The following is a 57,671-nucleotide window of genomic DNA, read 5'->3' as shown; positions in this document are numbered from 1 at the left end:
GCATTTTTCTCAGGCATTTTTATTTTTCCTTGAGCTTCTAATGCAATCTCATCAGCAACATAGCGATATGACCTTACATTTTCATCAGGCTCACCGACAATCTTTTGAGCGGAAGAGTTTTCAAATATAAAATGAAAGATCATTCTCATAACAGCTCTAAAATGTCCCTGACCAACAACTGTTTTTTCTCCCAATAAAATATGCCATCCGACATCCTCATGCTGTGCTAGATAATAAAGAGAAAGCCGATCTCGCTGAGCTTCATAAATTTCACAATAGCCTACATCTTGATCATCAATTTGAATCATATACAAGCGTTGATGATCATCAACGATCATTTTTTCAAAATAAATAGCGAGTTCTGTTTCCGATTTATTCAGTTGCCATTGTGGAATAACATGTGGCTCATGCATCCACTTATGCAGTAATGGTAAATCTTCAGGAATTTTTACAGCACGTAAAGCATAGTGTATCTGGCGTTCTTGATAGGTAAAATGGTTTGCAAACTGTGATGATAATGTCGACATCGAAATTTCCTTCATTCACTATTTTTTAAACAATGTGATAATAGTCACGTCGTTGATGCTGAAGAAAAAAATGGTCTCGCTTTTGTTGCTCCATGAGCTCCATTGATTTAAATTTTTCTAAATGTTGGCAAGCAATACTCGGGTTTAAGATAAATACACCATCTGCATCACCAATCATTAGATCGCCTGAAGAAATACATGTACCTTCAAATTCAATAACTTGATCAAAATGTACAATACTGTCTCCCTGATTACGGGTCGTTAAACAGCTCACGGACTGTGCAAAGATGGGAACTTTCATGTTCTTGAGTGCATCTACATCAGTCACATTTCCTAAAATAACGATAGCAGCAAGCTGATGAAAGATCGCGGCCCGATGGCGTTGCTCACCCCAACACGCACGGTGTTTAAGCGCCCGTGCATCTATAACTAAAATGTCCTGAGGTTGACTGTCTAAGAGCGCCTGACGAAGATTCATGGCATTGATTGAATCTAAGATCACCGTTCGCACTTTACCCACAACATGCTGCACAGGGTTTATGGCATGTATCTGAGGTAAGTAACCATGATCAAGGACATGCCCAATGGTTGATGTTGAAATATTGGCATAATCGGTTATTAATTGATTTAAATGTTGGTGCATAGATATTTATCTTTTGTTTTTACGCGGTTTTGTAAAGGACAACTTTTACAGTATTCATACTGTGCTTCTGGAAGCTGAAAATAAAAGCAACATTTCTGTCTGCAATAGGTTTTTATGTCTGGATTCCAATGCTCGATCAAATCACCAAAGGGGTTATGCGTTAATTCAAAATGCTTGGCTGATAATTGCATGAGAAATTGACGTTGTTGCTGAATGGCCTGTCCACAAATCAATTGCTGTTTACGGAGTATCATGTCGTAAAACTGCAAAATACGAAGTGCTGTATTTTCCCAAAGCAATTTTTTAGGAACTTTGGCTACCTGACTGATCACCTCAAAAATCGAATTTAAATCTCTAAAAACCATAAAAAATAATGATTCAAAATCATATTTTTCCTGTAGCAAAGTCGAAGTATTCTTTGGACTAATATTCAAGGTAAGCGTACGGTTCCAAGCCCATTTCTCAGGTAAATCAAATACAAACTCAGTGAATGCCCAAGGCAATTGTCGTTGTTGAAATAGTGAGCTATACCAATATGGATACAATAAGGGCACAACCCAATACTTAATCAACATTGAACCTGCGCAGGTGCTATTTTTTGCCTTTATTTTTTCTGCAAATATTTGAATTATTTCAAAACATCGAACAGGATCAAGTAAATCTGCACCTCGATACGTACATGCATCTACCAACATGACTTGAATGTTGAGCGTTGACATTAATTCTTTTTGAAAAGCAGAAAAATCTGAAAGCTCAATATCACAATCATGTGCGATACATGGAATTGATGTACACATATTCCGTCCCACTTATTGCATTATATGCTTTAAAACATTGCGATTTTTCCCAATGCTTGAAGGCATACTACCAGTACGATTACGCTGTTCTAGCAATGGGCGAAGCAATTGTTTATACGGCCATTCCTGCTGTTCAAAAAGTAAATCGTAAAGCTGCGTATAAGCTTGATTTGAAAAAGGTGTTATAGCTAATGCTTGCTCTAAGGCTTGTGCTAGAACGCGCCATAAATCCACTTCATCTAAATCATAATAATGGGCTGCACTCTCCAATATACTTGCCAAATTGACCTGAATACCGAGCGTTTGCAGGTAAACAAGTAACTCTTCAACCGTGTCATGGTACAAGGTAATTCTAAAATTATGTGGACTGAGATAATGAGGATCATCAAGCCCAACTTGCTGCATCCAAGGTAGATGAATTCGAACAGAATCGTGATCTCTAAGCATCAAACCTGAAAAGTGCCCATTTTTAAGCACAATACACATATTCTGCCCATGAATTTCACCCATCAAGCCCAGACGGAATAAACGTAAGTTAATTTCAAAAAAGTCCAGACATAAATCAAAAAAGACCTGCTGAATTTGCTCAAGTGTTGGTTCACGATTTTGCCATTTCAAAATCAAGTCAAAGATATTTTGATCTGCAAGGGATTGCCCTAAACTGGCCATTGGAATGAGTTGATAAGGTTCTTGAAGCAATTCAGCGGGAATTTGTCGGCGCTGAGCCGCCAAATGCATAGGCCGTTCATCAAACAATGTCAAATTATCTGCTGTTAAATTGTTGGGTTGATCGGGTAAATAACCCCACCATTGATTTTCATCACATAGCCACAATCGTTTTGCTAATACAGGATCAATGTGTTTTGCCTGTTGTAAAAGCTTCTGATTTTTCTGCCCATTGATCATTTTGACGATAGGCAAAAAACGTAGTGAACCCAAAGCCTGAATGGCTAAAGGTAGCTTTAAACAATCTGCTGGCATAGAGCAGGACAATAGACTTCTAAGTGATGAACTCGCATAAAAATGATCAACACTATACTGCAACGGAATAATCGTTTTTTCAGCAATTTCCTGTGTAAATTGTACAGGTAGTACATGTTCAAATTGCCAAGCATGAATGGGGAAGGTTAGATATTCTTGACCAATATTTTTGTCATCTAACTCTGCTTGAAGTTCTCTATTTTGTTGTACATTTAAAAATATGCGCGCAGGTTGTTGTTGCTCAATGTCAACAATATCCGTGCCATAAACGAGCATTTCCTTTTTTATCGCAACCCAGCACACGGGGATTTTCTGTTGAAACTCTGGGCTAAAAGCCTGATATTCTGCGGCGGAAAATCCGACCTTTAACTTTGCTAAAGGGTGATAGGGTCGGTCACGTAATGCTGCATATTGTTCAAATTTCCGAAATAATTCAGCAGGAGAGTAAGATAACAAACCACCATTCAACATTTTCTGATCTTGACTCAATTCATGTTGCACAATTGCGTAGGCAAGATCTGAACGAAACTGCACAAACTTTTCAACCTGACATACTTCAAAGACACCTAAATCTTGTAATACATCCATAACTTCTAAAATAGAGGGCGTATTTAAAATGTAGTCATACTGCTCCTTGACAATATGAAGAATCGTATTTTTCATTTCCCAAGGTTGTTTAATGGCCATTTTTAATGGAATGACCAGATATTCACTAGAAGATTGATTAACGTATATTGCAAAATAATCCTGTTCATTCCCATTATTTTCAAATGCTTCAAGGCATCTGTATGATGTTTTCTCCAAAATAGTGAGTGCTTGTGTATATGTAAAAATTACGCGCTCTGAAATGTAGTGTTCAGCCAATAAACTATTGATCAGGTCGGTCAAAATAGCTTGATTAATTTTAGTCTGAGGTCGCAGCATCGTATTCATTTCACACGCCCTCATACACGGTCATGTCGAAATGCATACAAGGGATTATTGACTTGTCGTAACTGCACGACTGTATCACCATATAAACGACGTTTAGTCAGTGACTCGACACAATATTGAGGGGCAAAGACATCAAATTTTTGGAATCTGGCTTGATGCTCTGGATGGATTTTTTGAAACACATGAATAACGCGAGCAGCCTTTTTCCAGAAAATTTCTTCATCGAAATTAATCATTTGCTTTAAGCAAATTGCAATATCACTCAAGGCAACAAAGAATAAACAAGCACAGCTAAAATCACGTACTGCATTTAAATCATCAGTCAAGATAAATGACATACGATTGGTTTTCGCATGTTGACTTGGCAGCGCATGTAATTGTGGACATTGCTCAGGATGGGTTAAATGTTCTGGACTAAAACGTACACCGTCGTGGAAGTCTTTTAAAATAATACGAGTTGGCCAACCCTCTCGATGAACCAAAATAATATTTTGACCATGAGATTCTGAACCTATACCTTCCGCATACAAGAAAAATAAAATCGGTTGAATCACGACGGAAAGGAACTGATCAATCCACTGATCTGTACCATATTGATCAAGCCAGGGTTTGATTAAAAGTTGTTGATCTTGTTGAACATGCCCAATCCCATTAAGTGGGATCGCATCTTCATCTGCTTTCAAATATTGATGCACACTTTCACGCCACAAACTGCCAATCGCTGCATAAGCCTGTTTTGCATGGGAATTTGGCAACTTGCCAAAATCAACCGCTGTCGCATGAACTTCTCGTAGAATTGCAAAATCTAATGTTTTCGCAATGTCACTGTTGTCCATTAAACGCTGCAACCAGTCTGTAATTAATGGGCCATTCATCGCAGCATGTGCAGCCAACAGACGTGAACTGGAAGTATTGGTTAAACTCATGGACAGTTTAATATAGGGCTGGTCAGGCTGTTTGACATTTGTCAGGGTGCGTAACGACTGCTGTGCGATGTAAGCCGTTTCACCTTTCCCCAAGTAAATGATGGTCTGTTTTACAATTTCTTCAAAGAACACATGAATTAAAGTGTTTTCCCATTGCCAAGGATGAACAGGTAACCAGACATAATCATCTGGATCAACAGATTTTTCCAACAGGATCTCGCTAAAATTCTGTTGATCTTGTTCAGTCAGTTGCTGATTCAAATATTCGTCTGCATCTATATGACCTGAAACATTGCGAGTCAATATAGACACATGCACAGCTAACCAAACCAAATGAATTGGCTGTGCAAATTCAACCCCATATTTTAGATTATCTTGCAGACTAAAGCCGACACGCGATTTATAACAAGGATGATAGGGATGTCCCTCCATCAAATACGTTTCAAGCTCATCATAATGATATTGGCTTGCAGGCAAACTATAAGCCTGTAAACAAGCTTGGGATTGTAAATCATGGATAAACGTACGTTTTAACTCACTGATAAATTCATCACGTTTTTCTGCTTCAGTAATCGTTCTGACCAGCTCATCTAGCAACAAATTCAAACGGGCCGTTGTCTGCTGACCAGTATCGTCTTGACGCATCACATCTTGCCGATTGAGACGTACTAAACCAAAGCTCAGATGCCGAATTCCTTTTGCCAGATATTGAACAGGTTGGTTATTTTGATCTTGCGTATCAATCACAAATACGCCATTTTCGTATTTACTTTCAATGATTTCTTCATAAATCAAAGCTTGTAAGAGTTGTTTGATAACACGTTGTTCCACCTGATGTGTTGTATTTAGATCAGGCTGCTGCCATGTAACGGTCGGTGAAAAAGCTAAATGTGATGTTGTTAAATTACTCATATTTTTTCCTTAATCTTTAATCATGCCTTTGGATGAGCTTTGAGATGGAAATTTCCACGCCTGTGGTAATGCCAAAAACAGCATCACAGCACAGATAAAAAAGAGCTCTCGCATTGCTGAAAGTTGTGCCACATCTAGTTGATGTGTGGATGAAAGTGAATCTGTACGAATCTGTAGATAGAGTGCTGCGATGACCACGGCAACAGCCGAGCAAACTCTTCGAATCAAATTGTTCAGCGCTGCACCCTGCGTCACCAATTCCTGATCATGTAAACTGTTTAATCCAGCAGTTGTAGACGGCATATAAGACAACCCAAAACCGAGTCCATGAATCACCATGCAAACCACAAGATATGGAATAGGCAGATTAATACCCACCGCGAGGCCTATAAATGCAGTAGCAGTGAATAACATGCCTCCAGAAATTAATAATTTTGCACCATGTCGATCCAGATAATGCCCTGCCCATTTACTACATAAACTGGTGGTTAAAGCACTGCTCATCAGCAAAATACCTGTCCAAATCGGACTCAACTGCAAGGTGTTCTGAATCAGTAAAGGTATCAGTAGTAAGCTAATAAATAGCCCCACTGTATGAACAACAGAAATCATCAAACTGCGATTGAAACTCGCATTTTTAAACAGTTTCCAATCTATCAATGAATGTTTTTTCTTCTGATTTGTTAAGCAAAACAGTAGCCCAGCTAACCCACTTAAACCCAGCGTTGCCCAGAAGTTTACATGGTGAAGATCTCCAAGTTGCTTGATCTGACTTAATCCGAAGAGCAAACCAACAATTGCAACCGAAAGTAGGAGAAATCCAGACCAATCAAAAGATTGAGATTGATTGATGGGCTGTTTAGGTAAATGTATCCAACCTAGCCAGAATGCAGAGACACCCAATGGAATATTGATCAGAAACAAAGTCTGCCAATGCCAATACAATAAAATAACTGCACCAATCATAGGGCCACCAGCGAGAGTAAGCATAATCATTGCCCCCCAAAGCCCAGTAGCGGTTCCGCGCTGATCTTGTGGTGTCACAGAAAAAATAATGCCTAGTGATAAAGGAATCATTAATCCACTTGCAAAGCCATGCAAAGCACGAACGAGGAGCACTGTTTCAAATTGTTTTACGAAAACACCGAGTAAAGAGCTCAGTACAAAAACGGCCAATGCACATAGATAAACCTGACGCTTTCCAAACCGTTGACTTAGATATCCTGTAATGAGCAAGCTTAAACTCATGGTCAATAAAAAAATGACCATGACCCAACTCACGACAGATTCACCAATACGGAAATCATGCATAAGCTGAACAATTGCAGGGTTAAAACTGCTGTTATTCAGGCTCACTGTTCCTGTACCCAACATGACACACAACATTACCCAACGAGATCCAACAGGTAATGACTTTGGCATTTCAGCCATCGCCCGTCTCCTCACGACTTAGTGGTGTACTCAGCATTTTGTTTGCCTGAAAACTGAGACAAAACATGTTCTGACCGATATGCAGCTTTAGATGTTCGTACAACTGTTGGTAATGGATGTGGCTCAGAGATTTGAAACTCTTGAAAGCTTTGCCTTGCTTCAAGCTCAAAATAGGGTTGGCCTAAAATTTGATTGGCAATTTTTGCTGAACGAAATGCCCCCAAACCTAGGTCTGGTGTCCCTACGCCATGATGGTGTAAGTCTGTATTTTGAATATAAATTTCACCTTCACCCTCATATTGAAGCTGATGTTTGGCATCAATTTGCCAGCGATGTTGTGAATCTAGGGGAATAAGATGATTTAATTTATTCAAAAAATGAGAGGTCGGATAACGATAACCCGTTGCTGCAATTACGGTATTTGCCTGCAGGTGAATCACATGACGTTTTTGTGTCTGGAAAAACTTTAATTCAATCTGTTTCGAGCTTGCAAGTTCAGCATTTTCAAGCTGATGATGACCTGCAAGTGTGACATGGGTTTCTGCCTGACCGATACTACGATGATAAAGGCGCTCATAAATATCACGAATCGTTTTACTACTGATACCTTTATAAAGGTGAGCTTGTTCAGCAGGCAATTTATCCTTTAGTTCTTTAGGAAGTTGATGAAAATACTGCATATAATCTGGGCTAAAATTCTCTAGACCTAGCGGTGTATTTTCCATTGGAAAGAAACCGGGGGAACGCGTTAACCAATACAGATGAAACTTCGCCAAACCCGTGTCATTTGAAATTTGCCGATCAAACAGATCGATAAAGATTTCGGCAGCAGACTGACCCGAGCCAATTAAGACTACATTGCCTTTCAAGTCACTCTCATCCAGTTGATTTAAATAATTCGATGAATGTAAGCAGTTCGGGGTTTGTTCAGCGAGTATCTGTAACGGTTGTGGCAGTCTAGGTACTGTTCCAACACCTAAAACTAGCTTTCGTGTTTGATGGATTGAAAGCCGTCCCTGTTGTTCTGTAATAACTTGAAAGCCCTTAGAAATGGGTGCAATCTCAGTCACTCTACTCCCAAACTGCACATTTTGTAATTGCTTTACAACCCACTGGCAGTAGTGGTTATATTCTTTACGTGGAATATAAAGATTTTCTCGAAAGTAAAATTTGTAGAGTCGCTGTTGATCTTTCAAATAATTCAAAAAACTATATGGACTGGTCGGTTCTACAAGACTCACCAAATCAGCCATAAATGGAACTTGTAACATAGCATTGGGAAGTTGTAATCCCGAATGCCAATCAAATTTTGCATGCTTCTCAAAAAAACGATACTTTAAAGCATCATGTTGATTTAATAGAGCAGCCAAACTCAAATTAAATGGCCCTAATCCTACGCCAATAAAATCAAGCATGGTCGGCCTCCCGAACTGCCTGCTGAATATGCAACGGGTTTTTTAAATCAATATAAATCGATTGCTGTGAAATATGGGCTTGCAATTCATCAAGCTCATACAAACGGGTCATCATATTTCCTTTATATGGGAAGCTTTCCTGATACAGTACCGTTTGCAGTAATTGACTATCTGGGTATTTTTTATAAGCTCGCAATAAATAAGCTTGCAACATTTCAATCAATTTCTTTTCAGAAACAACGCCAGATGCACCAATCGCATTGATCAAACCAAATAAGGTATTCCCAATAAAATAGTAACGGAAACGCTCATTCACCAAAGAAAGAGGACAAACTGCCTGCCCATCTGTTTCCAATTGAGGAAACCGCGTTAATATTTGAGTTGCTAATTCCCGTATATAATAAAAACCCTGATTGTCACGGAACCAAACTGTTTTAGGCATGCCTTGTTCGAGTTCAATTAAGGTATTTTGTTGATGTGCCTCAAACGCCATACCAAATTCGTGATAAAGTTCCATCAAAGGCAAAATTGTCATTTCCAAAAACTGATCAAACCATTGCAAAGCAATTTTTTCTTCAGACTTTCCTGTTTTTATTGAAATTGTGGTGAAGATCTCATTAAAACGATTTTTTTCTTGGATTGGGTTGTCTTGGCAAAGCGATGCAATACAGGTGATATCATCCTGAGCGTTAAATGGATTCTCTCGTAAAATACAAATCGTTTCATCCAACACTTCGCTATTAAATTTTAAAGCAATCCAGGCTGGATCACTTAGCACCTGCAATCGTGGATTACGGTTTCTAAAGTCAACAAGACAGTCATCATGCCATAAGCGATAACTCAATAATCCACGGTGACATTCTTTATATAAATTCACGCGTACAGAGTTTGTCACCGCGACAGTCATAGACGTTTTAAACATCCATGGTGCCTGTTCACTATACAGTGTTCGAACAGAAGTCGTTGCCTTCATGTCCCATCCCAAAGCGCCAAAATCAATCAGCTTATTTTCATGTAAAAGTTGTTGATACCATGCTTTATCTTTGAGGTAACGTGCTTGCCAAGGGTGTAATGGCAGCAAAGCATACTCAGGATATTCAGCCATTTTTGCCCGATGATAATCATTAAAATAAGGCTCTAAGTCATTTTTCAACTGTGTAGGAATCGAAATGCCATGCGCATTATCATGGGCGACATGTACTGGATGTACATAGAGAAATTGCATTTTGAATGTGTTTCGAGTTTCAGGTGAGAAAATTTTCCAGTCATCCTGCACAAATCCCTGACGACTTTTTGGGGATGGATGCATGCTATGTCCTAACACCAAAGCTTGTTCACTCTGAATAAAACTTTGCTTTAGTGTCGTCACCTGATCAAGCTCAACTTCCCGATAACTTAGGAATTGATTTAAAGCTCGGCGGCTCTGAATCCAACATTCAAGTAAAGACGATGCATCTAATGCTGTCTGATTAGGCTGATGAACCAGATTTTCTAATAAATTAGCCGCTAAATTCATTGGGCTAATTTCAATTTCTATACCCTCACGTTCAACCCATGGTAAGCCTGAAAATCGATGGCGCCCCACATGACTTTGATATGAAATAGGAAAATAAACATGTGCTTGAAGTGATGTAAGTGGAATGCGTAAAATTGGGGAATGATCACTTTTTATACGATGTGCTTGTGATTGTTCTACAACAGAAATAATGTGGCCATAGCCTGTTTCTTGGAAATATGAATTTATTAAATGCTGTAAAGCTATTCTATCCGTGGTTGATTTCATCAATATCACTCTTTATCAGGAGGTAGGCGGATATTAAGCATTAGTTAAAAATATTGCAAATGATAATTATTATTATTTACATTAATAAACAATAATAATTCTATTTAATGACCTTAAAATTTGTAAAACTATCTAAAAATATAATAATTTATTTTAAATCATGTATTTATGAAAAAATAAATACACCTTTCTCTAGGAAAATCACCTATTTATGCATAAGTTATGAAGTTATGAAGTTATGAAGTTATGAAGTTATGAAGTTATGAAGTTATGCTATCTAATTTCAATAAATTAAATAGCATTTCTATTATTTAGAATTTTTATTAATGAGTTCCTGAAACTCTTCAGGGGTTTGCTCAGCTAATGATTCTAGAGCTATTCTCACAATACTTGATCGGTTCACACGTGCGTTATTGCTCTTAACAATTAGATCATCAATAAGCTGACTTAATTCTTCATTTAATGAGAATGTACAGCGAACAAATTTCTTTTGAGAAACTTCCAAATCCTTAACTCTTTTTTCAGCACCAGAAATGAAATTTTCAACCAGCTGATCTTGTTCTGAGATTTCTTCAGTTTTCTTTTTCAAACCACTAAGACCTACCATAAATTACACTCCTAAGAATTCTTGTGCGATGCCTTCAATTTCCGCTTTTGCTTTAGGATCACTTGTTACTTCAAATACTGAAAGGCCGTTTTCATCAGCATCATCATAAACATTCCGATTTGTAGTTATTTGATCTAACGCTTTAATGCCAAAAGATAAACATGCATCCTTTGCATCTAAAATGCGTTGAACTTGCGATGGTAGAGTTGGACATTGAGTAATAATCGCTCGCGCATTTAAATCAGGATTGACTGCTTTTGCTAATTTTAACACTTGCTCCATATGGTCTAATGTTTTTAGATCTCTACGTTTGGGTCTAAAAGGAAGTAACATATGCGTTGCTATTGTCATTGCAGAACGTAGGGCTTCAGAATCTTGTCCACCAGCATCAATGACAATATCTTGATATCTTTTTGCTAAATCTTTTAAAACAAGACGAATGTTTCCTGATGCTTGAACCGATGGAATATTTTTCAATTCTTCATTATCATCACGCTCTTTAATCCAGTCTGTCGTTGTCCCTTGAGGATCCGCATCGAGTAAAAGAACATCTCTATTTTTTGTTTGTAAATAAACGCTTAAGTTTTGGGCAAGACAGCTTTTGCCAGCTCCACCTTTTTCACCACCAACTAAAATAATCATAAGTTATGTAAGTTACGTAATTTTGTTAACCGTAATTTATAAGTTTTTATACATTGAATCAACTATAAATAGGAAAATAAGGCTTTTTTATAAAGTTATCCACAAGTAATTCTTTTTTTAAATTTATAATTTTATTTATTTTATATTTATAGATTCGCTGCAAAGCTTACAGAATATAGCTTTCAGAGAATATATATGGACAAATTCCTGTCATTATATGGACAAATTCCTGTCATTATGTGGACAAATTCCGTGATTCAAAATGACAGATTCCTGACAATAAGTGGACGGATTCCTGACATATATAGACAAATCCCTTACATCAAAAAAAAACTTTAAAATATGGACGTTAAATGTTAATGTCCATAGATTGTGTTTTCATGATGAGTCATGACATGGCGAATGTAATATATAAAGATAATAACTTAATTGAAGCATCTTACTCTTTAAACTTATCTGAACAACGCTTAATTCTAATTGCAATTATCGCGGCAAGAGATATTGAAAAAGATCTTACCTCAGATACTGTTTTGACAATTCACGCATCAGAATATATGAAGCACTTCAATTTAGGCCGCCAATCAGCGTATGAGGCCCTACAGACCGCATGTGATAATTTATTTGAACGTCGGCTCACTTATAAAGCTATAGACCCTCTAACAGGGAAACCAGCGATTTATAAAAGCCGTTGGGTCTCTAAAGTTGGTTATGTCAAAGAAGCTGCTTGTGCTCAGCTCGTATTTACGCAAGATATTTTACAATTATTTGTGAAGCTCGAAGAAAAATTCACGCGTTATGAATTAAAACAAATTTCGCAACTATCGAGTGTCTATGCTATACGGCTATATGAATTATTGATCAGATGGAAGGGAAAAGGAAAATTATATATTAGTATTCTTCAGTTAAGAGAAAAGCTAGGTTTACTTGAAAATGAATATAAAGTAATGGGCGATTTTAAGAAACGCGTGCTGACAGTTGCAATAGATCAAATTAATAAATTTACTGATATTGATGTGAATTATGTTCAAAGAAAAGAAGGCAGAACAATTACACATATAGAATTTTCATTTGATCTTAAAGTCGATCTAAATTCAAACTCAAATGAGATCGTGTTAGAGCCAAGTTATTTATTGACTCCAAAGCAGAGTGTTTTTTTTGCAAATAAGCTATGTGATTTAGTGTTATATCCAAAATTTGGAGCGAAGTATGCGAATATTGGTGAGTCAATAGATGACTTCCGTGAAAGAATAGCTAGCGAGCTTCAAGAGCAGAAAAATGTACAAAAGTATTATCAGTATTTATTAGAGGTTGGTTTCAAAGAAAAATTTAAATGATTTAATAATAAGCTTCATAACTTACATAAGTTAAGTAACTTCATCATTGATGAAAGTGATTGCTTTGATATGGTGTCTGGACGGCCGATATAGCGATAAAGCATTCATCCGGACGGCAATATGTGGACGGATTCCTGACAAGCTTGATTTTTTCATAACTTACATAAGTTAAGTAACTTCATCATTGATGAAAGTGATTGTCTTGATATGGTGTCTGGACGGCCGATATAGCAATAAAGCATTCATCCGGACGGCAATATGTGGACGGATTCCTGATAAGCTTGATTTTTTCATAACTTACATAAGTTAAGTAACCTCATCATTGATGAAAGCTCATCTCAGTTTAATTGTGAATACACATGATTATTCGGTTCACCACCATTCTAGGACATCACTACATTACACAATTTATCTATTCTTCAATGAATGGATTCGGCATTAATCAATAAATCATGAACATATGTAGCTTAAGATGCTTATTAGATGTTATTTCGAATAAATTGCTTAAAACAGAGTAGAATTTAATGAAGAGATTCAGCATATCAATAAAGATCATCATTTTCTCATTGCTGCATTTATATAACTAAACAAATACAAGGAAAAAACTAAATGTATCAAACTGTTATCAAGTTTTGGTTTGAAGAGATTCAGCCTAGCCAGTGGTTCAAAAGTGAACCTGAATTGGATCTCTTGATTCGTGAACGTTTTACTGACCTGTTGGTTCAGGCGAAACGAGCTGAACTATTTTCTTGGCGTGACAATGCGATGGGGCGACTCGCTGAAATTATTCTACTTGATCAATTTTCCAGAAATATTTTTAGGGGGCATGCAGAAGCATTCAGTGCAGATTCACTAGCATTGGTCTTGGCTCAGGAAGCGATTCGTAACGGTTGTGATAAAGATCTGGCTCCACATATGCGTGCATTTTGTTATCTCCCCTACATGCACTCTGAATCCAGCGTGATTCATCAGGAAGCTCTCAAATTATTTAATCAGCCTGGTCTAGAAGGCAATCTAGAGTTTGAAATCAAGCATAAAGCAATCATTGACCGTTTTGGCCGTTATCCCCATCGTAATCAAGTATTGGGTAGGAGTTCTACAGCCGAGGAGCTCGATTTTTTAATGCTTCCCGGATCATCTTTCTAAAGTAACTTGGAAAAAAAGAACACCAAAATCTGGGTCAAAATTGAGAAAGAAGCTTTATTTTATAAAAAGGCATTTATAATGATGAGCTTATATAAAATTGAACACCATATGGCTCCGCAAACATATTTACTTCGCGACCAGAAGCACTGGAGATCAGTACGACAGCACTAGAAGGGGATTGACGTAACCATGACAATGCTGCATTGAGCAGTAAAGCAGAATTAGGTAAATCTGTTCCACCTGTAAGTGCACTCACATTAGGAATAACAATATCGATTCCATTCATTTGGATCGCAGCTTCTTTAACCCAAACCTTATTTATAGAATCACTTAAAAAAGGAGCGTAGACTCCTTTTATCAGTATCATGACTTTATTAATCAAATTTAAATTTTGATAATCATATAATACAAAAAATGAGGTCAGTGAATTCAAACAATGGATATCAAAAATATTGGTGTGTTATCCGCTTTAGGAGCAGCATTTTTATTTGGTGTAAGTACGCCCTTAGCGAAATTATTACTCAGTGATATTAATCCATGGTTACTTGCCGCTCTTTTATACCTTGGTTCAGGCGTAGGGCTTAGCATTTATCGTTTCCTTACCAAAGCGTCACCAGTGCATCTCGCTAAAGATGAAATTCCATGGCTCATTGGAACGATTGTAAGTGGTGGAGTCATCGCGCCTGTGTTACTTATGCTTGGACTGTCTCATTTACCTGCAACAAATGTATCACTTCTTTTAAATATGGAAGCTGTTTTAACCGCAGTATTGGCATGGTGTGTATTTAAAGAAAATGTTGATAAACGCATTTTTATTGGCATGATCTCGATTGTTGTCGGGGCTTTAATTTTAAGCTGGTCAGGTGATTTTAGTTTCTCCCATGCTTCAGCATCTTGGTTAGTACTCGCAGCCTGTTTGGCATGGGCGATTGATAACAATTTAACCCGTAAAGTCTCCTTAACAGATGCAACATGGATCGCATCAATCAAGGGCTTAAGTGCAGGTATCGTCAACTTACTATTAGCGATGTCTGTCAAAACAACTTTTCCAACCATGTTAAATAGCATTGGGGCAATGTTAGTCGGTTTCTTTGCTTACGGTATTAGTTTGACGTTATTTGTGATTGGTTTACGTCATTTGGGAACAGCGAGAACAGGCGCTTATTTTTCGATTGCTCCGTTTATTGGTGCATTGATCGCAGTCGTATTAGGAGAACCCATCACGCTTTCTTTGTTAATTGCAGGCGCTTTGATGGCTTTTGGTGTATGGCTCCATTTAACAGAAAAACATGAGCATTTACATACGCATCAAGAACTTTACCATGACCATGAGCATATTCATGACGAACATCATCAGCACGATCATGATTATCCTGTAGCCGAAGGTGTTCGTCATCGTCATTTCCATAAACACGAAGTACTACAGCACACCCATGCACATTATCCTGATATCCATCATCAGCATGATCATAAATAATCTATATTTTTTTTAAAGGTAGATGGTTAAAGTATTTTCAATTCATATAAGTCTCTTAAACGAAATGAAAAAAGCCCCGACATCATGTCAGGGCTTTTTTCATTTTTTGCGTCTTAGGGGCAACTCCTGTCATCCCTCACGATCCTGTTGCAAGAACTTATTATTTTTGTTTGATGTTCCGGAACATCCTGTTCCTCAATGAGCCTAGAATAAGAAATCTGACCCTGCTTGAATAGGGGACATTGCCCCCTATGCTTGTGAGATATGGCTTACAGCATTAAAAAAATTACCAAGGCAGTGATTTTTAAAAAGCACCAATGCGCAATGTTTAAAATTCGGGAGGCTAAAATTTTTCTATGTAAGTGTATTGGTTCAGAATTGATTGGGAAATTGCTTTATGTCAGGCGTGGGCAAAAGTGCTGTACATATCTAAAAGCTCTTTTGGCCAAGCTTTTGGAATTAGAAAATCAGCTCTATATCGTCACTTAAAAACCTGTGACCCGCTCAATTGAGATTAATAATCTCATTTGGACTGTATTTTTTTAGTCTATGTAAAAATAATCAATTAATTAGATCCGCTTAGGTGTAGATTAAAAAGTAAACAACATCTAAGCTTTTAATCAGTCGTTTTTATGGTCCACCGATGCCATGGGATGAGTGTGACGATGACAATACCTCCAAAAAGCACTAGGCAGCAAATACCATCAGGCGTATGGGTACTCGGTTTTGTCAGCATGCTGATGGATATTTCATCGGAAATGATTCATAGCCTACTGCCACTCTTTATGGTTACGGCACTGGGAGCAAGTGCGCTTGCGATTGGTCTGATTGAGGGTTTGGCTGAGGCCACTGCACTCATCATTAAAATATTTTCTGGTGCAGTCAGTGATTATCTCGGTAAACGTAAAGGCTTAGCCGTGATTGGCTACACGATTAGTGCACTCACCAAACCACTATTTGCCATGGCGTCCACGATTGATCTTGTGCTAACCGCCCGCCTATTAGATCGTGCCGGAAAGGGTATTCGTGGTGCTCCTCGTGATGCCCTAATAGCTGATATTGTGCCAGATCAATTACGTGGTTCGGCGTTTGGTCTACGCCAGGCTCTCGATACTGTAGGTGCTCTTTTTGGCCCATTGTTAGCAGTAGGCTTGATGCTACTGTGGGCCAACGATTTTCGTGCGGTGTTTTGGGTTGCTGTAATTCCAGGGCTAATGGCTGTCGCATTGCTGCTATTTGGTATACGAGAGCCAGATCATCAGCAGGCAACCAAGCGTACAAATCCGATCAAGCGGGAAAACCTAAAGCGCCTAGATGGTTCGTATTGGTGGGTGGTGGGTATTGGAGCGGTGTTTACATTGGCCCGCTTTAGTGAGGCATTTTTGGTTTTGCGTGCACAACAAAGTGGTATTCCAGTTGCATTAGTCCCGTTGGTCATGGTGGCGATGAATCTGGTCTATGCTCTGTCTGCTTATCCATTTGGAAAATTGTCCGACCACATGAGTCATAAGACTCTACTGGCGCTGGGGTTAATTGTATTGATTGCAGCCGATCTGGTGCTGGCAATGGACAATCACTGGATTATTGTGCTGGCTGGTGTTGCCCTGTGGGGTGTCCATATGGGAATGACTCAGGGGTTGCTGGCGACAATGGTTGCGGATACCGCACCCGATGACTTGCGTGGAACAGCGTATGGATTTTTCAATCTTGTCAGTGGATTGGCTATGCTCGTTGCAAGCGTACTGGCTGGATTGTTGTGGGATCGACTTGGAGCATCATTCACATTTTATGCAGGCGTGATTTTCTGCATCGTTGCACTTGTAGGATTAGTCTGGCAGCCAGTGATAAAAACAATGAAATCATAGTTTGGTTAAAGCAAATTCTTTATCAGTATAGACTTATATCCCCGCCAAATGGTCGGGGATGATGTCAATATATTGATTTTAAATTAAAATCCTACTGGTTTTTGAATAAGCTGTTATTTTTAGGAAAACTAAAGACTATATTCATTCTTTGTCGGAATATGACTTGGGAGGTGGCTATTATCAACGATACTATTTTGATTTTTAAAGCCGTACATCAAGAAATACCAGATCGCAATTGATAACCAGCAGAGTGGACGTAATGTCTCCGTAACAGGAGAACTGATCAGAATCATGCAACCAATGCAAATAAGGACTCCCCATGTAATCAATTTGTGCTGCTTTTCGATATGAGATTGACTCTTTAAAACCATATATGACAATGTCAGCAACGGCAAAATCAGCACACCAAAATAATGACTTTCTGCAATCGGAGTAATCAGTAATGACCAAATTAGAAAAGCGCTGATCAAACGTATTTCATCCAGCTGGTTGTGTATACGCATTGAAAAGCGGTACATAATACTTAAAGAAACAAATGCAATGCCCGCAACATAATATTTTACCCACGCGGCTGGAACCGATAAGGTCAACAGCAGTGCTTCAAAAGATTGATTTCTTGACTTAGTCGTATCCAGCAGTTGTTTATAGAGATCTGTAGTGAACTGTCGGTCTGTATTTGATTCAACAGCCTTTGAGCCAACCACATGAAACCAGTCTATATAGTCTGTCAATGTCGTGTGCAAACCCATTTTTAAAGAGGGCAACAATAGTCCCAAAATGAATAAAGCGATTGCAAAAGCGAAAGCATAATTCCATTTTTTCTTAAATATAAAATACAGGACTAGAGCCGCAGGAAATACTTTAATTAATGTGGCGAAAGCCAATGATATTGCAGATAAAACTACCTTATTTCTTTGGCTATAATAAAAAGTTGCGATAGAAAAGAAAATCACAAACTCAGATGCCTGACAGCGCATAATGCCAGACAACAGCAAAACACTTAAGGATAATAAAGGTAAGGCAAAATACAGAAATCTTGTATTTTTATCGGTTTCAAAGCCAAGCATGCGAATTGAAAAGACAAGGCTATAGTAAATTGCTGCAATTTCCAGAACATACCAAACAAAAGCCCCTAAGGCTAAAGGCATTAAGCTAAATGGCACCATTAAAATGGCAAAAGGTGGCAGATAGACATAGCGCCAGCCACGGATATTCTGAACATGATAAAGGTCCAATTGATAAAGAATCGCCTTGCCTGCTTCCGTATATACAGTAAAGTCCGTACGTTGGATATCGTCCCACGCCACTCGGTAAACAGTTGAATATGCAAAGATTAAAATAATGAGTGTAATCAACACATAGTAATACGGTCTAAATTTTTCCATTTGTTCATGCATCAATTGGTAGTTAGAAAAATAATTTGCTCAGATATAATCCATTACGAAAATTAAGGGTTAATTAGTAATCGGTATACTTTCCGTAAATTTTATTTTTATCCAAAGCTTTTTTTAAACCATTGCATGATATTTGCTGCAATACACACAGATCTGATGACTTGTTTTTTTAAATCAATCTCGACTTGAAGATGATGCTATTGCTTGATAGCAGGGTACAGATGAAATATTAAGTTTCCCCTTATGGTTTGAAATGCTTAAAAATCAATGTAGCCTTATTTTAAAATTTAGATTGTAAGTTGAATGCAATTCATATTTTTGAGAAAAATAGTTGAAAAATCAGTGCTGCAAGCCAGTATTGAAATTTTTTAAAAGCAATTACAAAGTTTAATCAATGCCTTAAAGCTTGTATCATGATTCCTGAATAAAACTGAATTAATTATTCGCAAATCAATGTGTTATTTATGCTGAATACAATTTCTAGCGGAATGAGTGATCTAAAGAAAGGAAAAAATCATGCGCGTATTATTGGTTGAAGATGATTTGATGATTGGTGAAACACTGACTGAAGCATTACAAGATGAGGCCTATACTGCGGACTGGGTGAAAGATGGAAAACATGCCATTTTAGCCGTTGAAACGCAAGCCTATGATTTGATTCTACTCGATTTAGGATTACCCGAAATTGATGGTATGGGCGTTCTTAAAACCATTCGAAATTCCAAACTTGAAACGCCTGTATTGATTTTGACCGCGCGAGATGCCCTAGATGACCGTATTAAAGGACTCGATGCTGGGGCAGATGACTATGTCATTAAACCGTTTGAACTGGGTGAGCTGCTCGCCCGAATGCGAGTATTAATTCGTCGTTCACAAGGAAAAGCTGAAAATTTACTGACTGTGGGGAATTTAAGCCTAGATACGGCCAATAAGCGCGTAATGCTGTCTGGCAAAACCGTGATTGATGTAACGGCTAAAGAATTTATGTTATTGACAACATTTATGTTATCTCCTGACAAAGTATTATCCAAAAACCAGTTGGAAGACTCACTATATGGCTGGGGAATGGAGGTTGAAAGTAATGCGATTGAATTCCTGATTTATAATTTACGTAAAAAGCTTGGTCATCAAACCATAAAAAATGTGCGAGGGCTGGGTTGGTATATTACTCAGCAAGAGGATGATGAAGGTCATGCTTGATAAACAGCCATCGTTAAAATTAAAAACAAACCGTTCATTATTACAGCAGGTGATTATATGGACGGTTGTCACGTTACTTATTTTGGCGGTTTTGGCAGGTGGATTTGCATTTTGGAATAGTTATCGTCAAATCAGTAATTTTCAAAATGATAACCTCAAAAATATTGCGAATTTAATTGCTGACAATGAAAACCAAAATCTAAATCATAAAATTTACAACAATTTGGCCCAAGATTCAGTGATAGATCCATTGTCTAAAAGCCAGCATTATCAATTATCTAATAATGACGATGGAATTAGTATTGATGTTTTTAGACTGGTTCAGCCTGCTCAAATTTCGACTGAAAAAAATACACTCTTGGAGAATCACACCCACACTCAGATTCAACTCAACAAAAGTCCTTTGCAAAGTGATCGCTTAACATTTCAACAATTACAACATTTTCCAAATGGCTTAAGCTCTCAGCAGATCGCTGGTGAAGAGTGGCGTGTTTATCGGCTAGATAAAAATCAGGCGATTATTATTGTTCGACAATTAACGGATTTACAAGCTGATTTAGCTGAAAGTAGTGCCATACAATCTCTTGCACCATTGCTTTTGGCTATTCTAGCTCTAGGGGCAATATTACCTTTAATCATGTGGCGCATGTTTCATCCAGTCAAGGTTCTGGCAAATACGGTGATGCAACGTCAGGATTTTGATTTTAGTCCATTACCTTTGACAAACTTGCCTGATGAAATTTTACCATTTATGACCGCAATTAATCAGTTGTTGGTACAAGTCAAAAATAATGTTGAGCAACAGCAACGGTTTATTGCGGATACATCGCATGAGTTACGTTCACCATTGACCGCAATCTCTCTACAGGTACAACGACTACAGCGTTTAGCAACAGATGATACAATTCGAGCAGGATTGGATAAATTGGCTTTAAGGGTTAAACGCAATCAAGATTTAGTTGAGCAATTACTTACTCTTGCACGACTAAATGCCAATCATGATCATATCCAACCAGTCGCTGTTCGTCCGCTATTAGAGCAAGCTGTTAATTTGTTATTGCCCATTATTGATAATAAGCAGATTCAGTTGGTTCTTGATATCAATAAATTTTCCCAGAATACTCACCATCAAGATGTTACGATCCATGCTGATGCTACAGCCATTTTATTGTTAATTAAAAATATTATTCAAAATGCGGTGCTATATACACCTGATGGTGGTCAAGTCAGTATTGCATTGAAATCTGTTGAAAACTGGCCAGATGTCTTAAAGTCCCAAAGTGTTTGTGTTATTGGGCCATCGCAACAAACGGCCTTTGATTTGCCTGCGAAACAAACCATCTTGCAAATTATTGATACGGGATGTGGAATTGATCAGGAACATTATCTGCAAGCTTTTGAGCCATTTGTCCGATTAAATTCCACGCAAGATATAACGGTTCACCGTTCTGATAATCTGGCAGCGAGTCAGGGACCAAAAGGTACTGGCTTAGGATTATCTATTGTAAAAACGGTCTGTGAACAGACTGGAATCTTACTATTTTTATCCTTGTCACAAGGTAGTGATTATAACTTAACCGCCAATCGGGGATTGTGCGTGACCTTAGTACTGCCCCAAGAGTGATTAATTAAATCTGGTTATCCATTAATCCCCGCCCTAAAGGGCGAGGATTTACGGCTATACGGATAAAAAGTGTACATGACATCTCTTTGATAAGAGTCGCTAAGTTTCTGCTAAGTCTCAGCAACGTATCGTAACACCAACATTCGTTCGTTCGCGTTCAACTGACGTAAGTAGGAATTTTAAAAATGCGCACAATCAATCATAAAATGAATTCTGACCTTAACCGCTCAGATATACCCTTAATCAATAAAGTTGCTGAAGTCACTTTTCTATTTTGGTTACTAAAAATTGTGGCAACGACCCTAGGTGAAACGCTAGGGGACTTTATTGCTCAAACATTAAATCTAGGTTATTTAACAGGAATCGCCATTACAGGTGTTGGTTTTCTGATCGTATTGGCTGTACAACTTCGCTTAAAAAAATTCATTCCTGTGGTGTTCTGGTTGGTGATTATCGGGACGACCACATTGGGAACAGAAATTTCAGATGCTATTGACCGTACCTTCCATCTCGGCTACACAGGAGGTAGTTTGCTCTTGTTCTCTGGCTTAGTGGCAGCCTTAAGTTTTTGGTATAAAAAATATCGTAATTTGTCAGTCTACCCAATCTATGAATTACCCAAAGAATTGTATTACTGGATCGCGATTTTGTTCTCAAACAGCTTAGGTACAGCATTTGGTGACTTTTTAGGAGATGCTTTAGGGTTGAGTTATTTACAAGGCTCAATGGTTACAGGTGGCATTATTGCATTGGTCATCGTGTTGCATAATTTCTCAAAAGTTAATCATATCATTTTGTTCTGGATTGCCTTCGTATTCACTCGTCCGTTTGGTGCAACTTTTGGTGATTTCTTGACAAAACCGATCGCAAAAGGTGGGCTGGATTTGGGGACACTCAATGCATCATTGGTCGCTATAGCTGTCATGGCTATCTTGATTGTGTTGTCGCACATTCAGCATAGCCGTCGTTTAGCGAAACATACCGCACATACCGATTTTCGTGTGTTAGAAGACTAATGGATTAGGGAAAATAAGATGTCATTAGAACCCTTTAATCTGCAACTTTTTCTGGCCATTAATGCTAGCCCCATGGCTCATTTATCGACGATTCATCTTGCAATTTTTATTGCCAATGATTTGTTATATCTGATACCGCTATTTTTGCTGGCTTACTGGGCTACTGGTGATCATATTCAAAAGCAAATTGCATTGAAATCAGTATGTGTGGCTTTGTTGGCATTAGGTATTGCACAAATTATTGGCCATGTTTATCCACATCCTCGCCCGTTTATGATGGGGATTGGTCGAACACTTATTTATCATGTGCCTGATCCATCATTTCCTAGTGATCACATGACATTATTTAGCTCAATCGCAGTCACTTTTTTACTGTCTCGTAAATATTTAATTGGTTGGGTTATTTTTATAATGGCATGGGCTGTAGCATGGGCACGGATATATATTGGTGTACACTTTCCATTCGATATGATTGGTGCGTTTATCTTGTCCATCAGCATTGCTTTACTCATGGAGCCAGTCTGGAAAAAAATTGGTAATCAATTCACTCAACCATTTGTTTATTTGTATGACATGATTTTGGCAAGATTATTCAATATTCATAAAGCAAATTAAAAAGTATCTTCCTGATCTGGAAACCTTAGCCGAAAGTAAGCCTATCTTTTAGATGGGAACATAGAGCATTCCATATGATGTCTTATACGATCTTAAAAATCATCAGAGATCATGAATGCTCTTACTTTCTCAATGAAGCAAGGCCGTTGTTTATTTAAAAAGAAAATCTAGATCATGTTTGAATTTAAATTATTCAGCTTGGCAAAGAAATTTCATCGGAATTAGATAAGCACGCAGGTCTACAATCATTTTCATCTTTAAATTCTTAGCGTGACAGTACCAAAAACATCATGCCGATTTAAGCGATTTCCGTTTGCCCTACCTGATGATAAGCACGATTAAAATAGACTAAACTCTGATCTTGCTCACTTTGTTGAATCGCAACAACACGACAGATAAAAATCGTATGTGTACCTACTTCCTGAATTTGATCAATCTCACAATCAAAATTCACCAAAGCATCTTGTAATACAGGTGCACCTGTTTCCAGTTCTGTCCAGACACCATGTTGAAAGCGTTCTTCTGAACTCAGTTTCGATGCAAACACATTAGAAATATGCTCATGCTGTGCACCTAAAACATTCACCGTTAAAATCTTATTTTCGACAAAATGGGTATGTGAACGAGAAGCTTTATTCATGCAGACCAATAAAGTCGGTGGTGTATCTGTAACACTACACACCGCAGATGCAGTGAAACCATGACGATCAGACATGCCTGCCGTAGTCACAACACTCACTGCGCTGGTTAACGAAGACATTGCATTTCTAAAGTCTGTTGCTTCAATCATCTTTTTGTTCCTAAATTGAACCGTACATTTTGTTTAGATTTGGCTATATCATGCGATTCGCATCATATAACCATGGACTTAAAATGTGTACTTAATAAAACAGGTACATGTTGAACTTGAAAGTGAGCTACCCAATTTATTTCATGAGTAGCTCTTTCACCTTACGCGATAGATGCGTATGACGTCGCAAGTTCTTTACGAATAATTTCAGCACCTGCACTTAATGCATTCAGTTTGCCGCGCGCTACTTCGCGTGCCAAAGGCGCCATACCGCAGTTAGTTGAAGGATAAAGCTTATCTGCATCGACAAACTGAAGTGCATTACGCAATGTATTTGCAACTTCTTCAGGAGTTTCAATGGTGTTGGTTGCAACATCAATCGCACCGACCATGACTTTTTTACCACGAATCAATTCAATCAGATCCATCGGCACACGTGAGTTTTGGCATTCGAGTGAAATAATATCAAGCTTAGATTTTTGCAGTTTAGGAAATGATTCTTCGTATTGACGCCATTCATTGCCTAAAGTTTGTTTCCAATCTGTATTGGCTTTAATACCATAACCGTAGCAAATGTGTACCGCAGTTTCACATTTCAACCCTTCAAGTGCACGTTCTAAAGTTGCAATACCCCAGTCATTCACTTCATCAAAGAATACATTAAATGCGGGTTCATCAAACTGGATAATGTCAACGCCTGCAGCTTCTAACTCTAAAGCTTCTTGGTTGAGGATTTTGGCAAATTCCCAAGCCAATTTTTCACGGCTTTTATAATGACCATCAAATAATGTATCAATCATGGTCATTGGACCAGGTAGTGCCCATTTAATTGGTTGTGTGGTCTGACTACGTAAAAACTTGGCATCATCAACAAATACAGGTTGCTTACGAGATACTTCACCCACAACAGATGGCACACTGGCATCGTAACGATTACGAATTCGCATTGTTTCACGTTTTTCGAAATCGACACCCTCAAGATGTTCAATAAACGTGGTCACAAAGTGCTGACGTGTTTGCTCACCATCAGAAACAATATCAATACCTGCTTGCAACTGTTCATGTAACGATAAGCTTAAAGCATCGCGCTTGGCTTGAAGCAGTTCTTCACCTTCAAGTTTCCATGCAGACCACAGTTTCTCAGGTTCTGCAAGCCAAGATGGTTTCGGTAAGCTGCCAGCCGTTGATGTTGGTAATAAAATTGCCATTTTAAATCTTCTATCTCTAAATTCTGTTTTGGGTTAATTAAGCAGCGTTACGCTCTACATTGTAGTTTTCAGCCCATTGTTCAAGAATGTCTTGATACGGCTTAATAAAGTTCTCTTCCGTCCATTTACCTTGTTTGACTGCAAGCTGACCACGCTCAACACGGTCATAGACAATGCGAGTCAATGAGTAATCTGGGTACTCTAAACTTGCCTGATAAACTTGCGCCGCTGATGAATTTGCATTGTAAATTTCAGGACGATAAATCTTTTGGAATGTTTCCATGGTGCTGATCGCGCTGATCAGTTCAAAATCTGTGTAATCACGCAGTAAGTCACCGGCAAAATAGAATGCTAAAGGTGCAACACTGCCTTTTGGCATAAAGAAGCGAACCTGTAAGCCCATTTTGTGGAAATACTCATCGGTACGTGAGTACTGATCTTGCTTATACTCAACACCCAAAATAGGATGCTCATTGGTCGTACGGTAATATTTACGTGCGGTTGAAACACTCAAGCAAATCACAGGTTGTTGATTAAACTCAGCTTTAAAGGTATCAGAGTTCACAAGGTATTGATAAAGCTTGCCGTGTAAATCCCCAAAACCTTCAGGTGCATAAGAGGTTGAGTTCTCTTTATTATGTTCTTTCAGTACCACGCTGAAATCATAGTCACGCACATAAGATGAGAAGCTATTACCGATCATGCCTTCAATACGCTGATTGGTATGATGATCGGTAATGGTGCTTTTCAGCATTTCGATAATCGGGAAAGTTTGACCATTGCCTTCAATATCTAAATCCGCAGAGATGATATCAATTTCCAATGAATAGCGATCACCATTTGGGTTATCTGACTGAGCTAAAGCATTGAAACGATTATTAATCATTCGGAGTGTATTACGTAGATTTTGCTCACGGCTCTCACCACGCGCTAAGTTAGCAAAGTTAGTCGTTAGGCGTGTGCTATCTGCTGGTTGATAGTTTTCATCAAAACGAATGCGTTTGATTGAACATGCAAACTCTTTACTCATGGTGATTGTCATCCTAATTTTTGAGATTAAATCTAAATTTCTTCAATGAAGTAATTTATACCCGATTCATGACATGAATAAAAATGATATTAATTCAATAAAAAGTGAGTAAAATTCACTATTGAAAATAAGAGGGGATTTTATAGAAATATTATGATGTGGTGTTTTGATGATAAATCAACCTATGTAGATCAAGAATACAGCAAATCAAAAGATGACCCAATAGCATCAGTATTAAATAAAAATGAATATTTCTCAGGTAGGATTTTAATTCACTATAAAGGAAAATTCGCTATAAAAATAATTTTCAGGGTATAGTCAAAATAAATGTCGAGATTGATTTTCAGCAGTAACCATTTATCTATTTAGACTAAATTTATAATATAAAATTATGTTTTATAAAGGAAATTTAAATGATTAATCATGATATCCGTTTTAATCAGGCAGCTGAAAAACTAGGATTCGATTTCTCTGAAATTAAAATTGGTGGGAAATATACTTCGCTCATCGAACATCATGGTTTGGCTTATATTAGTGGGCAAATTCCTAGGGTGGGTGATGTTGTTCAGGTCGCAGGAAAAGTTGGCCAAGATGTGAATCTTATTCAAGCACAGCTTGCTGCACGTATTAGCACCATGCGCGCTTTGGCGATATTAAAACAGCATTATGGTTGCTTGGAAATTATTCAAAAGATTTTGCAGGTGAATATTTTTGTTCATTCTGCTGCTGACTTTACTCAGCAAAGTGAGGTTGCTGATGGTGCTTCTGAGATTCTGTATGAAGTTTTTGGTTCAGATTTGGGCAAACATACACGGACATCCGTTGGTGTAAGTCAATTACCCAAAAATGCTGCGGTAGAAATTAGTTTTGTCGTGGCTGTTGCGAGTACTTAAATAGTGTACTCGATTAAAGATATCGTCTTAACTGGATTTTCATTTTTTGCGTCTTAGGGTCAACTACTGTCATTTCTCACGATCCTGATGTGAGAACTTATTATTTTTTGTTTGATGTTCCATAACATCCTGTTCCTCATTGAATTTAGAATAAGAAACTTGACCTTGCTTGAATATAAGACATTACCCGCTATGCTTGTGATATATATAGCTTACAGCACTAAAAAAGGCATGTAATAATATGAATATTAGATACAATCATTCTCCTGAATGAATGTATTTCGAAATTTTAAGTTAAGAAAAGCATATTGTGATTATGGAATAAGTGACATGTTTAAGCTCGACAGCAAACTTCTTGAGATTTTTTATTATATTTACAAGTATAAGAATGTTTCTGCAGCGGCTGAAAATTTGGGGCTGAGTCAGCCAGCAGTGAGCAACTATCTCAATAAAATTAGAACCCATTTTAATGACCCACTATTTTTGCGCGTGGGCAATGAAATGGTACCAACCGAGTTGGCTAAGCAATTATTTTCTCCAATCAGTGAAATTATTGGCAAGATTGAAAGTGTGAATAATTTTAAAGTTGATTTTACGCCGAATCAGTCTGATCAATTATTTAGTATCGCCATGACCGATGTATCACATCTAGTGTTGTTGCCAAAGCTCACCAAATACTTAAAACAATATGCTCCCTCTATTCGCTTAAAAGTTCGCCCAATCAGCCGTGAAACCAGCTATCAGATGGCGAATGGTGAAATTGATTTAGCCATTGGCTTTTTACCAGAATTTGATCAAGGTTTTTATCAGCAACAATTATTTTCCCAATATTATGTGGTGATTAGCCGCAAGGATCATCCACGAATTCAATCTGATCATCTAGATATTGAAACCTACATTCATGAGTCGCATGTCGATGTGGATACCAGCATTGGTCATTATCACATTGAAAATGAATTAATCAGCCGAGGTCTAAAGCGTAATATTTTGATGACATTGCCGAGTTATCTTGGTGTTGGACTGGTTGTACAGGAGACTGATGCTATTGCCACGATTCCTTATTATCTCAGTGAGGTTTTACTCTCGCGGGGTAATCTGAAAATATTACAAGCACCCTTAGACTTCCCGACTTATCCTGTACGACAATACTGGCATACCTCTTGTCATCATCAGAGCAGTAACCAGTGGTTAAGAAAAGTAATTTTTGATTTATTTAGCGCACTTCCTTAGCTAGAAGCTCATGTTATTGAAAGATGTGGTGAACACGCCGAGAGATGAGTATTGTGATCAATAAAAATCAATAAGATATCTTGAGATAATTGCCATATTGAAGCCATGAAAAGCCTGACATGTTGTCAGACTTTTCATACGCCATATCCGTAAGTCGCCCTGATTTTTGTTTAAAATTTATCCAGAGGTTTATCCGCAGAAATTGTGGATAATTTCAGCTATGGAGACATGGGTTTTTCAGAAAAAATTGATCAATATTTAATCAAAATTATTGGCAAAAGATAATAGACTCATTCCAAGCACCGCTTTTAAAGTTTTTAGATTGTTTGAAATTTAAGTTATTGATCTGTATAGACCTTATTTAACCATAAGTTAAATGAAGTTCTTCTAGATATGAAATCTTATATCCACCCGTTTTTTCATCAGAGTGAATATAAGCAAATCCTGATTTCCCAATATGCATACCTGCGATCAATTGCTTTTCTTCAGCCACTTGCTGTAGAAGTTTTTCCCGTGTGATTTTTGCCTGATTTTGATCATAATCAAAAGCAATAGAGACAGATGGATTGGTCAGTTGAATATTTGGGAAATGTACAATATCCCCCCAGATCAAGATACTACTTCTAGCTGATCCAATCTGAAAACCTGTATGTCCTGGTGTATGTCCTGCAAGTAAAATCGGACGGATTCCTTCAATGACTTCATTCTCATCAAAAAAATCTATGCATTTTGCATAGGCATTCAAGGTTCGACGAACCAGATCAAAATTACGTTTTCCGCGTTCAGTTGCTTGGTCGTATGCTTGATCATTCTGCCAATATTCAGCTTCGAAAGTATGTAAATACAGTTTTGCATTTGGATAAATGGGGTGTCCATTCTCAGCTAACAATCCACCAATATGATCAGGATGAGCATGGGTGATAAGAATGGTGTCAATATCACTTGGAGCAACACCAAGTTGCCCCAGATTTTTTAACAACAGACCCCCTGCATTATTGAGCCCTCCTGTGCCTGAGTCGACTAAAATTGTGTGTCCTTTGCCTTGAATGAGATAGCAATTAATATCAATGAGTTCAGAATGAATTACGCCTGCATCAGCTTGTATTTTCTCGGCAGACTTTTCATCAATTCCAGATAAAAGTGTCAGACTGACATTCATTTCACCATCATTCAATACAGTCACTAAAAAGTCACCAATCTGATGTGATTTAAACTCTGGATGATTCATTGATATTTCCTCAGTCTCATATTTAGTGATAGGCATAAAGCTGTTGATGGGGATAACCAAAGCATCGAATACGGGGTATAGCACCTAAAGTTTTCTGAATAATTTGATCGAGTTTGTGCATAAAAGAAGTCATCACTTCTGGTGAACGGCTCGCTAATAAGCGATAAATTAACTCAACATATATGGGATGTCCGCAACCAGATTTCACTGAAATATAAATGATATGTACTTTTTCCATCTCAGCGCCTAGATGCTCAACACATAAGGACTGACAATCTTGTGTCAACGATGAGACATCTGTCATGTGTTCAAACAGCTCTTCTGAAAGATAAAAACTAAGATTTGGCATACTTTAAACCTCATGACTCAGTTGAAAATAGGATGGATTTTGCAGTTGGACGGTCATGGGTGCATAGAGATCTACATCAGCGACTTGTGCAAGCTGTTCAGCGAGCAATCGAGGCAGAACATAAGCCACACGATAACTCGGTGATTGGTCTAGACCGATTGCCTGCATTTGTATTGGCTGTGGTTGAGCTGTTGTTCCATCAAATTGAAGTGGTTGGGCACTCAGCAACAAGACTTGATCTGCTGATACCGCAGGTGCGATTCCCTGAGTTTCATAGAGATTACGATGCCAATCGGTAATATTCGCCTGCCAACGTGCAAAATTGCCACCTCCCTTTTGTTTGTATTCATCACTGATGATTACATCTTGATTTTTAATTGTATGAACCGCGAGATAAACAGGGCATGCAGGTGTCAGTGCTTTAAATCGCTGTGAGGTGATAAACCCTGTCACTGAAATGAGGGCAGCTAATTTCTCGATGCTGTAAAAATCATTCCATTCTTGTTCAGTTTGAGCATCGCGATAACTACATTCTACGGTATATAACACTGATCCACCCCGGCATAAAAATAAAACAAGTCATCAATTTATTGACTTTTCATCATGCTAAAGGCTATTTATCTGGGTATAAATCGATATTATTTCATGATGTAGTGACATTTAATCACTGAGCCAAATTCTAAAAGTCTTGAGGTTGCAGTTATGCGTAGAAAAATACCCAGTAGTAGTTCTTTACAAGCTTTTGAAGCAGCCGCCAGACATGGTAATTTTGCCCGTGCAGCCGAAGAACTATCATTAACTGAAGGGGCAATCAGTAGACAAATAGGTCGTCTTGAATCGCTTTTAAATTGTAAATTATTTGATCGTGTTGGCAGTCGAGTAAAACTGAATGCTGTGGGTGCTAGCTATGCTCATCATGTTCGTGAAACCCTTGAACGCCTTGACCGAGATACGCAATATATTAAAGGCTTGCCTGAGGGAACTCGAAGTTTGGAAATATCTTCTCTTCCTACATTTGCCAATCGTTGGCTCATTCCTCGCCTAGGAAAATTTAAAGAACAACATCCTGATATTATCGTCAATATTTCTGTTCGCACCGACCCTTATATTTTGACAGGCAGTGGTTTTGATGCCGCAATTCATTTCGAACATCCTGCATGGACGGGTATGCGAACACAGTTTTTACTTGAAGAACGCTTGGTTCCTGTATGTCATCCTGCACTTTTAACAGATCAAGACATCATCAGCCAATTACATCAACTACCTCTCATCCATCGGCACCAAAATCCTGAGGCATGGGAGGAATACATTCAGGAAAATGACATACAGCTTGAACATCCTGCTCAGGGAGTACGATATGATCTGCATGAAATGGCCATTTCAGCAGCACTCGCAGGTTTGGGGGTTGCACTTGTTCCATCGATGTATATTGAAAATGAAGTTCAGAAGGGATTGTTAGTCGCACCTTGGCCTGAATCCAAAGTACTCAAAAAAAGATTCTGTTTAATCAAGCCACCTGAAACAGGTATAAATGAAATGATATTAGAGATGTTCGAAAAATGGCTTGAAACAGAAATTATAAAATAAGAGACCTTCGATTTTTTTTAATATTGGTTTAGACCCGATCAGACATCGATCTATTAAAAATAGAAAGTTAAGAGTGCTCCTTTTGCTAAAAGAGAAGCTTGAATTGCCAATTACTCCTTTAACAAATGATTGATGGAATGAGGAATTTCCTTTCTAGGATGAACTGTATTAGGCTGTGTATTCATTTGACTATTCATAAAACAAAGACACAGCATATGTAGACCATGGGCTAAGGCATGTACTCATTTCATGTAACCTAGCCCGCAATTAACTGAATTAATAGCCTGTTACACGGTCAACAAATTTAGGAATTGTGCCATTCACACGATATTCATCAATATTATGAGCAACAATTGCAGATGCTGTCTTTCTATTGGTTGGGGCAGAAATATGAGGGAGTACGGTGATATTTTGATGAGTCCAATGCCACGAATCTTGGGTGAGTGGTTCTTGATTAAAAACATCCAGTACGGCATGAGCTAAACACCCACTTTCTAGCGATTGTTGCAACGCATGATCATCAACAATCGGCCCTCGACCAAAATTAATAAACGAGGCATGTTTTTTTAAGGCTGAAAAAACATTTTTATTGATGAGGTTTTTGGTTTGAGGGGTCAGTGGTAATAGACAAACGAGAAAATCAGTCTTTGCCAGCATGTCTAGAAGACCATTATCACCATGATAACATTGAATATCAGGTATAGACTTTGCCGTTCTACTCCATCCACAGACCTTAAATCCAGCTCCACTTAACTTAGAAGCCGCAGCTAGACCTAGTTCTCCTAAACCAAGGATTGAAACCATTTTTTCTTCGGCTGGGATATATTCATGTTCTAACCAATGTTTCTCACGCTGTTGTTTTGCATAAAGTGGCATATCTCGATGTAAATATAATGTCCATGCAAGCACAGCTTCAGCCATGGTCGCTGCGAGTTGTGGGTCAACCAATCTGACCACTTTGAGCTGATGGTTGCTTTGTAGATCTGCCATGAGTCGTTCTACACCAGCCCAAACGCTATGAACCCATTTTAGATTGGGTAACAACTTGAGGTCATTTGGATCTGGGTTAGCAACAATTGCAACTTCACAGGCTTCCCGTTCAGCGATATCAAGTTCATCGAGTAAAACGACTTGTTCTTTAGGCATTGCTGCTTGTAGTGCAGCGATCCATGACTGAGCTTGTGGCCAAGAATGAGGACAAACAAATGGAAGTACATTTTTCATTAAGCAAACACTTCATTGCATTCATATTTAAAAAATTTGTCATTTCGATAGGGGGAGACCAGATCATCCGAGGTATGATTCTACCGAAGGGCTAATATTAAACGGCACTGTTGCAAATAGCCATTATTGATAAATTTAAAAAGTTTTCTAGCTAAAGACTCGCTATATGAATCCTTCCTATGGTTGGCATTTTCAGGATGAAATCATCCTTGGGCTGTGCGCTTAACTATCGTGAATTCCAGAAAGACCAGTATTTTGAATGCCTATCGTGTAAAGATCATTTGTGGGGTCTTTAGAGAGTGAAAGATGCTAATCAATAAGAGTAAATGCATCATAATCTCAAATAATTTGAATTTTCTGCATATATTGAAACTGGATGGCTTTTTTGTATTGCTATAGGAAAATTAATATTTCAGCCTAAAATAGAGATCAAACCTATTTCAGGCTGATTTAAATTAAATTGGGAATTTCTGAGAGATATCCTGACTGATTAAGGCAGCTGTTGCAGTAGATAACGTCCACCCTAAGTGTCCATGCCCAGTATTGTAGAAAACCCGAGAATGTTTGGATTGTCTAACTATCGGCATCATGGGCTGTAAGCCTGTCGTTACATTCGACTGAGTGACTACAGGCATGGTGTCTGGCATCATTGGACGCAATCCTGCCCAGGGTATGACGTGCTCTGTCGAAATATCTAAATTACTATTTACCCAATCAATTAACGGTTGAATTCGATCTGCACGAGTATCACGATTATATCCATTAAATTCAGCCGTACCTGCAACACGAAAACGATCTCCACCAAGGCGTGACGTAACGATCTTAGCATTGTCATCGACTAAACCAACCCAAGGTGCATTTTTCACACTTTTCTCATCTTTGAGTTGGACCGTAATTGAATAACCTTTTACGGGATAAACATTAATCCGATCGCCAACCATTTGCGCCAATTGGTAACTACCAACTCCTCCGCATACAACGATCAAATCGGCTTCAATTTTACTTTGTTGCATAGCCTTTGCATTCATATTTTCGGCACTAGGCTTACAACTCAAAATAATTTTGTCATCTAAAATTTGAATATCATTAACGTCTATACCAAACTGATATTTCACGCCATATTGCTTAATTTTTTCTGCCAAATCAGTGGCAAATTTATGAATATCACCTGTTTCATCTTCTGGTGTGAAAAAACCTCCAAAATAATCACCAGTTAAACTAGGTTCGATAGATTTCATTTCTTCAGGAGAAACGGAATAACGTTCTAATTTCCCTTTTCGCATGAGATCATTGGCTAATTTCGCTGCATCATAATCTTCTTTAGTTTGGTACATATGCAAGATTCCTCGCCTTTCCCAATCAAATTCAAGAGATTCTTTTTTTGCGACTTCACACAAGCGTTGGCGGGCTAATAATGCCAGACGTACTGTCTCAATCGTATTGGCTTCATAATTTTTGATATTGGCAAGAAACTCCATGAGCCAGCTATATTTATGCACACTAAATGTTGGATTGATCAGTAATGGTGCATCTTTTCGACTCAACCATTTTAATCCTTTGATAACATTTGATTTATTATTCCAAACTTCTGCATTACATGCTGAAAGTTGCCCCCCATTAGCAAAAGAGGTTTCCATTGCTGCATATAAATGACGATCAATTACCGTGACGTCATAGCCCAATTGAGATAATTCATAAGCGGATGTAATACCTGTAATACCAGCACCGATCACAACAACATGTGTCATAATTAATTCCTGTAAATCAACGATATTTCTTAAAAAGAAACTTAAAGTTTCTGCTTACTTTCAGATGAATTACATTATTAAAATTCTTTGACTTGATATTTTTTTGGGCTAACTTACCCCATCAGCAAGCTACAAGAAAATGTTATCTATAATAATGTTATGAAGTATCAGCAATTTACATGCCATTGTGCAGGTTTGATTATCTAATGTGAGACATAATTATTCATGTAATCTAGAAAAGAAAACTTTCTCACAGCTCTGAAAATATCAGCATCAATTATTGATTTCTTACATCTGTAGATAGAAATAAGCTATTACAACCACAGCTTAATAGTGTTAATGATATTTTACGTTATGAAAGCCAGAGTAAACGCCAGCGTATTAAGAGGAAAGGCTGATACTTCATAAACTCAATGTTTATTACAATGGTTGAGGTGAATCTTGGCTGTGGGGAACTTTAATTAGCACAACAGCTATGACAGGACGACCCATCATTTCTTTTGAGTATAGTTCAGAAGCAATACGTAGCGGTATTGAGCTGTCTTCTTACCTCTTACCATTAAATGGTCTTCCACTCAGACAAGGCTTTCCTGCTCACCATATGGAGCTATCTGGTCCAGTCTACGATGCTTTCGGATGGTTGGGGCATGTTGTTGATGGTTCGATATTTTAGAAAAATTGGAATGAATCCGGCTCGAATCGGCCCGTTGGAACGTCTGACTTATATTAGTACACATGCAATGGGTGCCTTATCCTTTGAACCCTGTGTAGCAGAGATGCAAGCCTTAGAAAATATTCCACTGCTACAATTGGCTCCAGCCTATGATGTAACCTTCTGTGAAGGCCCTAGTGGTTATCATCAAATGGGCATTATGGGAGAAGCACTCATATTTCCCAGAAAGATATACATAAACTCGGTACTTCAGAAACCAATCTAACGGTACAAGAAATTGACGAGATTCTCTTGGAGATGCGTGAAATTGCACTGCAGTTTAGCCAGATTGCAGAACGCCTTTACCCGAATCAAATTCGAGAATTTACTCTATGTATAGTTCAATCATGGATATAACAGAACATTGATTTTTTTAACTGAAATTTAAGTAAAAATACAAATTAAGTCCCAAATGACATATTGTGATCCTTACTGCAACAGTGCCAGACCTCGATTATCGTGAAATTTGTTTAAGGATATAAGCTTAATGACGGGGAATTGTAGACAGCATCTTTTAAAGCACTGTCATTACACCATTGAGGCGTGTTGAATGACACCAAGGCGAATTATTAGCAGGCATCCATGCGGATCTTGCAGGGAAGAATCGGATCAGGCTGATTCGGTATCGCTCTCTTCATCGGTATATTCAAACAGCTCATTCATACTGCAATTAAAGAACTTACACAGTTTATCGGCAACCGGCAGTTCAATTCTGACGGCACGGTCGTAATACATACTGGTCAATGTATTGCGGTTGACGCCTGTGGCAGTGGCCACGTCACTCAGCTTTAAAATTCTACGGTCGCCCATCAGGCTGGATAACTTGCAATGAATCATATAGTCTTCTAAAAATATAAAATAACCTGCTGTAAGTTATTTTTATTGCAATTTAGCGAATACTTTGATAATTTATAACCTACAGCAGGTTATATCTACCTTTTACAAGTATTATTTCCTCGTTACACAGCGATTATAACTTGTAATCCAGAACGATAGAACCCGAGACAACATCAATTGCAAAAAAGGTTTTATCATGATGACACCCCATGAATTATGGATTAGCCCGGAAGCCAGGTCTTTAGGCTATCAATTGATCAGAGAACTGAACGTGGCCATGGGTTTCGGCATGGCCAGTTATCTGGACGTCAATCACTGTTATAACAATCATGAAGCCATTCTGGTCTGGCTAGACCATTTGTTGGCCGTCCAGCCTGAAGTCAATACGCCTGATTCAGTGAAAATGGCATTGTTACAACATTTTCCAGAATCGAGCTATGTACTGGCTTAACGTATGATTCTTCACTTAGGCTTTTTTGAGCCGTCTTGTCTAGAAGCCAAAGTCATTGCCATATCCACTTTTCTGAGGTTTGGGTTCATTCCGCTGCTGCGGTTCAACGGGTGGTGTTAGATCTGGTTGAGGTCGATTTGACTGACGTTCATGCTCTGTAACTCCAACCGCTGACGGCTGAGCAGGAACTTCAAGTGACGTTTGTCGCTGCTCAAGATGTTCTTTGCGGATCACGGGAATCTGATACTGCTGGGCAATGGCTTCCACCTGTGTCTTGAATTCTTCGTTGCCGGAGATCATGACTTCTCCATATCGCGCATGGGCCAGAAATAGGGCATCACGGACATGAACCTCCAGCGGACTGACGACAGTAATATATGCCTGATACATGTTTTCAATAAAGGCCGTTTGATTCAGCTCTCGGTCGATATAAAACTGATGCTCAAACTGACAGATAATCTGGTACCGGTCTGCGGGAAAGTGCGGGAGGGGTTTCACTTCAATCTCGATGCGCTGACATGCCCCCAGACTATTTGAAGTTGAACTGATCTCAGAAATTTCGAGGAACTGTTGCTGCAGCCGGGATTTGCGAGACTCGAACTGTAATTCTTGCATCACCTCATTTAAAAAATCCGGATCTCTTTCGGGTAACACAATCTCTTCAATCACAAGTTTCGAACCACCCTCGGGCCTTGGCTTGTTGATGATCCGGGCTGTTTTGCGTGGTAAGTGATTGTATTCAAGTTTTAAGGCGATTTGCCAAACACAATCAAGATCTTGCGCATTAAAATATTGCCGGTTCTGCGCGATCGGTTGAGTACAGAGCACACTTTTCAAGCGCAGCATCAGATTGTTGCGATCCGGCGCCTGCAAGTTGAAATTAAAAAATTCGTCGCTGTATTCTTTCAGGTTCCGCTCCAGTCGATCAGTATTCACCTGGCAGCAGCTGAGTAGCAGGTTGGCTTTAAAAATTGCGGTCTGTAGATTGTGATGTTGCTGAAAGTGCTGATACAGCTGATCAAAGAATATCTCAAGATCAGCGGATGCGATCTGCTCCAGCTGTGGTAGCTCGTGGCGAGGATTAGGATCTTCAATCTGGTGATCCCGATGCTGCAGGGCAATTTTCGCCTGTTGTTGAAACGATGGTTCCCCAGAAAATTCAATTGGGATATGTGCATCAATGAGCTGTAGACATTGCTGAATCCTCGGGATGGAATACTGGCTAAAGACCTGGATGCCGTACTGATTCATCACCGCAATCGGCTCATGTTTAAGCTGCTTGTCATAGATCAGCTGCGCCTGACGGCAAGCAGGATTAGGTGCATGAATAAAATTGCCAGACTGACGCTGATCCAGCAGAAACTGTTGGGCAATGACCAGTGGATGTTCACGATTGAGCTGTGAGATAAAATCAGTGTAGGAGGTGATCTGTGCCGAATTTACCGTTGATGATGACCAGAGCCGTTGTCCCAGCTCATCCTTGAGTAGTTCATCCTTCACGAACTTGGCCGTCAATTGCCGATGACTCAGTGCATACTGGCTGCGTCGATGGGCACGGTCATGTTGCTGTCGCTCAGCATGCTGATCATCCAGTGCGGTCTGGATCCGCGCCAAGGCAATCGATGGATACTTCTGTTGTTGCTGTTTAATTTTGATATCTCTTTCAACACTTTGATAAGATTCATGATCCAGTTTGATCTTAGCTGAGGCCTGCTGATGCTGAACGGTGATCTGGTCTTTCTGTGTCTTTAGCGCGAGATAGATCGTGTGCAATTCTGCGACCAGATAATCTTGAGGTTGAAATAAATGAAATGGATGAACCTTGCTCTTGCCGGACGGAGAGACTACCCGGGACTGGACCTCCTGATCCGGGACGGCTTTGGGACGGATTCCCTCGGCGGCCTGATACGCTCCCCATGTGTTCTGCAGCTGGGGCAGGGTGGCTTGCTTTTGACAAAAGATTGAGGCTTTAAAAGTGATCTGTTCAGAGAAGGTCTTTAACTGAAACACAGCCCCGTTACGTTTTTTTTCAAACGTCAGACCTTTTTCCGCTAATGCCTGATGCCACTCCGGCCAATTGTTGACGCGACGCAAAATATTCTGGACGGCCGTCTCCACATACTGCTGATAGCTTTTTGCGAAATCAATCTTCTGTTGCAGGGTACTGGGCTGTTGATGCCGGGAAGCCTGATCTAAAATTTGTGTGGGGAGTTTCTCAGCCGCAGGGGCCGATTGATAATCCGGATTGCGGACCACAGTTTTAGATTGTTGATGGTAAACAAACATCGGATTGGGTTCGGAACGCCAGCCCTGCGTCGCTTCAATTTCTGCAGCACTGCGATGCAGTGCATTGAGAATCCAGCCGTCACCCAGGTTGACACATTTATGCTGCTGATGCTGATTTTTTTCAAATGGATGAATCTTGTTGATCACCACATGATAATGCGCATTATCTGTATCGAGATGCATTGCATACTGCACCTGTAACGCTTCAGCATTTAAATGCCGCAGTAGAATATTGATCTGCTGTTCAATTTGCTCAATGCTTGGCACTTCGAATTTTTTAAAACTCGCCACCAGGTGCACAATCGGGTCTTCGACACGACGATTTAAACTCGCGGTCTGTAGCATTTCGATTTTTTGTTGTTCAGGATCATCATCCAGAAAATTGCGCGAGTTCGCATAGACACATTTTTCAAGCAGCGCATCTTCATCCCATGCTGGCTGAGACACAAACGGCTGACGGATATAGTTGCTCAAATTATTGGCACGGGTATTTTCAGGATTTTGAATATAGCTCAATAGCCCGTTGACACGTTGTTTCAATGACGTGGAGCGAGTGTTGGCAATCAGCTTCAGAATCATGCGAGATGCACTCCTCGACTTAATTTGCGCACAATCAATTTAAGCGCCTCGATCAGTGCTTCAAGATCCGTCGCATGATCCTCCCGTTCTGCTACGGTGAGACAATCATCGCGTTGTAAAATGTGTTTGAGCTGCAATGCAATGATGCGCAGCTCTTGAATCTGTATCAGCTCTACATGTGCGGACGGCCTTTGGCTGAACAGTTGATACCGGATCACCTCGGACTGATTTAAATCGAGTTGCTGGCATAGCTCAGCCAGTTTTCGATGTTCTGCATCGCTGAGTCGAATCAGAATTTGTTTATTGCGCATGCAATGCTCCGTGTTTTTTTTAAAGTGTTTATAAAGTTTTAGACCCGGCATCAGTGAGTTCGAATGAGGAGCAGACCTCAGCAATGATGACCCATTGCTCCATCCTGTAATGATCTCAATAGCTTGGTTTCAGTGTACAAATGAGGATCAGCAAAAAGCCAGAAAACGGCCAAAAAGTGAGGTTTTTAGGTTTATGTTGTTGGTGTTTTATTTAGGAATATCGCCCGAACTATGAATAAGAGGCCGTCAGATTTTTATGAATTTGTGCGCAATCAATCCAAAAACAAAAAGTCGTGAGATTTGAAGATGAAGTGATGCAACTGGGCCATCAGGCATCAGTTGCATCTGAATTATTCAAATTTTTTCTGTTTGTGATGACGATACGGTTGAGTCAAGCTACCTGATGTCATCACTGTGGATATCGAGCTTTCGATTGATTGGCGTAACCCAGCAAAACTTTGAATTTCATTGGAGCGCTGAAGATAATCCATCATCTTGTCACTTAAAGATTCAATGATTTCTTTGGGATTTCGAATCCTGAATTGATTACTTTGTGCCAGTTTGATGAGATGTGACAGATTGGGGAATGCTTTGCTCCCTTCGAGTTTAAGCGCCATTTTATTATCAATCGTTTCATAGATCAGGGTATGGGTAATATCAAAGGGAGGAGAGACAAATATCTGTTGCATATCTGGTGAATATTGCAGTGCAAAGTTTTTCAGATGGGCATCCCCATTGCCAATTAAACAGTTGAATACAATGTAGGTATACATTTTCTCAACTTCAGCGAGACTCCCTGTATAAAGATAGGTGGCTTTCAACAGCGCTTCATAACTCCCTGTATATTTGGCATCAGGGTCATTCGACTTTTTCATCAAGGTCGTAAAGTCTTCATACCCCAATTTTAAACCGTCCTCTGTTTTATCGAAGCGTTCGACAACGTAGGTTTCGAGATTTTCAGATAAATAGGTTTTAGGAGGATTTAACCCACAGTATCGGGCAGTCTCCATACAGACAAATTCATTGACCGTCAGTAAAGGAAATTCTGAATCGAAAGATTTGACGATTAAATCTTTTTGTTGGACTGTTCGATCCGTCTGGATGGTATTGGCATTAGGAATACTGACTTTAGGCTGCATGCCAGCCAAAGAATTTCGTAGATAATATTTTTCCAATAACTGAGGGAACAGTGGCTCATGACTGTTATAGGATAGAATTTCACCTAAACTAAGCGATTCGGCTTCAGGTAAATTCAGCACACTTTGATAAGCGAGCATGCCGATGCCCTGATCGCCTTGTAGGGCCAATAAATACATATCATTGACTTTTGCATATCTTGCCAATTTTTCAGCAATGAATCTGCGATTAAAACCTTCAGGCAAGTTTTGAGAGAATATCGGGTGGAGTGAACCTGAAGAGTAGCCGTCCATGCCTTTTTGGGTCATGGTCAGTGAGATATGTTGGCTTGCCTGAATCGGTTGATAGTGGTGTATGGAACCATAAGACAGTACACCTAACTCAACTGGACCATTGTATACCTCAATCGTATTGATTTTACTCGGTAGATCAATCGGATTATTCATTATTCATCCTCAGAAAACAGATCTTCGATTTCATCCCAATCCGGTAAGTTATGCTTTTTGTGTGTCGCCTCAAACTGCAAGCCAACTGCATCCAGTACACGTTCAAAGATGTCAAAAGATCCGGTAAACCGACCATTTTCAATCTCCGAGATGGTTGTTTTATTGATTCTCGTCACTTCGGATAATTTTTGTTGTGTATAGCCTAATATTTTACGTGCTTGACGAACGCTCTGACCAATCTCAGCTCTGGTTGCCATCATTTCCACCAAGATAATTAGCTATATGGCTAATATATCATATAATAATATAAAAGTTAGCTATATGGCTAAATTATGAAGACAAAATAGCTTTATTCTACTTTTGGGAGTTTGAATGCTTCAGCTTCATATCCCAAATAGAAACGTCAACGCAGAATATGAAAGATGATAAGCAGTGTAGTCGCTTGCTGTATAATCATCATCTTCAAGATCGAATGGCCAGTATGTTGATTGGCGATATAACCAGTCCACAGAAAATCACATCAGTTGCAGCATGGATCATATATAGATGATGCACAAGCGCTAGATTCATTGAATAACACCGTATTCAAAGCACAATAAAATAACAAGGAGCATACCGATGAATCAACATCAGCAAGCCTGTGAACAAGACCGTCAACAGGTCAGTGAAACCGCAGCATTGAGCGAACAGGTTGAGATTCAACTCAGTGATGCTGAGTTTGAACATTTGCAGCAGCTGCTGAATACCCCACCAAAGGTTTCGGAGCGCTTAACACAAGCCGCGCAGCTGCTAGATCAGGACGGCTTTTAATCTCACAAGATTGCTGTGAATACTGAAACATCAATTACTGCATGTTAAGAAAGGCCAGAATATTCTTCATCCCGTCCAGCCTCTTCATTTGTTTAACTGGAATGCCGTTGCTTACCTGATTTCGTGTATGCATAAACTGTTGCATCCAGACCGCATCACCACCCGTCATAGCAAATAAACGTTTAAAAATCTGCACCAGATACATCGCCCTTTGTCCGGTTTCCGTGTGTGGATCTAACTCGGGCAGTGCTTCTGGCTGGGTAATGCTTGCAGGATCTAGACCCAGTATCTCTGCGAGCTGAATGGAACTCAGGTTCAGTTGGGTGGCAACATTCATCACCGCTTTTGCCAAAACTCGTTCTTGTTCTGTGGTTACTTCCAATCGACTCATGACATCTCTCCGGTGCTGGGTTCATTCCCTGAATATGAATGTGAACATCAAAAATGTGGATTTATTTTTTAGCAAGACTGTCTCATTGACAGCACTATTGCTGACAAATGAATGTGTAACAAAACAGCTTTGAACGTGTAACAAAACAGCTTTGAACGTGTAACAAAACAGAAAAAGTTCATTTGAATGTGTAACAAAACGGCTTTTAACGTGTAACAAAGCTCAAAAAATAATCATTTGAACGTGTAACGCAGCACTAAAAACCCGCGATTTGAACGTGTAACGAATGCCAAAAAAACTTACAGGATGGAACAATGTATATCACATTGTTCAAGTCTATAAAATCTCGAGCTCGCTGCGCTCGGTCTCAATTTTTACCCGCTCAAAATCCTGTTAAAGCAGCAAAAAAATCATTTCTTTTCTGTTAATAAAGAAGCCGAATTAGGCTGCTGAAAGCTATATTTTTATGAGATTTCCTCGTTAAGCAGCTCAAGTTTTCTTTTTATAGATCTAAATTATTCCTCTTTGATCGCATTCACTCGGAGATCAAATGCTAAAAAAGAGGAATGACCGTTTAGAAAATTAATCCTCAAAGTTGAAGAAATTTTCAGGGAAACAAGAGATGAAGGCTTTTCGAATATCACTATATTCACCTTCTGGATTTTCTTCCAGATAACGTCGGGTCCAAATCAGGGTGGCTTCATAATCATTAAAGCTCTGGTCTAGTTGTAAAAAAATCCAAAGTTCATGTGCTTTTTGAATGAAAAAGTCATTCATGATCATCAGGGCAATTTTCTTTTCATTGATTGAGTTAGGATATGAGTACATAGGACATTTCTCCGATAGAGAGGATAAATAGGTTTATTGGATAAAATTATTTATAACACATAAATATATGTGTTAGTCACATTTATTTATGTGTTTTTATGTAAATATCACCCTATGCTATAATCCTGCAATACCATTTCTATAAATTTAATCAAATGCCATATAGTGAATTTCAACGTCTTATCGGTAAAGCAGGCCTTTCAATTAAGGAGTTTGCTGCATTATTAGATATGAAGCCCAATTCGATTACGAATTACAGTAAACAAGGTATGGTTCCTATGCATATCGCTGTAATTGTTGCGTTGATTTCGACGATGAAAGATGAAGGATTAGATTTCTATCCAGTTTTCGAAAAAATTAAGTCATATTCACCAGAATAAAAGACTCATTCTTTAAGTACTGTAAGCTGTTGAGTGGATATTTTTTCTTTTTATCAATTTTCATAAAGGCTTGTAATATGGCTATAGAAAACCATTTGAATCGTCGTAATAGCACGGAATTGAGAGATGTTAAAGGGGTAAACTATGACGTTGAAAAAATTAAAAAAGGTTTAACTTCTGCGGTTATTGATGTACCTAAACATCAAAGCATTGAGGAAACAGCGATCTGGCTATCTGAAATGATAGAAAAAAGAAAGATTAAAGCGTAGATGGCTATATGTGTCTAGAATTTTGGTGGCTATTCAAAGACTTAAAAGAAACTTTCTCTTTTAGGAATGTAAAAGATAGAATTACACTCCAAATTGGTGCTGTATAAAGTAAAGCGACCGCAATCGCTGGCCCAACATGTTGCACAGCATTCAAATAACAAAATGTCATTCCGAGCATACCTAAAAGTGATTGCATCACTATTTGTGGGATATCTTGTGGTGTTAGTGTGGCCAAAAGTTTATAGATGAACGGCAATAATATTAACAAACATACAAAAGTTCCTACTATGCGTAATCCAGTAACTGAAATATTACTCAGACTTGTACTTGCGAGTTGGGTGCTTGCAATTCCTAGTGTTCCCCAACCAATTGCACCCATAATCACTAATAATGCCCCAAACCATTGTGATTGTATTTTCATATTTTTTTCATTTCCATTTAGCAGAGTTAGCTAGATCTAATCCTGAAGGATTAGACCGTCACGAATTTCACTTTATTACGCTGTAACAAAACACTCATGCTAAATAGAGCGATGATGATCAGGATAAAAGCTGGTGCTAGTGTGCTTCCTGTGATCTGAATGAGCCATGTCGCGAGGAGTGGAATAGTACCCCCAAGTAAGGCATTCGCTGTATTGAAGCTAAATGCAAAACCAGTATAACGAACATGAACTGGAAAGAGTTCAGTAAGATATGCAGGTAAACTACCGTCATTCATTGCTAATAAGCTACAGAAAATCAATTGAATCATAATCATGCCAATGAATGATGTGCCTGATAACAAATAAAATAACGGGAAGGTCAAAATCACAAAACCGACACATGCCATCGCTAACATTTTATTACGACCCAAACGGTCCGAATATTTACCCATCAAAAATACAATACCAATATAAAATGCTAACGAAATTGCAGATGAGATAAAGGATTCTGTTTTATTAACACCTAGTTCAGTTGACAAGTAGTTCGGCATGTAGCTAAAAATTAAATAGAATGCAGTTGCATTAAGAGATGCTATTGCAAATGCTCTAAATAATGGTTGGCGATATTCTGTAAATAATGCTTTTATAGGGAATGTTTCTTTGTGACTAGTTTTTTGGTGAGCCACATATTCAGGTGTATCTTCCAATTTAAGGCGAATAAAGCGACCGATTAAACCTAGTGGCGCCGCCAATAGAAATGGAATTCTCCATCCATACTCGTGCAGAAATGATTCTGACATCCAGGCAAACATCGCCGCAGACATCAATGAACCTAATAACAAACCTGCTGCAGTGCTTGCTGGTACTAAACTAGTATATAAACCTTTTTTATTTTCAGGTGCATATTCTGCAAGAAAGTTTGAAGCACCAGCATATTCACCTGATGCTGAAAAGCCTTGGATCATACGGAGTAAAAGTAAAAGAAGTGGAGCAAAAAGCCCAATAGAAGCATAGTTAGGTAAAAGAGCAATACACATTGTTGCCAATGTCATAATCATAATAGACCAAGACAACGCATATTTTCGACCATGTTTATCGCCAATATAGCCCCAGAAAATCCCACCAAATGGTCGAACAATAAAGGATAAAGCAAAAATAGCATAGGTTGACATTAGGGCAATAACAGGATCGCTACTTGGAAAGAAAACCAAAGCAATTACTGTGGCTAAAAAACCATAAGCAGCATAGTCAAACCACTCAACAAAGTTACCAATAAAACTGGCTGTTGCCACACGTTTTAAGGTACTTCGATTAGATTCAGCTTTTTTATTCATGTTGATTTCTCCATAAAAAAGGCATCCCGAATAGAGATGCCTTATTGCTTATGCCTTGATAATGTTATGTTCAGGGCCGTAAGGGAATTTAGTGATATTTTCAGTACCAGACTCAGTCACGACTAAAATATCATGTTCACGATAACCACCTGCACCTGCCATTCCTTGAGGCAGCATAAGCATTGGTTCCATAGAAATCACCATGCCCGGTTCAATCACGGTATCAATATCTTCACGAAGTTCTAAACCTGCTTCACGACCATAGTAATGAGACAGTACACCAAATGAATGTCCATAACCAAAAGTTCGGTACGGTAAAAGACCCTCTTCACTGTAAATTTCGTTTAACTCATTGGCTATATCGCAACAACGTGCACCTGGTTGAATCAGTTTTAAACCAGCTTCGTGGATTTTGACATTGGCTTGCCAAATTTTAAGAGAAGCATCATCACAATGATCAAAGAACTGTGTACGTTCTAACGCTGTGTAATATCCTGCAATCATCGAAAAACAATTCAAGCTTAAGATGTCACCTTTTTGCACTTGGCGAGTGGTTACTGGGTTATGTGCCCCGTCCGTATTGATACCTGATTGAAACCAGGTCCAAGTATCCATCAACTCTGAGTGTGGATAGCGTTTTGCAATTTCGCGAACCATTGCTTGTGTTGCAGCCAATGCTACTTCATGTTCACGAATGCCTTCGTGTACTGCAGCAGTTAAGGCAAAACCACCGATATCACACACAGCAGCACCTTGCTTAATATGTGCAATTTCTTCTGCCGATTTCACCATACGTAGCTTCATGCAAGCTGCACTAATATCGACAAATTCAACATTTGGCAAGAATGCTTTAAGTTTATTTAACCGTTCTATTGGTAAGTGATCAAACTCGATTCCAATACGACCTTTGTTTGGAATTTCTTGTGCAACAGCACGGAAGTAGTTGTCACGTTGCCAGTCTGTGTATACGACATTATAGTCGCCTACCGTACGACGCCATGGTTGACCACCATCAATATTGGCAGAAATACTTACGACTTTTTGACTAGTAACAACAACGCCAAAGAAACGGCCAAATGAACAGTATAAAAAGTCGACATAGTAATTTACATTGTGATTTGAGCTGAATAACACTGCATCAACTTTTTGTTCTTCCATCATTTTTCGCAGTTTTGCTTGACGATTTTCATACTCTTGTTTTGAAAATGTTGACTGCACTTTTTCACCATTTTCGATGGTTAAAAGTGAAGGTAATGTATCTTTTACAATGTTCGCTTGCGTATTCATAACGGATACCTTCTGAGGGTTTTGTGTCTGTATGAATAAAGCTTAGGTATTTTTAAAAACGGACTTTTTTCCAAAATCGCAAAAAAATTGTCAAAATCCGACAAACTAACTGGCCAATTCCAAAATACAACGTTCATTCTTGGGCGAATACTTAAACTGGCTCTTATAAGCCTTGTTAAAACTTGAAGCATTGGCAAATCCACAAGCCAAGGCTACATTAGAAATACTCATAGGAGATTGTTTTAATAAATTTTTTGCGTGGGTTAGGCGAACTTTTAAATAATATTCTTTAGGTGAACAGCTAAAATGAGACTGGAATAACCGTTCTAAAGTACGGGGGTGACTATGAATGAATTGGCAAATTTCTAGGATACTTAATGGCTCATTAATATTATTTTCCATTAAACCAATAGCCGCCTTGACCGAGGATTGAATATTTTTTCCTTTTTGGGGAATGGGTTGATGTTGAATATCTGTATTTTCGCGTAAGTGATGCACAATGAATTGTTCACAAATTCTTCTCGCTAAATTAGCACTGTAATGCTGTTCTACTAATTGTGAACACATATCAATAGAAGCGAGTCCTCCAGAACAGGTAAAGCGATTGCGATCTAAACTAAAAATATGCGCATTAAAATTTACTTGTGGAAATTCTTCCTGAGCAGTTAGTGAATTTTCCCAATGTAGACTGGCCTGATAACCATCCAATAACCCTGCGCTGGCTAAGACATATGCACCAGTGCAAATACCACCTAAGGCTATATTGGCCTGATCCAACCGTTTTAAAAATTTTTTATGCGTTTGTGTATTGCTTTTAAATAGTTGAAAACCACCACAGACAAAAACAATATCCATTTCAAAAAGATGTGGCATTTGGCAAGTATGTTGCACCTGCAAACCATTACTGGCACACGTATGATGACCATCTAAACCAGTCACATTCCATTGATACAAATGATCCTTTTCAACGTAATTTGCCATACGGAAAACTTCAATAGCATTTGAAAATGCGATCATCGAAAATCCATCAAGAAGTAAAAAACCGATTCGTTTGGCATGAAGATGGTCATTGAGCATAAAAAAACTTTGAACTAGCTTATTTATTATTGAAACAGCAATTTATATACCAATCTTTTAATACAATTTTTAGGGCACTGTTGCAAATATTGACTCGGATCTCTATTTGCAACAGTGCTGATTGGATTGCCACCACCAAATACTAGGAGCAATCCAATACTTTATGATAGATCACACATGTGAATTAAATTTCATTGTGCCGAGTGCTTCTTGAACCAAAGCAGTAAATCATCAACATAAGTAAATACCACAGGAACAACAACCAGACTCAGTACTGTCGAGGTCAGTAAACCACCTATCACCACAATAGCGGTTGGCTGCCGCATACTTGGTTCAGCACCTAGACCTAAGGCGTTTGGCATCATTCCCATACCCATCGCTAAAGTTGTCATAATGATTGGGCGGGCACGTTTTGAACAGGCATCCATCACTGCTTCTAGACGTGTACAGTTCTTCTCCCTACGGGCAAGAATCGCGTAATCTACGAGTAGAATCGAGTTCTTTGTAACAATCCCCATCAACATCAGAATCCCGATCACGACAGACATCGAGTAAGGTAAGCCACAAATATAGAGCGAGACAAATGCTCCACCCAATGCCAGTGGCAATGCCGATAAAATGGTGACGGGTTGTAAAAAGTCATGGAATAACAATACCAAGACGGCATAGACGCACACAATCCCAACAAACATTGCCAGGCCAAAGCCCTGCAACATTTCACCCATACGCTGCGATTCACCCTGTTGAATCATCTTCACCCCTTTGGGCAAATTCTTAAAGGCAGGCAGTTTCATGGCTTCAGCTTGAACTTCACCCGTTGGACGACCATTCAGCTCAACAGACATAGTAATATTTCTAAGACGATCCAAACGGTTGATCTGAGATGGCCCACTACCTAATTCAATTTTAGCAACACTGCCGAGTGTCACTGTGCCATCTGTGGCTGCGACCTTAATGTTTGAAATTGCATCTAAATTCTGACGTAATTCAGGATTCATACGCACTCGGATGGCAACCTGACGCTGGGAAAAGTTTAATTTCGGCAGGTCTGAAGAATATCCTCCATAAGTTGCATAACGAATTGCATCAGCCAAAGCTTCAGAAGTAACTCCAAAGGATGCTGCCTGTGCCATATTGGGGTGAATTTGGATTTCAGGCTGTTCTATAGCTGCATCAGAAGTGATATTTCCAATACCTTTAAGGGTTCGTAACTGATTTTCAGCACTGTTTGCTGTTTGCAATAACAAATCAGGATTGTCACTTGCCAGCGTTAGTTCAAGCTTTTCACCATTATTTCCACCCCCAACAGTCACGCGAACACCTGCAAGGTTTTTCAGTTTTTCACGAATTTCTTGTTCAACCTGAACCTGTTTTGGCTTACGTTCACTGCGTGGCAACAAGTCAACCGTTAAATTTGCTTGCGTGACATCATCGCTATTTCCAACAACACTAAAGACATGCTTAACTTCAGGAAGTTGACGAATCAATTGCTCTGCCTGTAAAGCAACAGCATTGGTTTCAGCCAGATTGGAACCTGCCTGTAATTCCAGTTTAACCTTGGATTGTGATTTATCCTGAGCAGGCAAGAACGATACCGAGTTTTGCAGACCAATGAACACGGTTAGCAAAAAGAAGCCGCTTGCCATAAACATGGTGATTTTGCGATGTTCAAGTGTCCAATCAACCAACTTTTTATAGCTGGACATGATCCAACCATCTGCATGATCGTCTTGCACTTCACCTGAATGCGGCTTCAATAAATAAGCTGCCATCATTGGGGTCAGTAAGCGCGCCACCAGTAAAGATGCAAAGATTGAAACAGAAGCTGTAATCCCAAATTGTTTAAAAAACAGCCCCGTAATTCCGCTCATAAATGCAGTTGGCAAGAAAATGGCAATCAATGTCAGGGTTGTGGCAACCACAGCAAGTCCGATTTCATCGGTTGCCTCTAATGCGGCTTCATAAGGTGTTTTACCATTTTTCAGATGCCGCTCAATATTTTCTACTTCAACAATCGCATCATCGACCAGAATCCCCACCACCAATGACAGTGCCAGCAACGTGATGATATTTAGCGAATAATCCAACAGATACATCACACCAAAGGCAGGAATAATTGAAAGGGGCAAGGCAACTGCCGAAATCAATGTGGTCCGCCAGTTTTTCAGGAATAACCAGACAATCACGATCGCCAGAAATGCACCTTCATATAGCATATCCATTGAACCATGATAATTATCTTCAATTGGATCGACCGTATTACTGGCTTCAACAATTTTAACTTCTGGATGCTGTTGCTGAAATTTCTGCATGGCAGCACGAATAGCATTGGTCACAGCGACATCTGAATAGCCTTTAGAACGCTTGATCTGGAAGCCCATAATCGGTTTTCCATCGCGATACGCTCGTGAAGTCACATCGGCATATGTATCCTGAATTTTGGCAATTTCATTGAGATGAACATAACGCCCATCACTAACTGGAATGGAAAATGCGCCAAGATCGGCAACACTGTTCACATTTGCCAAGGTTCTGACAGACTGGTGTTCACCACCAATACGTCCCTGACCACCAGAAGCATCCTGCTGCATCGATTTTAACTGGCTTGAGACATTGGAAGGTGTAATCCCCAAACCCGACATCAGGGTGGGATTTAGTTCAATCTGTACTTCTCGGTCTACACCACCTACTCGAGTGACAGTATTTACCCCCTGAACTGACATGAGCGCTTTGGTCACATCATTATCGACAAACCAAGACAGATCTTTATCATCATAATGATTAGATTCAATGCTATAGGTCACCAAGGCTGAACTTGCGGCATTATCTTTGGAAACAGTTGGGTCACTCATACTGCTTGGTAAATCAGCTTTGGCACTATCAACTGCATTTCTAACTTCCGACAATGCCTCTTGAGAATTTTTTTCCAGTTCAAAACTGACCGCAATACTGACTTGCCCATCAGTAATGGTGGTGGTGATATGATCCAGTTTGGACAATGAGGTTAACTTATCTTCAATTTTTCGGGCAACTTCTGTTTCCAGTTGCTCAGGCGCAGCACCTTCTAGACTTGCTGTGATGTTAATGGTTGGCAAATCCATATCTGGAATGTCTTGAACGCCCAAGCGGGAGAATCCGAACAACCCGAGAATGGTCAGGAAAAAGAATAAGAGGATGGCAGGAACGGGATTTTTAATCGACCATGCAGAAATGTTCATCGACGCTCCTTCGCTTGTTCAGAGGGCAAAATTGATACTTTCACACCCTCAGACAAGAATGAGCCACCACGCTGCACAATACGCAGATTATTTGCTAGTGGTGATAAAATCTCTACTTCTCCTTGATTGTAGCGTCCCGTTTGTACCACGATACTTTTTACAATTTGATCTGTATTCACCACATAAACATATGAACGGCCATCACGCTGTACCAATGCCGTTTGCGGAATTGTATTTGCGGTAGTCATTCCTGTATTGATTTTGCCATCAGCAAACATGCCTGACTGAGCAGCGCCCGCATTTAAACGGACATAAACGGTTGAACGTCCTGTACTGGTCGATAGTGCAGGACCAATTGTTCGAACCACACCTGTCAGTGCTGTCCCATTCGATAAAGTCAGGTTAACCGCTTGACCAATTTTAATATTGCCAATTTGTTTGGCATCAACTTCTGGACGCCACTCAAGTTGACCTTGTCGAATCAAGCGATAAAGTTCTGTCCCCGAACTAATCACGTTGCCCAAGATCGCAGATTTGGATGACACTATGCCATCGTCCACAGCATAAATACGTGATTGCGCCAATTTAATCTTGCTGCTGTCCAAGTCTGCCTGTGCAGATGCCAAACTTGCTTGCGCAGATGCCACATCAATTCGATATTCTTCAATTTTTTGATCTGACAATGCTCCACCCGAACCGATCACTTTGGCACGTTGATAATCAGATTGTGCCTGTTGCAGACTTACCCGTTTTTCTTGAACTGTCGCTTGTTCTTTACGCAAATCGGCTTTCAGACTGTCATCTGCCAAAGTCACTAAAAGCTGTCCTTTCTTGACATGATCACCAACATCGACATACAGCTTTGCAATTCGATAACCGCTAATTTCAGGGCTGACGATAATTTCTTGCCACGGTGCAATCTGTCCGCTGGCATCAATGGTATTTTCCCAAGTCCTTAACTGCGGTGAAACGACATTGACCGACAGAACACTTTGCTCATTTTTCGCTGATGCGGATTGATCTTGAGAGGATTCTGCTGATTTCTTGGAAAAAAGTGTAAAAATTACACCAAGCACTAAAATTCCAAGAATAATGCCCACAGCCCATTTTTTCCAATCAACGGGTTTACTCATGTTTGTTTCCTTAATACTTAAGATCTTTTAAAAGCTTATCTGGTCGGTTAATTTCAAGATTTTGCTGCCATCCACCACCTACGGCTTTATACAAGGCAATCCATTCTTGGACACGTGTGGTTTGCAGGCTAATTTGGTCAAGCTGTGCTGATAATGCGGAGCGTCGTGCAGACTCTAAATCCAGCAAATTGGTATTTCCCGCTTTCCAACTGTTATATAAAGCCTGAAAATAACGTTGATTTTCTTGTACTGACATTTCAGAAGATCGTTCTTGTTTGGCAATCGAATCAAGCTGTACCAAAGCCTGTTCAACTTCTGAAACTGCTGATTTCACTTGAGATTGATAATCTGCAACGGCAGCTACATAAGCAGCTTTGGCACTATTCAGTGCTGCTTTCTTTTTGCCTGCATCGAAAACTGGAATTGATAGAGTAGGGCCAAATGACCAGGCACTTGAAGACACGCCACTGGTCATTGAAGCGCTGATACTGCCTGAAAGTGACAAACTTGGATAACGATCAGCCTGCGCTTCTGCAATTTCAGCATAAGTGGCGTAGACTTCACGTTCATAGACTGCAATATCAGGACGGTTACGCAGCATATTGGTGGGAATGCTGGAAACATCAAATAAAGCTGGTACAGGTAAGGCTTTGGTTTTTTGACGATCAAGCAAGGTACGCAGCTCAGTTTCCTGAATTCCCGTAACTTCAACCAGACTTTTCACCAACAAATCACACTGTTTTTGCTGACTGAGCAAACTCAACTGAGTACTTGCTAAATTGGCACGGGCAAGTGCTCCATCTGAAGGTGCTGTAAAACCTGCTTTAACCATCAAGGCGATAGCCTGCTCAGTTTTTTGCATTGAACTCAGTTCATGCTGATAGGTTTGTACCAACATTTCACAAGAACGATATTGCACATAATCATCGGCAACTTCTGCGGCAAGTGATACACGCGAATCGTGCCAGTTTGCCTGTTGTTCCTCAACACGTGCCGCTTCGGCACGACTGGCGCTACGCAGCTTGCCAAATAAGTCAATTTCCCAAGAGGCATCTAGACTACCTGAACTTTGAGTATATACCGTCGTGTCTTTGGTTCGCGTACTTGAAGCACTGCCTGTTAATGATGGAAATAAGCTAGATCTTGCACTGGCATAAGAGGCTCGAGCCTGCTCAATCTTTGCCCATGCTTTTAATAATGTTGGGCTATTTTCCTGAGCTTGCTGAATCATCTGACTTAAAACAGGATCATTAAACTGCCCCCACCATTCGGTTAGATCACTCATTTTTTGGGCTGAACTGACAGATGGGGTTTCCCAATGTGGTGAAATTTTCACGTTTGGTGCTTTGTAAGGTGCTTGGCTAATACACCCCGATAATGAGGTCAACATAAATGCCAATAACCCGAGCCGATAAAGCCTTAAGTTGGACATATTTCTATCTAAACTAAACTGGACGGTTCAGTTTAGTTTGACAATATGAACATGTCAAACTTAAACTACCGAATTCACTCAATGGATGGTGTGTCATTGGCTAAGGTAAGAAGCGAAGCAACTCGGCTGGCAATCCTGCAAGCAGCAGCGCAAGTCTTTAAAATTTCAGGTTTTGAAAGTACAACGATGGATGCTATTCGAGATCAGGCACAGGTATCTAAAGCAACGCTGTATGGCTATTTCCCATCCAAAGAAGAGTTGTTTATTGAATCACTGCTCTATGAAGCTGAGGTGGAGTTTCATCGTAATCTAGTCTTTAATCACTCAGATACGACTGATCTCAAAAGTCACCTCATGAATCTTGCACAGAACATGATCCGTTTTGCCTACTCACCCAATGGTCTAGCCATTCGACGGCTATTAATTTCGAGTGCCAAAAATCCTGAACTTGGACAATTATGTTATGAACGTGGTCCAAGAAAAGGAAAAATGGCAATGCTTGCCCTATTACAGCAAGCGATCGATGAAGGTCAATTAAAACCACACGACCCTAAAATTTCTGAATGTCACTTAAGAGCACTGATAGAAGCTGAGTTTGTTGATATTTTATATTTTGGCTTAAATCAACCTTTAACAGAGGAATGGATTCAGGCAGCAAGCCAAAGAGCCATTTCCTCCTTTTTCACTATATATACTGCATAAAGGACAAGCTTCATAATTTTATTATGGTCAGTCCCAAGGTGAAGTCTATCTAGTGAATAGCATTTTCGGTCTTTAAGTACTTTTAAAATGGAAAATCATCAACTCGGATCTCTATTTGCAACAGTGCCTCTATATCTTAATTTTGAAGTGTCCATTTTAATTGGGGATTAATGCAAATTTATATGTTGCTAGCTTAGAAAATTTCTTAATGTATCAATTAGTTTGAGATTATGCTCATGTATTCCAACACTGATTCTTAAGAAATTATTGATGCGTGGCTGGTTAAAATGTCTTACCAAAATATTTGAGTGTTTTAATTGTTGTGCGAGAGTAAGAGCATCGTATGAGGGATGTTTTACAAACAGAAAATTGGTCTTAGATGGAAGAATAATAAAACCTAGAGCTTCTAGCTCCCTAACAAGAAATTCACGTTGCTGAATAATATCTAAACATGTTTGTTTGAAATAATGATGATCTTCAAATGCTGCAGTGGCTGCTGCAATAGCTAAACTATCAACTGGAAAAGAGTTGAAACTGTTCTTTACGATGTTTAATGCTTGAATTAGATGTGGTTGTGCTAAAGCAAAACCGACACGTAGTCCAGCTAAAGAACGTGATTTGGAAGTTGTCTGGCAAACCACGAGATTATCATAATCTTTAATTAAGCTCACTGCTGACTCAGCACCAAAATCAATATAGGCTTCATCAATGACGACAACATGATCAGGATGCATTTCTAACAAAGTTTTGATGTGCTGGAGCTCTAATGCGATTCCTGTGGGCGCATTAGGATTGGCAATAATAATACCAGCAGTGTCTTTTTCGTAATCTTCGACACAGATTTCATAGTTTTGATTTACAGGAATGATCTCAGAGTTAAGTTGATAAAATTGAGTATAGACAGGATAAAAGCTATAGCTAATATCTGGAAATAGCACAGGTTGATCAGTATGCTGAAAAAACGCTTTAAAGATAAAAGCCAAAACTTCATCTGAACCATTTCCAACAAAAACATTGTCAGCCTCCAATCCCATTGTATTAGCAATTGCTTTACATAACTTACTGGCATCTGGGTCTGGATATAAACGAAGTACATCTGCTGTTTCCCATAAGGTTTCCATAATGGCTTGCATTACCTGAGGAGATGGGGGATATGGATTTTCATTGGTATTGAGTTTAATCACCGCAGTGTTTAGAGCCTGTTCACCAGGTTGATAGGGTGTAAGTTCACGAATAGAAGGACTCCAAAAGCGTTTTTGAGCAGTTGAAATCTGAGCATGGTGATATTGCATGTGTGTTTCCCTACCAATATAAATTTCTTCAAGTTATTCATTATAATGAATCTTGGTAAGGAGAAATGAATCGGCCACCTTCCAATTCGGATGATGGCTAATCCATTTTTTCATGATTTAAAATGGATGAACCAGATCCAAATTAGTCATCAGTATCTAATTTATTGTTAATCCATTGTACCATGGTGGTGATTTTTGGTGTTTTAGACATAGATGTTGGATAAATCATGTAATAAGAGCGATTTGTCTGCATTTCATAAGGCCAGATTTGAATTAACTCACCACTTTGTAATTCCTTTTTCACAAAGAATTTAGGGACAAGTGCGATACCTGATTTCATGATTGCGGAGTTGACGCATGCTGAGAAAGTGTCAAAACGTGGGCCAAAAAAGGTTTTTTCATGGCTGAAGTCTTGAGCTTGAAAAAAATCATCCCAAGCACGTGGGCGTGCACGAGATTGAATCAGAATATAATCTTGGAAATCTTCTACACGATTCAGTGGAAATCGAATTAAGTCGGGAGAAGCGACAGCGATACATTCTTCTTCAAACAGCTTAATGCTTGTCATATCTCGCCATACCCCATCACCATATAAAAATGCGATATCTACTTGACTAATATCAATATCTGATGAGCTAATTTGTTCCTGAAACTCAAGATTAATTTTCGGGTTAATATCACTAAATCCTTTGAGGATTGGAATCAGCCAACGTGAACATAATGTTGGATGTGCTGCAAGATTAAGTGTTTCAGATTCATTATGGTGAGCAAGGACATTTAGTACGGAAACTTCAATTTGATTGAGAATAATTTGAGTTTCTTTTAAAAATAGTTTACCTGTTGGGGTGAGTTGTAAGCGTTGTAATGAACGTTCAAAGAGTCGGATGTTTAAGCTTTCTTCAAGATGAGCAACTTGTTTGCTTATTGCACTTTGCGTCATATGCAGGACTTGGGCTGCTTTGGTGAAGCTTAAATATCTAGCAGATGCTTCAAAACATCGTAAAGACATGGTTGAGGGATATGTTCTCGAAGGCATTTTTTGCATTGTCATTCCTCTGCATATAGTCTCGGATCAGTGCGGCGTTGCTATCTTCATCCTTAAAGATAGTGCGTGCTGATGCTGTAAACCATACGCAAATCACGCACTGATAAATTTTAAAATGCAATTTTTAGCAATATTTATACCAGATTGTCTACTATATTTTAAATGAATTGAAAATATGTCTAAATTTTAGACTTAATTATTATTTTGAATGAAATATAATCCATTTTTGAACTATAATAAATCATGAAATTATAATGATGTGACATGATGGTGCATTATTAAAATTAAAATTTTTAGATATAATAATTTAGATTATTTTAAATAAGAAAAACTCCATTTTATAATATTAATAAATCAAATAACATCAAGAGAAAAATTGGAATGATCTATTTACTTATTTTCCTGATTTTTAATCATAGGTTTATAAACTTAATTTATAAAAAATAAAATTAACTTAAATTATTGTTTTTGTGTAATTAAATTTGTTTTTTTGCATGTTGCATTTCTTGTATTTTGATCAAAAAATGATTTTTTTGGATATTTAAATAATGTTGACGGATTATTATTGACGCTTTATTTTGATTTTAAGCTACAAACAATTAGCGAATAAGAAATCAATTTTTTTAAAGGTAAGAACGATGACGACTTCAATCTGTCGTGTTGGTGTAGATATCGGTGGAACATTTACTGATATCGCTTTGGATTTAAATGGAGTCATCCATTCAACAAAAGTCCTTA

Annotated in this window: 52 protein-coding genes and 3 pseudogenes (1 of these 55 running past the window's edge); 19 read left to right on the top strand and 36 right to left on the bottom strand. The window is 38.9% G+C overall.

Annotated elements, in window-relative coordinates:
- The 10 genes from C1A47_RS12440 to C1A47_RS12395 form a co-directional block, all read right to left on the bottom strand.
- Positions 1-527, bottom strand: the 5' portion of a protein-coding gene (locus tag C1A47_RS12440) for a GNAT family N-acetyltransferase (protein WP_111895346.1). 79 nt of this gene lie to the left of the window's left edge; only the first 527 of its 606 coding nucleotides appear in the window; the start codon lies at positions 525-527; the stop codon falls past the left edge of the window.
- A gap of 25 nt (positions 528-552) precedes the next feature.
- Entirely contained in the window at positions 553-1,170 is a 618-nt protein-coding gene (locus C1A47_RS12435; RefSeq protein ID WP_111895345.1) for an RraA family protein, read from the bottom strand.
- Positions 1,155-1,967: a (2Fe-2S)-binding protein gene (locus tag C1A47_RS12430; RefSeq protein WP_111895344.1), complete on the bottom strand. Its 813-nt coding sequence runs from the start codon at positions 1,965-1,967 to the stop codon at positions 1,155-1,157. The genes C1A47_RS12435 and C1A47_RS12430 overlap by 16 nt, the downstream gene beginning before the upstream one ends.
- A 12-nt stretch (positions 1,968-1,979) precedes the next feature.
- Positions 1,980-3,881, bottom strand: coding sequence for an IucA/IucC family protein (locus C1A47_RS12425; protein ID WP_171294385.1), 1,902 nt, complete (start codon positions 3,879-3,881; stop codon positions 1,980-1,982).
- Positions 3,882-3,892: 11 nt separating this feature from the next.
- A complete protein-coding gene (locus C1A47_RS12420) occupies positions 3,893-5,719 on the bottom strand; it encodes an IucA/IucC family protein (protein ID WP_111895342.1) in 1,827 nt (608 codons plus the stop codon).
- A gap of 9 nt (positions 5,720-5,728) precedes the next feature.
- Positions 5,729-7,150 (bottom strand): DHA2 family efflux MFS transporter permease subunit, encoded by a 1,422-nt coding sequence (locus C1A47_RS12415; protein ID WP_111895341.1) that lies wholly within the window; start codon positions 7,148-7,150, stop codon positions 5,729-5,731.
- An 11-nt stretch (positions 7,151-7,161) separates the two neighbouring features.
- Complete coding sequence (locus C1A47_RS12410; protein WP_111895340.1) at positions 7,162-8,565, bottom strand: lysine N(6)-hydroxylase/L-ornithine N(5)-oxygenase family protein; 1,404 nt, start codon at positions 8,563-8,565, stop codon at positions 7,162-7,164.
- Positions 8,558-10,348, bottom strand: a complete 1,791-nt coding sequence (locus tag C1A47_RS12405; RefSeq protein ID WP_111895339.1) for an IucA/IucC family protein — start codon at positions 10,346-10,348, stop codon at positions 8,558-8,560. The genes C1A47_RS12410 and C1A47_RS12405 overlap by 8 nt, the downstream gene beginning before the upstream one ends.
- 307 nt (positions 10,349-10,655) lie before the next feature.
- Complete coding sequence (locus tag C1A47_RS12400) at positions 10,656-10,955, bottom strand: hypothetical protein (RefSeq protein WP_111895338.1); 300 nt, start codon at positions 10,953-10,955, stop codon at positions 10,656-10,658.
- A 3-nt stretch (positions 10,956-10,958) separates the two neighbouring features.
- Complete coding sequence (locus tag C1A47_RS12395; protein WP_111895337.1) at positions 10,959-11,597, bottom strand: AAA family ATPase; 639 nt, start codon at positions 11,595-11,597, stop codon at positions 10,959-10,961.
- 395 nt (positions 11,598-11,992) lie between these two features.
- Between C1A47_RS12395 and repM the strand changes: the two genes are divergently transcribed.
- Both repM and C1A47_RS12385 read left to right on the top strand, forming a co-directional pair.
- Positions 11,993-12,931 carry a replication initiation protein RepM gene (gene repM, locus C1A47_RS12390; RefSeq protein WP_171294384.1) on the top strand — a complete coding sequence of 313 codons (939 nt, stop codon included), beginning with the start codon at positions 11,993-11,995 and terminating at the stop codon, positions 12,929-12,931.
- A 609-nt stretch (positions 12,932-13,540) separates the two neighbouring features.
- Positions 13,541-14,077 (top strand): DUF924 family protein, encoded by a 537-nt coding sequence (locus tag C1A47_RS12385; protein WP_111895336.1) that lies wholly within the window; start codon positions 13,541-13,543, stop codon positions 14,075-14,077.
- A gap of 73 nt (positions 14,078-14,150) precedes the next feature.
- Here the strand turns inward: C1A47_RS12385 and C1A47_RS17780 are convergent, their stop codons facing one another.
- Positions 14,151-14,510: a hypothetical protein gene (locus tag C1A47_RS17780; protein WP_205669591.1), complete on the bottom strand. Its 360-nt coding sequence runs from the start codon at positions 14,508-14,510 to the stop codon at positions 14,151-14,153.
- Between the two features lie 3 nt (positions 14,511-14,513).
- Between C1A47_RS17780 and C1A47_RS12375 the strand changes: the two genes are divergently transcribed.
- Together C1A47_RS12375 and C1A47_RS12365 are read left to right on the top strand one after the other, a co-directional pair.
- Complete coding sequence (locus C1A47_RS12375; protein ID WP_111895335.1) at positions 14,514-15,554, top strand: DMT family transporter; 1,041 nt, start codon at positions 14,514-14,516, stop codon at positions 15,552-15,554.
- A 665-nt stretch (positions 15,555-16,219) separates the two neighbouring features.
- Complete coding sequence (locus C1A47_RS12365; RefSeq protein ID WP_111895334.1) at positions 16,220-17,419, top strand: MFS transporter; 1,200 nt, start codon at positions 16,220-16,222, stop codon at positions 17,417-17,419.
- 128 nt (positions 17,420-17,547) lie between these two features.
- Here the strand turns inward: C1A47_RS12365 and C1A47_RS12360 are convergent, their stop codons facing one another.
- Positions 17,548-18,804: a glycosyltransferase family 87 protein gene (locus C1A47_RS12360; protein ID WP_227539778.1), complete on the bottom strand. Its 1,257-nt coding sequence runs from the start codon at positions 18,802-18,804 to the stop codon at positions 17,548-17,550.
- A 525-nt stretch (positions 18,805-19,329) separates the two neighbouring features.
- Here C1A47_RS12360 and C1A47_RS12355 point away from each other — a divergent pair.
- The 4 genes from C1A47_RS12355 to C1A47_RS12340 all read left to right on the top strand — a co-directional run bounded on the left by C1A47_RS12355 (position 19,330) and on the right by C1A47_RS12340 (position 23,268).
- Positions 19,330-20,013, top strand: a complete 684-nt coding sequence (locus C1A47_RS12355) for a response regulator (RefSeq protein WP_111895332.1) — start codon at positions 19,330-19,332, stop codon at positions 20,011-20,013.
- Positions 20,006-21,637 carry a sensor histidine kinase gene (locus tag C1A47_RS12350; protein WP_162625943.1) on the top strand — a complete coding sequence of 544 codons (1,632 nt, stop codon included), beginning with the start codon at positions 20,006-20,008 and terminating at the stop codon, positions 21,635-21,637. Before C1A47_RS12355 ends, C1A47_RS12350 begins: the two co-directional genes overlap by 8 nt.
- Before the next feature lie 185 nt (positions 21,638-21,822).
- Positions 21,823-22,653, top strand: a complete 831-nt coding sequence (locus tag C1A47_RS12345) for a hypothetical protein (protein ID WP_111895330.1) — start codon at positions 21,823-21,825, stop codon at positions 22,651-22,653.
- Positions 22,654-22,671: 18 nt separating this feature from the next.
- Entirely contained in the window at positions 22,672-23,268 is a 597-nt protein-coding gene (locus tag C1A47_RS12340) for an undecaprenyl-diphosphatase (RefSeq protein ID WP_111895329.1), read from the top strand.
- Between the two features lie 298 nt (positions 23,269-23,566).
- On the opposite strand, the gene C1A47_RS12335 is transcribed toward C1A47_RS12340, so the two are convergent.
- The 3 genes from C1A47_RS12335 to C1A47_RS12325 all read right to left on the bottom strand — a co-directional run bounded on the left by C1A47_RS12335 (position 23,567) and on the right by C1A47_RS12325 (position 26,296).
- A complete protein-coding gene (locus tag C1A47_RS12335) occupies positions 23,567-24,058 on the bottom strand; it encodes a flavin reductase (protein WP_111895328.1) in 492 nt (163 codons plus the stop codon).
- Between the two features lie 161 nt (positions 24,059-24,219).
- Positions 24,220-25,266, bottom strand: coding sequence for a methionine synthase (locus tag C1A47_RS12330; RefSeq protein ID WP_111895327.1), 1,047 nt, complete (start codon positions 25,264-25,266; stop codon positions 24,220-24,222).
- Between the two features lie 37 nt (positions 25,267-25,303).
- Entirely contained in the window at positions 25,304-26,296 is a 993-nt protein-coding gene (locus tag C1A47_RS12325; protein ID WP_111895326.1) for a DUF1852 domain-containing protein, read from the bottom strand.
- Between the two features lie 413 nt (positions 26,297-26,709).
- On the opposite strand from C1A47_RS12325, the gene C1A47_RS12320 reads away from it, so the two are divergent.
- Positions 26,710-27,189: a RidA family protein gene (locus tag C1A47_RS12320; RefSeq protein WP_111895325.1), complete on the top strand. Its 480-nt coding sequence runs from the start codon at positions 26,710-26,712 to the stop codon at positions 27,187-27,189.
- A 330-nt stretch (positions 27,190-27,519) separates the two neighbouring features.
- A complete protein-coding gene (locus C1A47_RS12315; RefSeq protein ID WP_111895324.1) occupies positions 27,520-28,419 on the top strand; it encodes a LysR family transcriptional regulator in 900 nt (299 codons plus the stop codon).
- Positions 28,420-28,780: 361 nt separating this feature from the next.
- Here the strand turns inward: C1A47_RS12315 and C1A47_RS12310 are convergent, their stop codons facing one another.
- The 3 genes from C1A47_RS12310 to C1A47_RS12300 are packed head-to-tail and all read right to left on the bottom strand — an operon-like array spanning position 28,781 to position 30,545.
- Positions 28,781-29,647 carry an MBL fold metallo-hydrolase gene (locus tag C1A47_RS12310; protein WP_111895323.1) on the bottom strand — a complete coding sequence of 289 codons (867 nt, stop codon included), beginning with the start codon at positions 29,645-29,647 and terminating at the stop codon, positions 28,781-28,783.
- A gap of 22 nt (positions 29,648-29,669) precedes the next feature.
- Positions 29,670-29,996, bottom strand: coding sequence for a hypothetical protein (locus C1A47_RS12305; RefSeq protein ID WP_111895322.1), 327 nt, complete (start codon positions 29,994-29,996; stop codon positions 29,670-29,672).
- A gap of 3 nt (positions 29,997-29,999) precedes the next feature.
- Entirely contained in the window at positions 30,000-30,545 is a 546-nt protein-coding gene (locus C1A47_RS12300; protein ID WP_111895321.1) for a sugar ABC transporter, read from the bottom strand.
- Positions 30,546-30,698: 153 nt separating this feature from the next.
- Between C1A47_RS12300 and C1A47_RS12295 the strand changes: the two genes are divergently transcribed.
- Positions 30,699-31,583: a LysR substrate-binding domain-containing protein gene (locus C1A47_RS12295; protein ID WP_111895320.1), complete on the top strand. Its 885-nt coding sequence runs from the start codon at positions 30,699-30,701 to the stop codon at positions 31,581-31,583.
- Between the two features lie 276 nt (positions 31,584-31,859).
- Here C1A47_RS12295 and C1A47_RS12290 read toward each other — a convergent pair whose 3' ends face one another.
- Positions 31,860-32,807 (bottom strand): 2-hydroxyacid dehydrogenase, encoded by a 948-nt coding sequence (locus C1A47_RS12290; protein ID WP_111895319.1) that lies wholly within the window; start codon positions 32,805-32,807, stop codon positions 31,860-31,862.
- A 455-nt stretch (positions 32,808-33,262) separates the two neighbouring features.
- Positions 33,263-34,555: a D-amino acid dehydrogenase gene (locus C1A47_RS12285; protein ID WP_111895318.1), complete on the bottom strand. Its 1,293-nt coding sequence runs from the start codon at positions 34,553-34,555 to the stop codon at positions 33,263-33,265.
- Positions 34,556-34,863: 308 nt separating this feature from the next.
- On the opposite strand from C1A47_RS12285, the pseudogene C1A47_RS12280 reads away from it, so the two are divergent.
- Positions 34,864-34,953 (top strand): annotated as a pseudogene (locus tag C1A47_RS12280) (XRE family transcriptional regulator); the annotation flags it as partial.
- 47 nt (positions 34,954-35,000) lie between these two features.
- Positions 35,001-35,624, top strand: a pseudogene (locus C1A47_RS12275) (HipA N-terminal domain-containing protein).
- 252 nt (positions 35,625-35,876) lie between these two features.
- Here C1A47_RS12275 and C1A47_RS12270 read toward each other — a convergent pair.
- Complete coding sequence (locus C1A47_RS12270; protein WP_111895317.1) at positions 35,877-36,104, bottom strand: helix-turn-helix domain-containing protein; 228 nt, start codon at positions 36,102-36,104, stop codon at positions 35,877-35,879.
- 196 nt (positions 36,105-36,300) lie between these two features.
- Between C1A47_RS12270 and C1A47_RS12265 the strand changes: the two genes are divergently transcribed.
- Positions 36,301-36,555: a hypothetical protein gene (locus C1A47_RS12265; protein ID WP_111895316.1), complete on the top strand. Its 255-nt coding sequence runs from the start codon at positions 36,301-36,303 to the stop codon at positions 36,553-36,555.
- A 39-nt stretch (positions 36,556-36,594) separates the two neighbouring features.
- On the opposite strand, the gene C1A47_RS12260 is transcribed toward C1A47_RS12265, so the two are convergent.
- From C1A47_RS12260 to C1A47_RS12245, 4 genes are all read right to left on the bottom strand, one after another.
- Complete coding sequence (locus C1A47_RS12260; protein WP_111895315.1) at positions 36,595-39,420, bottom strand: relaxase/mobilization nuclease domain-containing protein; 2,826 nt, start codon at positions 39,418-39,420, stop codon at positions 36,595-36,597.
- Positions 39,417-39,731 carry an ABC transporter substrate-binding protein gene (locus tag C1A47_RS12255; RefSeq protein WP_111895314.1) on the bottom strand — a complete coding sequence of 105 codons (315 nt, stop codon included), beginning with the start codon at positions 39,729-39,731 and terminating at the stop codon, positions 39,417-39,419. The genes C1A47_RS12260 and C1A47_RS12255 overlap by 4 nt, the downstream gene beginning before the upstream one ends.
- A 350-nt stretch (positions 39,732-40,081) precedes the next feature.
- Positions 40,082-41,314 carry a type II toxin-antitoxin system HipA family toxin gene (locus tag C1A47_RS12250; protein ID WP_111895313.1) on the bottom strand — a complete coding sequence of 411 codons (1,233 nt, stop codon included), beginning with the start codon at positions 41,312-41,314 and terminating at the stop codon, positions 40,082-40,084.
- Positions 41,314-41,571, bottom strand: a complete 258-nt coding sequence (locus tag C1A47_RS12245; protein ID WP_111895312.1) for a helix-turn-helix domain-containing protein — start codon at positions 41,569-41,571, stop codon at positions 41,314-41,316. The genes C1A47_RS12250 and C1A47_RS12245 overlap by 1 nt, the downstream gene beginning before the upstream one ends.
- A gap of 361 nt (positions 41,572-41,932) precedes the next feature.
- Between C1A47_RS12245 and C1A47_RS12240 the strand changes: the two genes are divergently transcribed.
- Positions 41,933-42,124: a DUF1778 domain-containing protein gene (locus C1A47_RS12240; protein WP_111895311.1), complete on the top strand. Its 192-nt coding sequence runs from the start codon at positions 41,933-41,935 to the stop codon at positions 42,122-42,124.
- Positions 42,125-42,158: 34 nt separating this feature from the next.
- Here C1A47_RS12240 and C1A47_RS12235 read toward each other — a convergent pair whose 3' ends face one another.
- On the bottom strand, positions 42,159-42,515 hold the full coding sequence (locus C1A47_RS12235) for an antitoxin Xre-like helix-turn-helix domain-containing protein (RefSeq protein WP_111895310.1): 357 nt from the start codon (positions 42,513-42,515) through the stop codon (positions 42,159-42,161).
- Between the two features lie 582 nt (positions 42,516-43,097).
- Positions 43,098-43,343: a hypothetical protein gene (locus tag C1A47_RS12230; protein WP_111895309.1), complete on the bottom strand. Its 246-nt coding sequence runs from the start codon at positions 43,341-43,343 to the stop codon at positions 43,098-43,100.
- 155 nt (positions 43,344-43,498) lie between these two features.
- On the opposite strand from C1A47_RS12230, the gene C1A47_RS12225 reads away from it, so the two are divergent.
- Together C1A47_RS12225 and C1A47_RS12220 are read left to right on the top strand one after the other, a co-directional pair.
- Positions 43,499-43,723, top strand: a complete 225-nt coding sequence (locus C1A47_RS12225) for an XRE family transcriptional regulator (protein ID WP_111895308.1) — start codon at positions 43,499-43,501, stop codon at positions 43,721-43,723.
- A 77-nt stretch (positions 43,724-43,800) separates the two neighbouring features.
- Positions 43,801-43,992 (top strand): hypothetical protein, encoded by a 192-nt coding sequence (locus tag C1A47_RS12220; protein ID WP_111895307.1) that lies wholly within the window; start codon positions 43,801-43,803, stop codon positions 43,990-43,992.
- Positions 43,993-43,996: 4 nt separating this feature from the next.
- Here the strand turns inward: C1A47_RS12220 and C1A47_RS12215 are convergent, their stop codons facing one another.
- From C1A47_RS12215 to C1A47_RS12185, 7 genes are all read right to left on the bottom strand, one after another.
- On the bottom strand, positions 43,997-44,413 hold the full coding sequence (locus tag C1A47_RS12215; RefSeq protein WP_111895306.1) for a DMT family transporter: 417 nt from the start codon (positions 44,411-44,413) through the stop codon (positions 43,997-43,999).
- A gap of 50 nt (positions 44,414-44,463) precedes the next feature.
- Positions 44,464-45,747, bottom strand: a complete 1,284-nt coding sequence (locus tag C1A47_RS12210) for an MFS transporter (RefSeq protein WP_111895305.1) — start codon at positions 45,745-45,747, stop codon at positions 44,464-44,466.
- 48 nt (positions 45,748-45,795) lie between these two features.
- Positions 45,796-47,034, bottom strand: coding sequence for a M24 family metallopeptidase (locus C1A47_RS12205; protein ID WP_111895304.1), 1,239 nt, complete (start codon positions 47,032-47,034; stop codon positions 45,796-45,798).
- A gap of 105 nt (positions 47,035-47,139) precedes the next feature.
- On the bottom strand, positions 47,140-48,111 hold the full coding sequence (locus C1A47_RS12200) for a GlxA family transcriptional regulator (protein WP_111895303.1): 972 nt from the start codon (positions 48,109-48,111) through the stop codon (positions 47,140-47,142).
- A gap of 191 nt (positions 48,112-48,302) precedes the next feature.
- A complete protein-coding gene (locus tag C1A47_RS12195) occupies positions 48,303-51,329 on the bottom strand; it encodes an efflux RND transporter permease subunit (RefSeq protein WP_111895302.1) in 3,027 nt (1,008 codons plus the stop codon).
- Positions 51,326-52,462 carry an efflux RND transporter periplasmic adaptor subunit gene (locus tag C1A47_RS12190; RefSeq protein WP_111895301.1) on the bottom strand — a complete coding sequence of 379 codons (1,137 nt, stop codon included), beginning with the start codon at positions 52,460-52,462 and terminating at the stop codon, positions 51,326-51,328. Before C1A47_RS12190 ends, C1A47_RS12195 begins: the two co-directional genes overlap by 4 nt.
- 10 nt (positions 52,463-52,472) lie before the next feature.
- Complete coding sequence (locus C1A47_RS12185) at positions 52,473-53,894, bottom strand: efflux transporter outer membrane subunit (protein ID WP_111895300.1); 1,422 nt, start codon at positions 53,892-53,894, stop codon at positions 52,473-52,475.
- Positions 53,895-53,939: 45 nt separating this feature from the next.
- Here C1A47_RS12185 and C1A47_RS12180 point away from each other — a divergent pair, with 45 nt between their 5' ends.
- The gene (locus tag C1A47_RS12180) at positions 53,940-54,596 is read left to right on the top strand and encodes a TetR/AcrR family transcriptional regulator (RefSeq protein ID WP_111895299.1); all 657 of its coding nucleotides are present in this window, start codon (positions 53,940-53,942) and stop codon (positions 54,594-54,596) included.
- Positions 54,589-54,672 (top strand): annotated as a pseudogene (locus C1A47_RS17775) (IS6 family transposase); the annotation flags it as partial. The gene C1A47_RS12180 and the pseudogene C1A47_RS17775, both read left to right, overlap by 8 nt.
- A gap of 112 nt (positions 54,673-54,784) precedes the next feature.
- Here the strand turns inward: C1A47_RS17775 and hisC are convergent.
- Together hisC and C1A47_RS12170 are read right to left on the bottom strand one after the other, a co-directional pair.
- On the bottom strand, positions 54,785-55,888 hold the full coding sequence (gene hisC, locus C1A47_RS12175; RefSeq protein ID WP_111895298.1) for a histidinol-phosphate transaminase: 1,104 nt from the start codon (positions 55,886-55,888) through the stop codon (positions 54,785-54,787).
- A gap of 142 nt (positions 55,889-56,030) precedes the next feature.
- Positions 56,031-56,933, bottom strand: a complete 903-nt coding sequence (locus C1A47_RS12170) for a LysR substrate-binding domain-containing protein (protein ID WP_111895297.1) — start codon at positions 56,931-56,933, stop codon at positions 56,031-56,033.
- Between the last annotated feature and the right edge of the window lie 738 nt (positions 56,934-57,671).

The organism is Acinetobacter sp. MB5 (assembly GCF_003261585.1).
GTDB lineage: Bacteria > Pseudomonadota > Gammaproteobacteria > Pseudomonadales > Moraxellaceae > Acinetobacter.
The sequence above is the reverse complement of the archived record's forward strand: the minus strand, read 5'-3'. Positions and strand labels throughout refer to the sequence as shown.

What these genes read in the sequence shown, in the direction of transcription:
- C1A47_RS12255 (WP_111895314.1), bottom strand. Translation starts at nt 39,731, where the DNA reads ATGCGCAATAAACAAATTCTGATTCGACTCAGCGATGCAGAACATCGA.
- C1A47_RS12305 (WP_111895322.1), bottom strand. Translation starts at nt 29,996, where the DNA reads ATGCCAAATCTTAGTTTTTATCTTTCAGAAGAGCTGTTTGAACACATG.
- C1A47_RS12240 (WP_111895311.1), top strand. Translation starts at nt 41,933, where the DNA reads ATGAATCAACATCAGCAAGCCTGTGAACAAGACCGTCAACAGGTCAGT.
- C1A47_RS12230 (WP_111895309.1), bottom strand. Translation starts at nt 43,343, where the DNA reads ATGTACTCATATCCTAACTCAATCAATGAAAAGAAAATTGCCCTGATG.
- C1A47_RS12205 (WP_111895304.1), bottom strand. Translation starts at nt 47,034, where the DNA reads ATGAATACGCAAGCGAACATTGTAAAAGATACATTACCTTCACTTTTA.
- C1A47_RS12385 (WP_111895336.1), top strand. Translation starts at nt 13,541, where the DNA reads ATGTATCAAACTGTTATCAAGTTTTGGTTTGAAGAGATTCAGCCTAGC.
- C1A47_RS12420 (WP_111895342.1), bottom strand. Translation starts at nt 5,719, where the DNA reads ATGAGTAATTTAACAACATCACATTTAGCTTTTTCACCGACCGTTACA.
- C1A47_RS12395 (WP_111895337.1), bottom strand. Translation starts at nt 11,597, where the DNA reads ATGATTATTTTAGTTGGTGGTGAAAAAGGTGGAGCTGGCAAAAGCTGT.
- repM (WP_171294384.1), top strand. Translation starts at nt 11,993, where the DNA reads ATGGCGAATGTAATATATAAAGATAATAACTTAATTGAAGCATCTTAC.
- C1A47_RS12180 (WP_111895299.1), top strand. Translation starts at nt 53,940, where the DNA reads ATGAACATGTCAAACTTAAACTACCGAATTCACTCAATGGATGGTGTG.
- C1A47_RS12365 (WP_111895334.1), top strand. Translation starts at nt 16,220, where the DNA reads ATGACAATACCTCCAAAAAGCACTAGGCAGCAAATACCATCAGGCGTA.
- hisC (WP_111895298.1), bottom strand. Translation starts at nt 55,888, where the DNA reads ATGCAATATCACCATGCTCAGATTTCAACTGCTCAAAAACGCTTTTGG.
- C1A47_RS12195 (WP_111895302.1), bottom strand. Translation starts at nt 51,329, where the DNA reads ATGAACATTTCTGCATGGTCGATTAAAAATCCCGTTCCTGCCATCCTC.
- C1A47_RS12235 (WP_111895310.1), bottom strand. Translation starts at nt 42,515, where the DNA reads ATGAGTCGATTGGAAGTAACCACAGAACAAGAACGAGTTTTGGCAAAA.
- C1A47_RS12215 (WP_111895306.1), bottom strand. Translation starts at nt 44,413, where the DNA reads ATGAAAATACAATCACAATGGTTTGGGGCATTATTAGTGATTATGGGT.
- C1A47_RS12310 (WP_111895323.1), bottom strand. Translation starts at nt 29,647, where the DNA reads ATGAATCATCCAGAGTTTAAATCACATCAGATTGGTGACTTTTTAGTG.
- C1A47_RS12405 (WP_111895339.1), bottom strand. Translation starts at nt 10,348, where the DNA reads ATGAAATCAACCACGGATAGAATAGCTTTACAGCATTTAATAAATTCA.
- C1A47_RS12425 (WP_171294385.1), bottom strand. Translation starts at nt 3,881, where the DNA reads ATGAATACGATGCTGCGACCTCAGACTAAAATTAATCAAGCTATTTTG.
- C1A47_RS12290 (WP_111895319.1), bottom strand. Translation starts at nt 32,807, where the DNA reads ATGAAAAATGTACTTCCATTTGTTTGTCCTCATTCTTGGCCACAAGCT.
- C1A47_RS12190 (WP_111895301.1), bottom strand. Translation starts at nt 52,462, where the DNA reads ATGAGTAAACCCGTTGATTGGAAAAAATGGGCTGTGGGCATTATTCTT.
- C1A47_RS12170 (WP_111895297.1), bottom strand. Translation starts at nt 56,933, where the DNA reads ATGCAAAAAATGCCTTCGAGAACATATCCCTCAACCATGTCTTTACGA.
- C1A47_RS12410 (WP_111895340.1), bottom strand. Translation starts at nt 8,565, where the DNA reads ATGCTTGATTTTATTGGCGTAGGATTAGGGCCATTTAATTTGAGTTTG.
- C1A47_RS12350 (WP_162625943.1), top strand. Translation starts at nt 20,006, where the DNA reads ATGCTTGATAAACAGCCATCGTTAAAATTAAAAACAAACCGTTCATTA.
- C1A47_RS12245 (WP_111895312.1), bottom strand. Translation starts at nt 41,571, where the DNA reads ATGGCAACCAGAGCTGAGATTGGTCAGAGCGTTCGTCAAGCACGTAAA.
- C1A47_RS12415 (WP_111895341.1), bottom strand. Translation starts at nt 7,150, where the DNA reads ATGGCTGAAATGCCAAAGTCATTACCTGTTGGATCTCGTTGGGTAATG.
- C1A47_RS12185 (WP_111895300.1), bottom strand. Translation starts at nt 53,894, where the DNA reads ATGTCCAACTTAAGGCTTTATCGGCTCGGGTTATTGGCATTTATGTTG.
- C1A47_RS12430 (WP_111895344.1), bottom strand. Translation starts at nt 1,967, where the DNA reads ATGTGTACATCAATTCCATGTATCGCACATGATTGTGATATTGAGCTT.
- C1A47_RS12435 (WP_111895345.1), bottom strand. Translation starts at nt 1,170, where the DNA reads ATGCACCAACATTTAAATCAATTAATAACCGATTATGCCAATATTTCA.
- C1A47_RS12260 (WP_111895315.1), bottom strand. Translation starts at nt 39,420, where the DNA reads ATGATTCTGAAGCTGATTGCCAACACTCGCTCCACGTCATTGAAACAA.
- C1A47_RS12250 (WP_111895313.1), bottom strand. Translation starts at nt 41,314, where the DNA reads ATGAATAATCCGATTGATCTACCGAGTAAAATCAATACGATTGAGGTA.
- C1A47_RS12375 (WP_111895335.1), top strand. Translation starts at nt 14,514, where the DNA reads ATGGATATCAAAAATATTGGTGTGTTATCCGCTTTAGGAGCAGCATTT.
- C1A47_RS12320 (WP_111895325.1), top strand. Translation starts at nt 26,710, where the DNA reads ATGATTAATCATGATATCCGTTTTAATCAGGCAGCTGAAAAACTAGGA.
- C1A47_RS12335 (WP_111895328.1), bottom strand. Translation starts at nt 24,058, where the DNA reads ATGATTGAAGCAACAGACTTTAGAAATGCAATGTCTTCGTTAACCAGC.
- C1A47_RS12330 (WP_111895327.1), bottom strand. Translation starts at nt 25,266, where the DNA reads ATGGCAATTTTATTACCAACATCAACGGCTGGCAGCTTACCGAAACCA.
- C1A47_RS12345 (WP_111895330.1), top strand. Translation starts at nt 21,823, where the DNA reads ATGCGCACAATCAATCATAAAATGAATTCTGACCTTAACCGCTCAGAT.
- C1A47_RS12270 (WP_111895317.1), bottom strand. Translation starts at nt 36,104, where the DNA reads ATGATTCATTGCAAGTTATCCAGCCTGATGGGCGACCGTAGAATTTTA.
- C1A47_RS12325 (WP_111895326.1), bottom strand. Translation starts at nt 26,296, where the DNA reads ATGAGTAAAGAGTTTGCATGTTCAATCAAACGCATTCGTTTTGATGAA.
- C1A47_RS12360 (WP_227539778.1), bottom strand. Translation starts at nt 18,804, where the DNA reads ATGGAAAAATTTAGACCGTATTACTATGTGTTGATTACACTCATTATT.
- C1A47_RS12285 (WP_111895318.1), bottom strand. Translation starts at nt 34,555, where the DNA reads ATGACACATGTTGTTGTGATCGGTGCTGGTATTACAGGTATTACATCC.
- C1A47_RS12225 (WP_111895308.1), top strand. Translation starts at nt 43,499, where the DNA reads ATGCCATATAGTGAATTTCAACGTCTTATCGGTAAAGCAGGCCTTTCA.
- C1A47_RS12400 (WP_111895338.1), bottom strand. Translation starts at nt 10,955, where the DNA reads ATGGTAGGTCTTAGTGGTTTGAAAAAGAAAACTGAAGAAATCTCAGAA.
- C1A47_RS12265 (WP_111895316.1), top strand. Translation starts at nt 36,301, where the DNA reads ATGATGACACCCCATGAATTATGGATTAGCCCGGAAGCCAGGTCTTTA.
- C1A47_RS12295 (WP_111895320.1), top strand. Translation starts at nt 30,699, where the DNA reads ATGCGTAGAAAAATACCCAGTAGTAGTTCTTTACAAGCTTTTGAAGCA.
- C1A47_RS12220 (WP_111895307.1), top strand. Translation starts at nt 43,801, where the DNA reads ATGGCTATAGAAAACCATTTGAATCGTCGTAATAGCACGGAATTGAGA.
- C1A47_RS12340 (WP_111895329.1), top strand. Translation starts at nt 22,672, where the DNA reads ATGTCATTAGAACCCTTTAATCTGCAACTTTTTCTGGCCATTAATGCT.
- C1A47_RS12355 (WP_111895332.1), top strand. Translation starts at nt 19,330, where the DNA reads ATGCGCGTATTATTGGTTGAAGATGATTTGATGATTGGTGAAACACTG.
- C1A47_RS12200 (WP_111895303.1), bottom strand. Translation starts at nt 48,111, where the DNA reads ATGCTCAATGACCATCTTCATGCCAAACGAATCGGTTTTTTACTTCTT.
- C1A47_RS12315 (WP_111895324.1), top strand. Translation starts at nt 27,520, where the DNA reads ATGTTTAAGCTCGACAGCAAACTTCTTGAGATTTTTTATTATATTTAC.
- C1A47_RS12210 (WP_111895305.1), bottom strand. Translation starts at nt 45,747, where the DNA reads ATGAATAAAAAAGCTGAATCTAATCGAAGTACCTTAAAACGTGTGGCA.